The 56462-nt window shown below is 67.2% G+C and carries 53 protein-coding genes and 1 tRNA gene (2 of these 54 running past the window's edge); 16 read left to right on the top strand and 38 right to left on the bottom strand.

Annotated features, from left to right (window positions below; all coding sequences use genetic code 11):
• From ptsP to FSZ13_RS05665, 5 genes are all read left to right on the top strand, one after another.
• Positions 1-1494 carry the 3' portion of a phosphoenolpyruvate--protein phosphotransferase gene (ptsP, locus tag FSZ13_RS05645; protein ID WP_145478396.1) on the top strand. 288 nt of this gene lie to the left of the window's left edge, so 1494 of the gene's 1782 nt are visible here — the last part of the coding sequence; its start codon lies beyond the left edge, outside the window; the stop codon is at positions 1492-1494.
• 281 nt (positions 1495-1775) lie between these two features.
• Entirely contained in the window at positions 1776-3137 is a 1362-nt protein-coding gene (gene mgtE, locus FSZ13_RS05650; protein ID WP_145478397.1) for a magnesium transporter, read from the top strand.
• 14 nt (positions 3138-3151) lie between these two features.
• Positions 3152-3418, top strand: a complete 267-nt coding sequence (locus tag FSZ13_RS05655) for a hypothetical protein (protein WP_145478398.1) — start codon at positions 3152-3154, stop codon at positions 3416-3418.
• 67 nt (positions 3419-3485) lie between these two features.
• A complete protein-coding gene (locus tag FSZ13_RS05660) occupies positions 3486-4286 on the top strand; it encodes a prolyl oligopeptidase family serine peptidase (RefSeq protein WP_145478399.1) in 801 nt (266 codons plus the stop codon).
• A gap of 297 nt (positions 4287-4583) precedes the next feature.
• The gene (locus tag FSZ13_RS05665) at positions 4584-5048 is read left to right on the top strand and encodes an REP-associated tyrosine transposase (protein ID WP_145478400.1); all 465 of its coding nucleotides are present in this window, start codon (positions 4584-4586) and stop codon (positions 5046-5048) included.
• Positions 5049-5210: 162 nt separating this feature from the next.
• Here the strand turns inward: FSZ13_RS05665 and FSZ13_RS05670 are convergent, their stop codons facing one another.
• The 3 genes from FSZ13_RS05670 to FSZ13_RS05680 are packed head-to-tail and all read right to left on the bottom strand — an operon-like array spanning position 5211 to position 7204.
• Positions 5211-6161 carry an aspartate carbamoyltransferase catalytic subunit gene (locus FSZ13_RS05670; RefSeq protein ID WP_145478401.1) on the bottom strand — a complete coding sequence of 317 codons (951 nt, stop codon included), beginning with the start codon at positions 6159-6161 and terminating at the stop codon, positions 5211-5213.
• Between the two features lie 16 nt (positions 6162-6177).
• Complete coding sequence (gene ruvX, locus FSZ13_RS05675) at positions 6178-6645, bottom strand: Holliday junction resolvase RuvX (protein WP_145478402.1); 468 nt, start codon at positions 6643-6645, stop codon at positions 6178-6180.
• Entirely contained in the window at positions 6638-7204 is a 567-nt protein-coding gene (locus FSZ13_RS05680) for a YqgE/AlgH family protein (protein ID WP_145478403.1), read from the bottom strand. Before FSZ13_RS05680 ends, ruvX begins: the two co-directional genes overlap by 8 nt.
• Positions 7205-7283: 79 nt before the next feature.
• On the opposite strand from FSZ13_RS05680, the gene FSZ13_RS05685 reads away from it, so the two are divergent.
• Entirely contained in the window at positions 7284-9074 is a 1791-nt protein-coding gene (locus tag FSZ13_RS05685) for a DUF4153 domain-containing protein (protein WP_145478404.1), read from the top strand.
• The gene (locus tag FSZ13_RS05690) at positions 9071-9613 is read left to right on the top strand and encodes a DNA-3-methyladenine glycosylase I (protein ID WP_145478405.1); all 543 of its coding nucleotides are present in this window, start codon (positions 9071-9073) and stop codon (positions 9611-9613) included. Before FSZ13_RS05685 ends, FSZ13_RS05690 begins: the two co-directional genes overlap by 4 nt.
• Before the next feature lie 81 nt (positions 9614-9694).
• On the opposite strand, the gene FSZ13_RS05695 is transcribed toward FSZ13_RS05690, so the two are convergent.
• From FSZ13_RS05695 to FSZ13_RS05715, 5 genes are all read right to left on the bottom strand, one after another.
• Positions 9695-10402 carry a YitT family protein gene (locus FSZ13_RS05695; RefSeq protein WP_186308840.1) on the bottom strand — a complete coding sequence of 236 codons (708 nt, stop codon included), beginning with the start codon at positions 10400-10402 and terminating at the stop codon, positions 9695-9697.
• A 123-nt stretch (positions 10403-10525) separates the two neighbouring features.
• Positions 10526-10735, bottom strand: a complete 210-nt coding sequence (locus FSZ13_RS05700; protein ID WP_145478406.1) for a DUF4287 domain-containing protein — start codon at positions 10733-10735, stop codon at positions 10526-10528.
• 94 nt (positions 10736-10829) lie between these two features.
• Positions 10830-11423, bottom strand: coding sequence for a hypothetical protein (locus FSZ13_RS05705; protein WP_145478407.1), 594 nt, complete (start codon positions 11421-11423; stop codon positions 10830-10832).
• 116 nt (positions 11424-11539) lie between these two features.
• Entirely contained in the window at positions 11540-12682 is a 1143-nt protein-coding gene (locus tag FSZ13_RS05710; RefSeq protein WP_070206700.1) for a PilT/PilU family type 4a pilus ATPase, read from the bottom strand.
• 126 nt (positions 12683-12808) lie between these two features.
• Complete coding sequence (locus FSZ13_RS05715; RefSeq protein ID WP_070208322.1) at positions 12809-13846, bottom strand: type IV pilus twitching motility protein PilT; 1038 nt, start codon at positions 13844-13846, stop codon at positions 12809-12811.
• A 165-nt stretch (positions 13847-14011) separates the two neighbouring features.
• On the opposite strand from FSZ13_RS05715, the gene FSZ13_RS05720 reads away from it, so the two are divergent.
• Together FSZ13_RS05720 and proC are read left to right on the top strand one after the other, a co-directional pair.
• Positions 14012-14698 carry a YggS family pyridoxal phosphate-dependent enzyme gene (locus FSZ13_RS05720; protein WP_428999968.1) on the top strand — a complete coding sequence of 229 codons (687 nt, stop codon included), beginning with the start codon at positions 14012-14014 and terminating at the stop codon, positions 14696-14698.
• 42 nt (positions 14699-14740) lie between these two features.
• Positions 14741-15562, top strand: coding sequence for a pyrroline-5-carboxylate reductase (proC, locus tag FSZ13_RS05725; protein WP_145478408.1), 822 nt, complete (start codon positions 14741-14743; stop codon positions 15560-15562).
• Between the two features lie 6 nt (positions 15563-15568).
• On the opposite strand, the gene soxR is transcribed toward proC, so the two are convergent.
• On the bottom strand, positions 15569-16003 hold the full coding sequence (soxR, locus tag FSZ13_RS05730) for a redox-sensitive transcriptional activator SoxR (RefSeq protein ID WP_186308841.1): 435 nt from the start codon (positions 16001-16003) through the stop codon (positions 15569-15571).
• An 89-nt stretch (positions 16004-16092) separates the two neighbouring features.
• Between soxR and FSZ13_RS05735 the strand changes: the two genes are divergently transcribed.
• Entirely contained in the window at positions 16093-17454 is a 1362-nt protein-coding gene (locus tag FSZ13_RS05735) for an MFS transporter (RefSeq protein WP_145478409.1), read from the top strand.
• Positions 17455-17513: 59 nt separating this feature from the next.
• Here FSZ13_RS05735 and FSZ13_RS05740 read toward each other — a convergent pair whose 3' ends face one another.
• From FSZ13_RS05740 to FSZ13_RS05750, 3 genes are all read right to left on the bottom strand, one after another.
• Positions 17514-19451 (bottom strand): esterase/lipase family protein, encoded by a 1938-nt coding sequence (locus FSZ13_RS05740; protein WP_145478410.1) that lies wholly within the window; start codon positions 19449-19451, stop codon positions 17514-17516.
• Positions 19448-20425 carry a DUF4105 domain-containing protein gene (locus FSZ13_RS05745; protein WP_145478568.1) on the bottom strand — a complete coding sequence of 326 codons (978 nt, stop codon included), beginning with the start codon at positions 20423-20425 and terminating at the stop codon, positions 19448-19450. The genes FSZ13_RS05740 and FSZ13_RS05745 overlap by 4 nt, the downstream gene beginning before the upstream one ends.
• Before the next feature lie 135 nt (positions 20426-20560).
• Positions 20561-20779, bottom strand: a complete 219-nt coding sequence (locus tag FSZ13_RS05750) for a hypothetical protein (RefSeq protein ID WP_260844090.1) — start codon at positions 20777-20779, stop codon at positions 20561-20563.
• Between the two features lie 172 nt (positions 20780-20951).
• Between FSZ13_RS05750 and FSZ13_RS05755 the strand changes: the two genes are divergently transcribed.
• The 3 genes from FSZ13_RS05755 to FSZ13_RS05765 all read left to right on the top strand — a co-directional run bounded on the left by FSZ13_RS05755 (position 20952) and on the right by FSZ13_RS05765 (position 24430).
• Positions 20952-23048 carry a TonB-dependent siderophore receptor gene (locus FSZ13_RS05755; protein ID WP_145478411.1) on the top strand — a complete coding sequence of 699 codons (2097 nt, stop codon included), beginning with the start codon at positions 20952-20954 and terminating at the stop codon, positions 23046-23048.
• A gap of 66 nt (positions 23049-23114) precedes the next feature.
• Positions 23115-24251 (top strand): PepSY-associated TM helix domain-containing protein, encoded by a 1137-nt coding sequence (locus FSZ13_RS05760; RefSeq protein ID WP_145478412.1) that lies wholly within the window; start codon positions 23115-23117, stop codon positions 24249-24251.
• A complete protein-coding gene (locus FSZ13_RS05765; protein WP_145478413.1) occupies positions 24248-24430 on the top strand; it encodes a hypothetical protein in 183 nt (60 codons plus the stop codon). Before FSZ13_RS05760 ends, FSZ13_RS05765 begins: the two co-directional genes overlap by 4 nt.
• A gap of 22 nt (positions 24431-24452) precedes the next feature.
• On the opposite strand, the gene FSZ13_RS05770 is transcribed toward FSZ13_RS05765, so the two are convergent.
• The 10 genes from FSZ13_RS05770 to FSZ13_RS05815 form a co-directional block, all read right to left on the bottom strand.
• Positions 24453-25337, bottom strand: a complete 885-nt coding sequence (locus tag FSZ13_RS05770) for a LysR family transcriptional regulator (RefSeq protein WP_145478414.1) — start codon at positions 25335-25337, stop codon at positions 24453-24455.
• Positions 25338-25385: 48 nt separating this feature from the next.
• Positions 25386-26267: an SDR family NAD(P)-dependent oxidoreductase gene (locus FSZ13_RS05775; RefSeq protein WP_145478415.1), complete on the bottom strand. Its 882-nt coding sequence runs from the start codon at positions 26265-26267 to the stop codon at positions 25386-25388.
• An 83-nt stretch (positions 26268-26350) separates the two neighbouring features.
• Positions 26351-27772, bottom strand: coding sequence for an HlyD family type I secretion periplasmic adaptor subunit (locus FSZ13_RS05780; RefSeq protein WP_145478416.1), 1422 nt, complete (start codon positions 27770-27772; stop codon positions 26351-26353).
• The gene (locus tag FSZ13_RS05785; RefSeq protein ID WP_145478417.1) at positions 27769-29934 is read right to left on the bottom strand and encodes a type I secretion system permease/ATPase; all 2166 of its coding nucleotides are present in this window, start codon (positions 29932-29934) and stop codon (positions 27769-27771) included. The genes FSZ13_RS05780 and FSZ13_RS05785 overlap by 4 nt, the downstream gene beginning before the upstream one ends.
• A gap of 158 nt (positions 29935-30092) precedes the next feature.
• A complete protein-coding gene (locus tag FSZ13_RS05790) occupies positions 30093-35699 on the bottom strand; it encodes a calcium-binding protein (RefSeq protein WP_145478418.1) in 5607 nt (1868 codons plus the stop codon).
• A 24-nt stretch (positions 35700-35723) separates the two neighbouring features.
• Positions 35724-36203, bottom strand: coding sequence for a hypothetical protein (locus FSZ13_RS05795; protein WP_145478419.1), 480 nt, complete (start codon positions 36201-36203; stop codon positions 35724-35726).
• Positions 36204-36607: 404 nt separating this feature from the next.
• Complete coding sequence (locus tag FSZ13_RS05800; RefSeq protein ID WP_260844107.1) at positions 36608-37450, bottom strand: alpha/beta fold hydrolase; 843 nt, start codon at positions 37448-37450, stop codon at positions 36608-36610.
• A gap of 216 nt (positions 37451-37666) precedes the next feature.
• Positions 37667-40657, bottom strand: a complete 2991-nt coding sequence (locus FSZ13_RS05805; protein WP_186308842.1) for a sensor histidine kinase — start codon at positions 40655-40657, stop codon at positions 37667-37669.
• A 113-nt stretch (positions 40658-40770) separates the two neighbouring features.
• Positions 40771-41190: a helix-turn-helix transcriptional regulator gene (locus FSZ13_RS05810; protein WP_186308843.1), complete on the bottom strand. Its 420-nt coding sequence runs from the start codon at positions 41188-41190 to the stop codon at positions 40771-40773.
• An 82-nt stretch (positions 41191-41272) separates the two neighbouring features.
• On the bottom strand, positions 41273-41623 hold the full coding sequence (locus tag FSZ13_RS05815) for a hypothetical protein (protein ID WP_260844091.1): 351 nt from the start codon (positions 41621-41623) through the stop codon (positions 41273-41275).
• A gap of 191 nt (positions 41624-41814) precedes the next feature.
• Between FSZ13_RS05815 and FSZ13_RS05820 the strand changes: the two genes are divergently transcribed.
• The 3 genes from FSZ13_RS05820 to FSZ13_RS05830 are packed head-to-tail and all read left to right on the top strand — an operon-like array spanning position 41815 to position 44389.
• A complete protein-coding gene (locus tag FSZ13_RS05820; RefSeq protein WP_145478423.1) occupies positions 41815-42177 on the top strand; it encodes an H-NS family nucleoid-associated regulatory protein in 363 nt (120 codons plus the stop codon).
• Between the two features lie 8 nt (positions 42178-42185).
• Entirely contained in the window at positions 42186-43100 is a 915-nt protein-coding gene (locus FSZ13_RS05825; RefSeq protein WP_145478424.1) for a hypothetical protein, read from the top strand.
• 17 nt (positions 43101-43117) lie between these two features.
• Complete coding sequence (locus FSZ13_RS05830; RefSeq protein WP_145478425.1) at positions 43118-44389, top strand: FG-GAP repeat domain-containing protein; 1272 nt, start codon at positions 43118-43120, stop codon at positions 44387-44389.
• 74 nt (positions 44390-44463) lie between these two features.
• Here the strand turns inward: FSZ13_RS05830 and FSZ13_RS05835 are convergent, their stop codons facing one another.
• The 16 genes from FSZ13_RS05835 to FSZ13_RS05910 all read right to left on the bottom strand — a co-directional run.
• Positions 44464-44859 carry a hypothetical protein gene (locus tag FSZ13_RS05835; protein ID WP_145478426.1) on the bottom strand — a complete coding sequence of 132 codons (396 nt, stop codon included), beginning with the start codon at positions 44857-44859 and terminating at the stop codon, positions 44464-44466.
• Positions 44849-45037, bottom strand: coding sequence for a tautomerase family protein (locus tag FSZ13_RS05840; protein ID WP_145478427.1), 189 nt, complete (start codon positions 45035-45037; stop codon positions 44849-44851). The genes FSZ13_RS05835 and FSZ13_RS05840 overlap by 11 nt, the downstream gene beginning before the upstream one ends.
• Positions 45038-45121: 84 nt before the next feature.
• Positions 45122-45391: a hypothetical protein gene (locus FSZ13_RS05845; RefSeq protein WP_145478428.1), complete on the bottom strand. Its 270-nt coding sequence runs from the start codon at positions 45389-45391 to the stop codon at positions 45122-45124.
• A gap of 26 nt (positions 45392-45417) precedes the next feature.
• Positions 45418-45741 carry a SymE family type I addiction module toxin gene (locus FSZ13_RS05850; protein WP_145478429.1) on the bottom strand — a complete coding sequence of 108 codons (324 nt, stop codon included), beginning with the start codon at positions 45739-45741 and terminating at the stop codon, positions 45418-45420.
• Positions 45742-46087: 346 nt separating this feature from the next.
• Complete coding sequence (locus FSZ13_RS05855; protein WP_145478430.1) at positions 46088-47176, bottom strand: DUF5694 domain-containing protein; 1089 nt, start codon at positions 47174-47176, stop codon at positions 46088-46090.
• 299 nt (positions 47177-47475) lie between these two features.
• A tRNA-Val gene (locus FSZ13_RS05860) sits at positions 47476-47550 on the bottom strand.
• 65 nt (positions 47551-47615) lie between these two features.
• Positions 47616-47969, bottom strand: coding sequence for a PilZ domain-containing protein (locus FSZ13_RS05865; RefSeq protein ID WP_068849648.1), 354 nt, complete (start codon positions 47967-47969; stop codon positions 47616-47618).
• Positions 47966-48922 carry a DNA polymerase III subunit delta' gene (locus FSZ13_RS05870; protein ID WP_145478431.1) on the bottom strand — a complete coding sequence of 319 codons (957 nt, stop codon included), beginning with the start codon at positions 48920-48922 and terminating at the stop codon, positions 47966-47968. The genes FSZ13_RS05865 and FSZ13_RS05870 overlap by 4 nt, the downstream gene beginning before the upstream one ends.
• On the bottom strand, positions 48915-49583 hold the full coding sequence (gene tmk / locus FSZ13_RS05875) for a dTMP kinase (RefSeq protein ID WP_145478432.1): 669 nt from the start codon (positions 49581-49583) through the stop codon (positions 48915-48917). Before tmk ends, FSZ13_RS05870 begins: the two co-directional genes overlap by 8 nt.
• Positions 49580-50638 (bottom strand): endolytic transglycosylase MltG, encoded by a 1059-nt coding sequence (mltG, locus tag FSZ13_RS05880; protein WP_145478433.1) that lies wholly within the window; start codon positions 50636-50638, stop codon positions 49580-49582. The genes tmk and mltG overlap by 4 nt, the downstream gene beginning before the upstream one ends.
• Before the next feature lie 174 nt (positions 50639-50812).
• The gene (locus FSZ13_RS05885; RefSeq protein ID WP_145478570.1) at positions 50813-52204 is read right to left on the bottom strand and encodes an aminodeoxychorismate synthase component I; all 1392 of its coding nucleotides are present in this window, start codon (positions 52202-52204) and stop codon (positions 50813-50815) included.
• 147 nt (positions 52205-52351) lie between these two features.
• Complete coding sequence (fabF, locus tag FSZ13_RS05890) at positions 52352-53614, bottom strand: beta-ketoacyl-ACP synthase II (RefSeq protein ID WP_145478434.1); 1263 nt, start codon at positions 53612-53614, stop codon at positions 52352-52354.
• 105 nt (positions 53615-53719) lie between these two features.
• Positions 53720-53959, bottom strand: a complete 240-nt coding sequence (gene acpP / locus FSZ13_RS05895) for an acyl carrier protein (RefSeq protein ID WP_145478435.1) — start codon at positions 53957-53959, stop codon at positions 53720-53722.
• A 153-nt stretch (positions 53960-54112) separates the two neighbouring features.
• Positions 54113-54856: a 3-oxoacyl-ACP reductase FabG gene (gene fabG / locus FSZ13_RS05900; RefSeq protein WP_145478436.1), complete on the bottom strand. Its 744-nt coding sequence runs from the start codon at positions 54854-54856 to the stop codon at positions 54113-54115.
• Positions 54857-54932: 76 nt separating this feature from the next.
• Positions 54933-55877 (bottom strand): ACP S-malonyltransferase, encoded by a 945-nt coding sequence (gene fabD, locus FSZ13_RS05905; RefSeq protein ID WP_145478437.1) that lies wholly within the window; start codon positions 55875-55877, stop codon positions 54933-54935.
• Positions 55878-55994: 117 nt separating this feature from the next.
• Positions 55995-56462, bottom strand: the 3' portion of a protein-coding gene (locus tag FSZ13_RS05910; protein WP_145478438.1) for a serine/threonine protein phosphatase. It continues 315 nt past the right edge of the window; the window shows 468 of its 783 coding nt (coding positions 316-783); its start codon lies beyond the right edge, outside the window — the gene reads right to left on this strand; the stop codon is at positions 55995-55997.

A 56462-nucleotide genomic window follows, 5' to 3' on the forward strand; every position in this document is an offset into this window, starting at 1 on the left:
GCCCTGCTGCTGGACGATCCGGAGCTGCTGTTCGGGCTGGATGAGCTGATCCGCACCGGTCCGTACAGTGCCGGCTACGCGCTGCGCGTGCAGCGCGACCGCCTGGCCAAGGTCTTCGACGGCATGGACGATGCCTACCTGAAGAGCCGGATGGACGACCTGGACCACGTCATCGGGCGCATCCATGCCTTCCTGCAGAAGCGCCCTCCGGACGTGAAGGGGCTGGCCGGGGAGATCCTGGTCTGCGACAACATCGCGCCCTCCGAGCTGGCCCAGCTGCAGGCGCATGGGGTGGTCGGCATCGTCACCGCCGCCGGCAGCGCGCTGTCGCACAGCGCGATCCTGGCGCGCAGCCTGCACCTGCCGCTGATCGTCAACGTTCCCAACCTGCTGCAGAAGATTTCCGACGGCGACGTGCTGGGCATCGACGGCAGCACCGGCCAGATCACCGTCAACCCGCTGCCACCGGACCTGCGCGATTACCGCGCGCGGCTGCGCGAGCAGGCGCGCGAACAGCGCGAGCTGGGCCGCCTGCGCACCAAGCCCAGCCGCACCCGCGACAACGTCGACATCGCGCTGCTGGCGAACGCCGAATCGCGCGAGGACGTGACCGAGGCGCATGCGCTGGGCGCGCACGGGCTGGGGCTGTACCGCACCGAGTTCCTGTTCCTGCAGCGCGACGAGCTGCCTGACGAACAGGAACAGTTCGAGACCTACCGCGATGCTGCCTTGGGCATGAGCGGGCGACCGGTGACCATCCGCACCCTGGACCTGGGCGCGGACAAGGCCGACCGTACCGGGCTGACCCTGAGCAACGAAGAGAACCCCGCACTGGGCCTGCGCGGCGTGCGCCTGTCGCTGGCGCGGCCGAAGGTGGCCGACACCCAGCTGCGCGCGATCCTGCGCGCCTCGGCCTACGGCAAGCTGCGCATCCTGCTGCCGATGGTGAGTACCCGCGAGGAAGTGCTTGCCGTGCGGCGTCGCTTGAACAAGCAGGCCGAACTGCTGCGTGCGGAAGGCCACGAAGTGGCCGGGCACATTCCGTTCGGCGCGATGATCGAAGTGCCGGCCGCGGCGATCGCGTTGGAGAGCTTCATCGACCTGGTCGACTTCCTCTCGATCGGCACCAACGACCTGGTGCAGTACCTGCTGGCCGCCGACCGCAACAACGAGGCGGTGGGCGAGCTGTATTCGCCGCTGCATCCGGCGGTGCTGCGCCTGCTCGCGCATATCCTGCGCACCGGCCGCGAACACGGCGTGCCGGTGGCGGTATGCGGCGAGATCGCCGGCGACCCGCGCATGACCCGCCTGCTGCTGGCCCTGGGCCTGACCGAGTTCAGCCTGCACCCCGGCACGCTGCTGGAAGTGCGGCGCGCGGTTCGCGACAGCGACCTGGGCGAACTGCAGGCCGCAGCACCGAAGCTGCTGGCCGCACGCGACCGACGCAGCATTGAACGCTGGATGGAAAAGGCCGGTCACGACCAACGGTCGTGACCTACCGGCGGCGGCACCGCGGACCATCGGGTAGGTATCGACCGTTGGTCGATACGCCGACCCAGCACCGCCGACCATCGGGCAGGTATCGACCGTTGGTCGATACGCAGATCCAGCACCGCCGACCATCGGGTAGGTATCGACCGTTGGTCGATACGCCGACCCGGCGACGACGTGGTCGCGCCGTAACATGAATCCAAGCGATAATGACGCGGTGACCACCCCCTCTGCCGCATCCTGTCCGGGATAGCGGCCTTTTTCTTTTCCCGCGGGAGCTGTGCATGGCCGAAGCCGTACGCCACGACAAGACGGCGCGCCAGTTGCGACTGTTGTCCGATGCGCTGGACAGCGGGCGGCTGGGACCGGTGCGCCGGCTGGTCAATACGCTGGCGCCGGCCGAGATCGGCAACCTGCTGGAATCGCTGCCGCCGGGCAAGCGTGAAGTGGTGTGGGGGCTGGTCGACCCGGAAGACGATGGCGAGGTGCTGGTCCACGTCGGCGAGGAAGTGCGCGAAAGCCTGCTGGCCGACATGGACCCGGACGAGATCATCGCCGCGGTCGAAGACCTGGATATCGACGACCTGGCCGACCTGGTCGAAGACCTGCCCGATACGGTCATCGACGAAGTGCTCAAGTCGATGGACCGCGAGAACCGCGAGCGGCTCGAACAGGTCCTGTCGTATCCCGAGGACAGCGCCGGCCGCCTGATGAACCCGGACGTGGTGACCGTGCGCGCCGACGTCAACGTCGACGTGGTGCTGCGCTACCTGCGCCTGCGCGGCGAGCTGCCGGACCACACCGACCACCTGTTCGTGGTCAGCCGCCGCCACCAGTACCTGGGCCGGCTCTCGCTGGCCTCGCTGGTGACCCACGAGGACAGCACCCCGATCAACCGCCTGATCGACGACGAACAGCCGGCCATCGACGTGGGCGAGAGCGCCGACGAAGTCGCGCGGCAGTTCTCCGACCATGACTGGGTCTCGGCGCCGGTGGTGGACGACAACAACATCCTGCTCGGCCGCATCACCATCGATGACGTGGTCGACATCATCCGTTCGCAGGCCGAGCACCAGGCGCTGGGCGCCGCCGGCCTGGACGAGGAAGAAGACCTGTTCTCGCCGATCAAGCGCGCCGTGCGTGGCCGCGTGGTCTGGCTGGGCATCAACCTGTGCACCGCGTTCCTCGCCGCCAGCGTGATCGGCCAGTTCGAACTGACCCTGCAGAAGGTGGTGGCGCTGGCGGTGCTGATGCCGATCGTGGCCGGCGTCGGCGGCAACGCAGCGGTGCAGGTGCTGACCCTGATGGTGCGCGGCATCGCGCTGGGCCAGGTCGGCCAGAGCAACGCGCGCATCCTGCTGTGGAAGGAATCGCGGGTGGCGCTGATCAACGGCACGCTGATCGGCACCGTGGTCGGCATCATCGCCTACCTGTGGTTCCACAGCTTCCTGCTGTCGCTGGTGATCACGCTCGCGCTGATCATCAACTTCTGCGCGGCGGCGCTGGCGGGCGTGCTGCTGCCGCTGCTGCTCAAGCGCATGAACGTGGACCCGGCCGTGGCCGGGACCGTGGTGGTCACTGCGGTGACCGACGTCATGGGCTTCTTCAGCTTCCTGGGCCTGGCCACCCTGATCCTGCTGCACTGACCGGGTATTCCTGCATGGCCGTGACCCTCGACAACTATTTCACCGCCGGCTGGCGCGACCAGCTGCATACCTGCCCCGCCTGCGAATGGCAGGGCACCTCGCGCCAGATGAGCATGGAGCTGCACGAGGACGAGGCCGAGTTCGACTGTCCGCAGTGCGAGAACCCGATCCTGCTGGTGGTGCACCCCAGCCTCGCCCAGGTGCAGGCCGCTGCCGCCGACGGTCACCCCGAAGCGATCGAGCAGCTCGACATCCTGGCCTCGGTACCGCGTCCGGACTGATGCACTGCAAGATGCCTGCGGCGACGTCCGCGCCTAGACTGAAAACGATTTCAGCCGAGGAATGGGAATGGCACGACAGCGCGCGGGATGGTGGATGTGGGTGGTGGCAGTGCTGGCCATGAGCGGCTGCGCCACGGCCCGTGGCCCGGACACGGGGCATTTCGTGGAGCGCAGCGTGACCGTGGACGGGCATGTGTCGCGCTACCAGGTGTTCGTGCCGCGCAATGCCGAGGCGCAGCGCGGCGCGTTGCCGGTGGTGTTGTTCCTGCACGGATCGGGCGAGCGTGGCAGTGACGGCCACCGCCAGACCACCGCCGGACTGGGCCCGCACCTGCGCGACCATGCGCGCGACTTCCCGGCGCTGGTGGTACTGCCGCAGGCGCCGGCCGACCAGGAATGGGCCGGCCTGAACAACCGCATCGCCCTGGCCGCGCTGGATGCCACCCTCGCAGAGTTCGGTGCCGATCCTGCGCGGCAGTACCTCACCGGCATGTCGATGGGCGGTTACGGCAGCTGGAACATCGCGCTGGAGCACCCCACCCGTTTCGCCGCGATCGTGCCGGTATGTGGCGCGGTGCTGGCCCCGCGCGCGGTGCGCGCCACCTTGTTCGTGGAACCGGTGGCGGGCGAAGCGGATCCGTATGCGGCCATGGCCACACGCCTGAAGGCGACCCCGATCTGGATGTTCCATGGGGCGCTGGATGACGTGGTGCTCCCCGACGACGACCGCCGCTTGAAGGCCGCGTTCGACCGCGCCGGTGCGAAGGATGTGCGCTACACCGAGTACCCGCAGGGCAACCACAACGCGTGGGATGCGACGTATGCAGACGCGGCGATGTGGGAGTGGCTGTTCGCGCAGAAGCGGTGAGGGAAGGCATCGCGGCCGACGGTCGTCGCGTTTCGGGTGTGCTGGCGCGGCGGCGCGACGACCAACGGTCGTCGCCTACCGGGGGTGGCCTGGCGCGTTCGCGCGACGACCAACGGTCGTCGCCTACCGGTAGGTATCGACCGTTGGTCGATACGGCGCGATCCGCGGATACTCCGGACCCACCGACGCCCTTGGTAGGTATCGACCGTTGGTCGATACCTGACTACGACAGTCCCCGACGGTGAAACGAGGCGGACACCGATAACGTCGTTACACCGCAGCGACAACAATCGCTGCATGAACAGCCCTCGCCTCCGCATCGGCCGTGTCTCAATGGTCCATCATGCGTATGAGCTCACCATGGTCTGCGAACATCGAAGACCATGGTTCAGCGATCCAGCGAACGCAAGCGTCGTCGCGGGACTGTTTCCACAAATGGATGAACAACGTCTCACCGAATCCCTGGCGTGGGTGGTCATGCCCGATCATGTGCATTGGCTGTTCCAGCTAGGGGAACGGCCGCTTTCCTATGTGGCACAACGATTCAAATCACGGAGCGCCCTGCTGCTGAACCGTCTGCATCATCGTCGGGGCCGGGTGTGGCAGACCGGGTATCACGACCACTGCCTGCGCTCGGACGAATCATTTCGGCGCCACGCCTTCTACGTCATGGAGAATCCCGCACGAGCCGGGCTGGCGAGCCGGATCGGTGAGTATCCGTTCGCGTGGTGCCGATGGCCGTTGGACGAAGATTCCCGGTAGGTATCGACCGTTGGTCGATGCCTGCGCATGGTCCGCGACGACCAACGGTCGTCGCCTACCGGCGTGTGGCGGTCGTTTTCCCCGCGCGACGACCAACGGTCGTCGCCTACCGGCGACGTTCTTTGACCGCGGTAGGTATCGACCGTTGGTCGATACCTCCCATCACCCCAACAACGTCTCCAACACCGCCATGCGCACGGCCACGCCGTTGGCGACCTGGCGCAGCACCCACGACTGCGGGCCGTCGGCCACTTCGTCGGTCACTTCCACGCCGCGGTTGATCGGGCCCGGGTGCAGCACGGCGGCGTCCTGGCCGGCGCGCTTCAGGCGCCTGGCATCCAGGCCGTACTGCGCGTGGTACTGCTCGATCGATGGCACCAGGCCCTCTTCCATGCGCTCGCGCTGCAGGCGCAGCATCATCAGCGCGTCGGCGCCTTCCAGCATCTGGTCGAAGTCCTGGCCGACGATGCAGCCCTTCAGGGTGTCGTCGTCCGGCAGCAGCGACTGCGGGCCGCAGACACGGATTTCGCCCACGCCCAGCGTGCGCAGCGCATGCAGGTCGGTGCGGGCCACGCGCGAGTGCTTCACGTCGCCGACGATCACCACCTTCATCTTCGAAAAATCGCCACCCTTGGCCTGGCGCAGGGTCAGCATGTCCAGCAGGCCCTGGGTCGGGTGCGCGCTGCGGCCGTCGCCAGCATTGATCAGCGCGGTGCCCTCGCCCGCCGCGGCGGCCAGTTCGGCCACGGCACCGTCATCCGGGTGACGCACCACGAAGCCACGCACGCCCATCGCCTCCAGGTTCTTCAGCGTGTCGCAGGCGGTTTCGCCCTTGCGCGTGGACGAGGTGGAGGCGTCGAAGTTGAGCACGTCCGCACCCAGCCGCTGCGCGGCCAGCTGGAACGAGCTGCGGGTGCGGGTGGAGGGTTCGAAGAACAGCGTGCACACCGCCGAACCGCCCAGCACGTGGCGCTTGTTGCCGACCCGACCGACCGCGGCGTCGCGGATCTGGCCGGCGCGGTCGAGCAGCTGCAGCAGGGTTTCGCGGGGCAGACCTTCCAGGGTCAGCAGGTGGCGCAGGCGTCCGTCGGAATCGAGTTGCGAGGCGGTCATGGGCAGGGTCTGGGGGTCAGGAAACGGGGGTGGCGTCGTCGGGCGAGGACAGCCAGCGTTCGATGATCACCGCCGCGGCCACCGCATCCAACGTGGCCGCATCGCGGCGACGCTTGCGGCCTTCGGCGCGTTCGACGGCGAAGCGGCGGGCGGCTTCGACCGAGCTGGAACGCTCGTCGACCAGCACCACCGGCAGTTTGAAACGTTCCCGCAGCTGGCGGGCGAAACCCTGCGCGCGCTTGCGGTTGGGCTGGTCCTGGCCGTCCAAGGTAAGCGGATCGCCCACCACCAGGCCGTCGGGCCGCCACTCCTTGACCAGCCTTTCCACGGCGGTCCAGTCCGGGCCGTTGCCGTGCACGTCCACCACCGCGATGGCGCGGGCGTGGGTGCCGAACGAACTGCCGATGGCCACGCCGATCCGGCGCGAGCCGACGTCGAAGCCGAGCACGGTGCCGTCGCGGCGGATGGTCGCCGGCTCAGACATTGCCGCTGTAGTCGGTCAGCCGGAACAAGTCCACGCCGATGCGCGAGGCCGCGCCCTGCCAACGCTGCTCCAACGGGGTGTCGAACAGCAGTTCGGCATCGGCGGGCACGGTGAGCCAGCTGTTGTCGGCGATCTCCGCTTCCAGCTGGCCCTCGGCCCAGCCGGCACACCCCAGCGTGACCAGCGCATGGCGCGGGCCTTCGCCGCGGGCCATGGCTTCGAGGATGTCGCGTGACGTGGTCAGGTACACGCCCTGGCCGACCTGCAGGCTCGAGTCCCAGCCGCTGGCATCGTCATGGATGACGAAGCCGCGCTCGGGATGGACCGGGCCGCCGTTGAGCACCACCTGGTCGCGCAGGACCCGGTCGTCGGTCTGGATCTCCATCTGTGCCAGCACATCGCCCAGCGTGTATTCGGACGGCTGGTTGACCAGCACGCCCATCGCACCGTTTTCGTCGTGCTGGCAGATCAGCGCCACCGTGCGCGCGAAGGTGGGATCGGTCAGCGATGGCAACGCGACCAGCAGGTGATGGGCAAGAGTGGTAGGCAACCTGGACATGGGCCCATTCTACCCGCTGCGTCCGGACACGGGCGTGAGCCTGGGCTAGGATGCGTTCACTCACGCAGGGATGCCCACGATGCACCAGTCGCCACCACTTCCCCTGGCCACCCGCGGCATGATCGTGCTGATCGCACTGCTGCAGGGCCTGCTGCTGTACGCGATACAGGACGCGTCGGACAGCTGGCCGTTCCAGGCCTTCGGCTCCCGCCTTCGCTGGTACACGTGGGTGCTCAGCATTCCCACCGCAGTCGCCCTGACCGTGGTCGACCTGCGCGATCGCAGGCTGTGGTTGCATGCAGCCCTGGCCTCCGCGCTGGTGCTGGCCCTGGCCAGCTGGATCGGCTGGAACCTGGGCGGCGTCACCGACGGCCTGCGCCAGGGGCCGCTGTTGATGCCGTTCTCGCTGTGCATGGCGATCGCCGTATTCGTGGCGCTGCCGTGGTGGCAGTTCCGCCTGCAGCACGGTTCATGGAAGGCGACCTACGCGGCGCTGTTCGAACGCGCCTGGCAGAACGGCCTGACCCTGGCGCTGGCGGTGGCGTTCACCGGACTGACCTGGCTGCTGCTGTGGCTGTGGGCGGCCCTGTTCGACCTGGTGGACATCCACTTCTTCCGCGATCTGTTCCGCGAAGAAGCGTTCATCGCGCTCGCCACGGGCATGCTGTTCGGCTTCGGCGTGCTGATCGGACGCACCCAGGACCGCGCCATCCAGGTGATCCGGCAGGTGCTGTTCGCGGTGGCCCGTGGCCTGCTGCCACTGCTGGCGTTCATCGCGGTGATCTTCGTGGTCTGCCTGCCGTTCACCGGGCTGGAACCACTGTGGCGCACGCGTTCGGCCGCCACGGTGCTGTTGATCCTGGTGATGCTGCTGGTGGTCTTCTGCAACGCGGTCTACCAGCACGAAAGCGACAGCCCCGCCTACCCGGCGTGGCTGCGCCGCCTGGTCGAAGCGAGCCTGGTGGCGTTGCCGGTCTATGCCGCGCTGGCGTTGTACGCCATGGCACTGCGCATCCACCAGTACGGCTTCACCCAGGAACGCTTCTGGGCGTTGCTGGCCGCGCTGCTGCTCAGCGGCTATGCGCTCGGCTATGCCGTGGCGGCCTTGCACCGACAGGGGCGCTGGCTGCAGCGGATCGAGCCGGTCAACCGCTGGATGTGCTGGGCGGTGCTGGGCGTGGCGGTGCTGGCCAACACGCCGGTGCTGGATCCGATCCGGATCAGCCTGGCCAGCCAGACGGCCCGCCTGCAGGCCGCGGCGCCGGAGATCCAGCGCAGCGACGCCATCAACCTGCGCTTCGACTACGGCCGGCGCGGCGTGGACGTGCTGCACACCCTGCAGGCCGACCCGCGTTTCAGCGCCGACCTGCGCGCCCGCACCCTGCTCGCCAACGTGCTGAGCGACGACCCACTGGGCCGCGCGCATGGCCAGCGCCAAGGCAGCATCAGCGAGCTCGCCATGCTGCAGCAGCAGCTGCTCCTGGCCAAGGGCAGCATCGCCCCCGACCCCGACTGGTGGCAGGCCGTGCTGGCCGGGACCGTCGACAACGCCAGATGCCTGAAACTGGACGTACGCTGCATCGCGCTGCGCCGTGACCTGGATGGGGACGGCCTGGACGAAATGCTGCTCTGCCGTGAGCCCGAGTGGGGCGGCGCGCTCTGCCAGCTGCATGTGCGGGACGGGGGGGCATGGCGCGACGCTGGCTCGCTGGAGCTTCCGCTGTCCGCCGAGGCGCGCGACAACCCGGCGCAGGACCCGCTGTTGCAGGGTGAACTGCAGGTGCACCACCCGCGCTGGCCGCAGCTGTCGGTGGGTGGGGGCCGTAGAATCGCGATTGACGAGCTCCCTGCGGAAGACGAACAGCCATGAGCGGATACTGCCAGATCGCCCCGGGACATCCGGTCCACGGGCATTACCACGACCACGAATATGGCTTCCCGCAGCGCGACGAACGCGAGCTGTTCGAGCGCCTGCTGCTGGAAATCAACCAGGCCGGGCTGAGCTGGGAGACCATCCTGAAGAAGCGCGAAGGCTTCCGCGCGGCCTACGACCAGTTCGACGTGGACACCGTGGCCGGCTACGGCGAGCGCGAGGTGGAGCGCCTGCTCAACGATCCCGGGATCATCCGCAACCGGCTCAAGGTGCACGCGGCGATCCACAACGCGCAGGTGATCCAGCAGCTGCGGGCCAGCCACGGCAGTTTCGCGGCCTGGCTCGACGCACACCATCCGCGCGACAAGGCCGAGTGGGTGAAGCTGTTCAAGAAGACCTTCCGCTTCACCGGCGGCGAGATCACCGGCGAGTTCCTGATGAGCCTGGGCTACCTGCCGGGGGCGCACGCGAAGGACTGCCCGGTGTACAGGCGGTTGGCGAAGATTCCACCGCCGTGGGCCGCTGCATCGCGATGAGCCCGGCATCGCCTGGGCCGGCCAACGGCCGGCGCTACCGGGGTGCGGCGCCCCGGGTCGATTGAGTCGGCGCCGCCCCCGTCAAACGCCCATGTAGCGGCCGGGCCGATGGTTGAACATCAGCACCAGGCTGAGCACCACCGCGCCGATCGCCGAGTACATCACCTTGTCCGGCGACAGCACGAAGAACGCCACGCCCATCAGCAGGGTGTCGAATGACATCTGCACCTTGCCGGCGCTCCAGCCGCGCGTGCGCTGCAGGTACACCGCCAGGATGCCGATGCCGCCCAGGCTGGCGCGGTGGCGGATGTAGAACAGGATGCCCAGCCCGGCCAGCGCGCCACCGACCAGCGCCGAATACAGCGAGCTCATGTGGGCGAAATCGGCCCAGCGCGGCAGCAGGTCGGTCAGCACTCCGCAGGCGGTGACCGCGGCGAAGGTCTTCAGGGTGAATTCCCAGCCCATGCGCCGCACCGCCACCCAGTAGAACGGCAGGTTGACCAGCACGAACACCAGGCCGAAGTTCCAGTCGAAGGCGTAGTGGGCCAGGAACGCCAGCCCGGCCATGCCGCCGATCATCAGCCCGCCCTTGGCGAAGATCGCCAGCCCCAGCGAGGCCACCAGCGTGGCCAGGATCATGCCCTGCACGTCTTCGGCCACCGAATGGCGCAGCGCTTTTTCATCGGCCACGGTGCCGGCGCTGTCCGGCGGCGGCGTCAGCGGGCCTGCGGTGACCAGATGGCCGTCGGCGTCGTCGCACGGCGCGGGGCCATGGGATTCAAGGGACATGGGGGTGGGGCCAGACACGTGGGGAGCGGTATTAGACACGATCGGCGTGACAGTTGCAGGTGAAATCGATTCATCCCGCCCGCCGCCCCGGTAGCGCACGACCGTTGGTCGTGCGCGCCAGCCCTACCGCGCCTTCAGATGATGGGCCACCAGCGCATTGGCATGCCCATGGCCCAGGCCATGCTGCTCCTTCAGGAACCCCACCAGCGCCATGTGCTTCAGCCCCCCCTGGGTAGCCAGCAGGGCGAGCCAATGGCCAACGGGCTGGCCATAGGTCTTCTCAATGGAGGGGAAATACGACGCAGGGCCTTTGACCGGGGCGGTGTCGCTCATGACCGTTTCCTCGCAGATGGGTTCATCCATTACGACGTCCCGACAGCTTTGGAATCGACATGCGGGCCCACCGCCCCGGCGCAGTGACTCCCTGCTACCTGCCGCCGTTGGTCAGGAACATCGCAACGAACAGCAGCAGCAGGAACAGGCCCCCGACGACGGCCACCAGGATATGCAGGGCGCCGAAGCGGTCCATGCGTTCGGTGTCCACCCGTTCGTCCTGGTGGTAGCGCCGCAGCAGGCTGTTGACCGGCAGCAGCGGAACGAAGACGAACAGGGCCAGCAGCCATCCGGCGTTGGGCAGGCGCGCGGCCAGGTTGAGCAGGAAGTAGGTCACTGCCAGCAGCCCCGGCGCGAAGGCGAGATCGCGCCTGCGGTTGCTGGCGGCGTCACGCAGCTCGCGGAAACACAGGTACGCCCAGAGCGGCGAGAACAGCGCGCGGGCCCACGGCCACTGGGTTCCCCCGGTTTCGCGCTGGATCGCCTGCCAGTTGCGCCAGAACCAATACACCACGTACAGCCCCAGCGTGGTCAGCGACAACACCACCAGCTTCATCGACGACGGCGAGTAGTATGCCGCCGCCTCGCTGATCGGCTGGGCGCGGACGCCGGTTTCGGGCAAGGTGCGCGGCAGTGCGGGTGGCACCGGGAACGTGGCCGGTGCGCGGTACGGATCATGCAATTCCATGTGCATTCTCATCATTGGCAGTGTCACCGGCATGGTGCCGGCCCCTTGAAACACCACGTGCAACAAAGGCGCGCCGGCATTGCACCGTACGCGCCCTTTTTTCCGCATCCGCGGGTTCAGCGGACTTCGGAAATCTCCACCCCGTCCAGTCCCTGCGACAGCGTACGTGCGTCGCCACCCTGCGAGAGCTTGATGCGCAGGCGCACCTCGTTCTGCGAATCGGCATACCGCAGCGCGTCTTCGTAGCTGATCTCGCCGGCCTGGTACAGCTCGAACAGGCTCTGGTCGAAGGTGCGCATACCCAGCTGCACCGACTCCTTCATCACTTCCTTGAGCTTGTGGATCTCGCCGTCGCGGATGTAATCCTGCACCAGCGGCGTGCCCAGCATGATTTCCATCGCCACCTTGCGCGACTTGCCGTCCGGCGAAGGAATCAGCTGCTGCGCGACCACGCCCTTGAGGTTCAGCGACAGGTCCATCAGCAGCTGGTTGCGGCGGTCTTCCGGGAAGAAGTTGATGATGCGGTCCATCGCCTGGTTGGCGTTGTTGGCATGCAGGGTGCACAGCACCAGGTGGCCGGTTTCGGCGAATGCGATGGCGTGGTCCATGCCCTCGCGGGTACGCACCTCGCCGATCATGATCACGTCCGGGGCCTGGCGCAGGGTGTTCTTCAGCGCCGCTTCCCAGCTGTCGGTGTCGATGCCGACTTCGCGCTGGGTGATGATGCAGCCTTCGTGCTTGTGCACGAATTCGATCGGGTCTTCGATGGTGATGATGTGCCCGGTAGAGTTCAGATTACGGTAGCCGATCATCGCCGCCAGCGAGGTCGACTTGCCGGTACCGGTGGCACCCACGAACAGGATGATGCCGCGCTTGGTCATCGCCAGCGTCTTGATGATCGGCGGCAGGCTCAGCTCTTCCACGGTGGGAATGCGCGTCTCGATCCGGCGCAGCACCATGCCGACCTGGTTGCGCTGGTAGAAGCAGCTCACGCGGAAGCGGCCGACACCGGAAAGGCCGATGGCGAAGTTGCACTCGTGGGTCTTTTCGAATTCTTCGCGCTGCGCCGGCGTCATCACGTTCAACACCAGGTCGCGGCTCTGCTGTGGCGTGAGCGGGGTCTGGGTGATCGGCGAGATCTTGCCGTTGACCTTGATCGCCGGCGGCATGCCCGCGGTGATGAACAGGTCCGACGCCTTCTGGTGCGCCATCAGCTTGAGGAACGAGGTGAAGTCGATGGTGGTGCTGGTGGTGTTCATTGCGGTGGACTCCGGATGCCTTGCCGAGGGCCGGCCAACGTTATGCCCGGCATCCTGCCGGGCACCCTACGGGCCGTCGCTTCGCGACGTTGAGAACGGCTCCTGCCGTTCTCTTCGGCGCTGTTTTTACTCGAAGATGCGCTTGTCCTTGGCGTATTCCTTGGCCTGGTTGCGCGTGATCAGGCTGCGCTTGACCAGGTCCTGCAGGTGCTGGTCGAGCGTCATCATGCCCATCTGCTGGCCAGTCTGGATCGCCGAGTACATCTGCGCCACCTTGTCCTCGCGGATCAGGTTGCGGATGGCCGGGGTGCCCACCATGATTTCCCACGCTGCGGTACGGCCACCGCCGACCTTCTTCAGCAGGGCCTGCGAAATGACCGCACGCAGCGACTCGGACAACATCGAGCGCACCATCGGCTTTTCGCCGGCGGGGAACACGTCGATGATGCGGTCGATGGTCTTGGCCGCCGAACTGGTATGCAGGGTGCCGAACACCAGGTGGCCGGTTTCGGCGGCGGTCAGCGCCAGGCGGATGGTTTCCAGGTCGCGGAGTTCGCCGACCAGGATGATGTCCGGGTCTTCACGCAGTGCCGAACGCAGCGCTTCGTTGAAGCCGTGCGTGTCGCGGTGCACTTCGCGCTGGTTGATCAGGCACTTCTGCGAGGTGTGCACGAATTCGATCGGATCCTCGACGGTGAGGATGTGGCCGTATTCGTTCTTGTTGATGTGGTCGATCATCGCCGCCAGCGTGGTCGACTTGCCCGAACCGGTCGGGCCGGTGACCAGGATCAGGCCCTGCGGCTGGTCGATCAGCTCACGGAAGATCGGCGGCACGGCCAGGTCTTCCAGGGTGAGCACTTCGGACGGAATGGTACGGAACACCGCACCGGCGCCACGGTTCTGGTTGAACGCGTTGACGCGGAAGCGCGCCAGGCTGGGAATCTCGAACGAGAAGTCGACTTCGAGGAATTCCTCGTAATCGCGGCGCTGCTTGTCCGACATGATGTCGTAAACGAGCGCATGGACCTGCTTGTGGTCCAGGGCCGGAATATTGATGCGACGGACATCGCCGTCCACGCGGATCATCGGCGGCAGGCCTGCCGACAGATGAAGGTCCGACGCTTTGTTCTTCACGGAAAACGCCAACAGTTCGGCGATATCCATACGCTGCTACTCCCCATAGACTGCTGCGACTGGAAGGATCTTTCCCCGGTCGGCAGTATAGCCTCCCTGATCCACCTGAAAATCTTCTTTTCGGAGCGGCCTCTTTCCAGAGCTGTTCCTTGCCTAAGCGGCCCGTTGTCCGCCTGCCCCGTGAGTGCCCTGCCCGTGACCGCCCTGCCCCTGCCCACCCTGCTGCTGAACCTGCACAACGCGGCCACGGCCGCCGGGCGGCCAACGCCGCGCCTGCTGGCGGTCTCCAAGACCCAGCCGGCCGAAGCTGTCGCCCAGCTGGCGGCGGAGGGCCAGCAGGCGTTCGGCGAGAACTACGTGCAGGAAGCCGTGGCGAAGATCGATGCGCTGGCCGCACTCGGGCTGGAGTGGCACCTGATCGGGCACCTGCAGTCGAACAAGGCCGACCTGGCCGCGCAACGCTTCGACTGGGTGCAGAGCGTGGACCGGGCCAAACTGGTGAAGGCCCTGGCCGCACACCGCCCCGCCGCGCTGCCGCCGTTGAACGTGCTGGTACAGGTCAATATCGACGACGAAGACAGCAAACACGGCTGCAGCCCCGACGCCGTTCCGGCGCTGGCGGCCGCCATCGCTGCCGAGCCGCGCTTGTGCCTGCGCGGGCTGATGGCCATCCCCGCCCCCTGGCCCGACGCCGCTCGCCGCGCGCAGGCCTTCGAACGCATGCACGCGCTGTTTAGCGACCTCGCGGCCGGGCACCCGCAGGTCGACACCCTGTCGATGGGCATGAGCGGGGACTACCCCGAGGCCATTGCCCACGGCGCGACCATGGTCCGCGTCGGCACCGCCCTGTTCGGCGCACGCCACCGACCCGATCCACAGTAGAGCGGGGCTCTCCCCGCTGCCCCACCTGACCGAGGACCCCACATGACCCCCACTTCGATCACCTTCATCGGCGGCGGCAACATGGCCCGCAGCCTGATCGCCGGCCTCGTCCGCCAGGGCACTGCGCCGGGCCACATCCATGTAGCCGAACCGGTTGTCGAACTGCGCAGCCAGCTCACCGCCGAGTTCGGCGTCAAAACGTATGCCAGCGCCACCGAAGCTGCCGCGCAGGGCACGGTCTGGGTGCTTGCGGTGAAGCCACAGGTACTGCGCGATGTCTGCGCCGGGGTGGCCGATATCGCCCAGGGGAAGGCGCCGCTGGTGGTCTCCATCGCCGCCGGCATCACCAGCGCGCAGCTGCAGCGTTGGCTGGGCGGCGGCGGCGCGGTGGTGCGCGCCATGCCCAACACCCCGGCCCTGCTGGGCGCCGGCGTCACCGGGCTGTTTGCCACCGCTGGCGTGAGCGCGGAGCAGCGCCGCCAGGCCGATGAGGTGCTTGCCAGCGCCGGGCGTACCGTGTGGATCGATGACGAAGCGCGGATGGACGCGGTCACCGCCGTTTCCGGCAGCGGGCCGGCCTACGTGTTCCTGCTGGCCGAAGCCATGGAGGCTGCCGCCATCGCACAAGGCCTGCCGGCCGACGCCGCGCGCACCCTGGTGGTACAGACCCTGCTCGGCGCCAGCCGCATGCTGGACGAATCCGGGGAGGCGCCAGCCGAGCTGCGTCGCCGCGTCACCTCGCCCAACGGCACCACGCAGGCGGCCATCGAGAGTTTCCAGGGCGAGGATTTCGAGGCGATCGTGGCGCGCGCGATCGACGCGGCGACGCGACGGGGGCAGGCGTTGTCGGCGGCCAACGACTGATCGGGTTCACCCCCAGCGCTGCGCACCGTCGCCCTGCTCTGCCAATGCATCGCCCGGGTTGGCCAGGCGGCAGCGCTTCAATGACAGGCAGCCGCAGCCGATGCAGTCGGTGAGCTGGTCGCGCAGCATCAGCAGTTCCTCGACGCGCTGATCCAGTTCGGCGCGCCAGCGCGCCGACATCTTCGCCCACTCCGCGCGGGTCGGGGTCTTGTTCTCCGGCAGCGCGGCGAACGCATGCGCCACCGCCTCCAGCGGCATGCCGACCCGCTGGGCCACGCGGATCACCGCCAGCCGGCGCAGCACGTCGCGGCCGAAACGGCGCTGGTTGCCGGCCGTGCGCAGGCTGCGGATCAACCCCTTGCGCTCGTAGAAGTGGAGCGCCGATACCGCCACGCCGCTGCGTCGTGCCACCTCGCCTACACTCAACTCCTGCGCGATCACTGCTTGACCTCAACCTTGGTTCAGGTGTCATCGTGCGGCACCCCGTTGCGCACCGCAAGCGCCCCGCTTCCCCGTTGCCTGGATCCCGCATGTCTTCCGATGTCGCTTCACTGCCTGCCGCCGATGCGCCTGCCTCGATCCTCTCGCCACGCTACCGCGCCACCACCATCGGCATGGTCGCGCTGGTATCGCTGCATGCGTTCGAAGCGCTGGCCGTGGCGGCGGCGATGCCGACCGTCGCCCACGACCTGGACGGACTGCGACTGTACGCGCTGGCCTTCGGCGGCACCCTGGCCACCAGCGTGATCGGCATGACCCTGGCCGGGCGCTGGAGCGACCGCGCGGGCCCGGCACGGCCGTTGTGGCTGGGCCTGGCCTGCTTCATCGCCGGGCTGCTGGTGGCCGGGCTGGCGCAGCACATGGCGGTGCTGGTGCTGGGCCGCCTGCTGCAGGGACTGGGCGCCGGCGCGATCTCGGTGGCGCTGTACGTGCTGGTCGGCCGCACTTTCCCCGAGTCGCTGCGGCCACGCGTGTTCGCCGCGTTCTCGGCCGGCTGGGTGGTGCCATCGCTGGTCGGCCCGGCGATCAGCGGCCTGATCGTGCAGCACCTGGGCTGGCGCTGGGTGTTCCTGGGCGTGCCGCTGCTTGCTATCCCGGCCGCGCTGCTGTTGCGGCCGGCACTGCGCGCGGTGCCGCCGACGAGCGCCGGCGCAGGTGCCGGCCGCCGCGTGGTGCGCTGGGCGATCGGCGCATCCCTCGGCGCGCTGCTGCTGTACGTGGGTGGCCAGCAGGTCGGGTGGCCGGCGCTGGCGGTGCTGCTGCCGGCCATTGCGCTGCTGGCGCTGTGCAGCTGGAAGCTGTTGCCGGCGGGTACGCTGCGGCTGCGCCGCGGCCTGCCCAGCGTGATCGCGCTGCGCGGCATCGCGGCGTCGGCCTTCTTCGGTTGCGAAGCGTTCCTGCCGCTGCTGCTGCAACGCGAGCGCGGGCTGAGCCCGCTGCTGGCGGGGGTGGCATTGAGCCTGGGCGCACTCGGCTGGTTCAGCGGCTCGTGGTTCCAGGGCCATGGCTGGCAGGGCCTGGCGCGTCGCCAACTGCTGATCGCCGGCGCGCTGCTGATGTGCGCGGGCATCATCGGCACCGCGCTGGCGATCCAGCCGGGCGTGCCGCTGTGGCTGGCGCTGGCCGGATGGACATTGACCGGGCTGGGCATGGGCCTGATCTATCCCAGCCTGTCGGTGCTGACCCTGTCGTTGTCGCCGCAGGCCGAACAAGGCGCGAACACCTCGGCACTGCAGCTGAGCGAAGCGCTGGGCGTGGCCACTACGCTGGCGGTGTCCGGGTCGCTGTTCGCGTGGATGCTGTCGGTGGACGTGACCCTGGGCTACCTGCAGACGTTCGCGATCATGCTGCTGCTGGCCGCCGCCAGCGTGGTGGTGGCACGGCGGGCGTAGAGCCACGCCTTGCGTGGCTACCTTTCGCCATGGTCCACGCAGCCACGCAGGGCGTGGCTCTACGGCTGGGGATCCACCTGTTCGAGGTCTTCGCGCAGGATGCGGCGGATTTCCAGGACCGCCTGCGGGGTTTCCTGCACGCTGTGGCCGGAGATGATGACTTTCTCCGACACCGCGCCCGGCAGGTGCGCGCTCCAGTATGGCACCAAGCCATCGTCGGACTGCTCCAGCGGCACGCTGGCTTTGCGCTGCGCGATGATCGAGTGGTACTTCAGGCCCGGCATGATCGGCAACGCGGCGGATGCCTTCACGAACGGGTCGCTGGCCTTGAGGTTGTCGATGCTGTTGGGGATCTGCAGCCGGGTCGCCTGCGCCGACTGCACTTCGGCCTGCTGCAGGGTCTGGAACACGTCCTCGAACTTGCCCAGCAGGGTGATCGGCAGGCGCACCAGGCGGCCGATGAAGCGCCCTACCCGGTTGCCGGCGATATCGGTGCCCTTGTGTGGCGCGGCGATGAAGATCGCGCGCTCCACGTTGGGTTCCGCATCGAAATGCAGCAACGGCCCCAGCTTGGCCTGCACGCGCTTGAGCCGTTCGCCCTTCAGGTCGTAGTTGGCCAGCAACTGGTCCCAGAGGATTTCGCCGGAATCAGTGACCAGCAGCCGCGCCAGCACGCCGCCCATGCTGTGGCCGATGAACACCATGTCCCTGGATGCCGGCGCGGTGCCCTTCGGATCGAAATGACGCAGCGTGTTGTCGAACGCCTGGTCGATCTCGTAACGGTTGAGCGCGATCGGCGCGTTGGTCGGGTAATACACCTGCCACACCTGGAAATGCCGGCGCAGTTCCGGATCGCCCAGGATCTCGTTGGCCACATTGACCCAGGCCTCCGGGCTGCTGCCGAGGCCGTGCAGCATGAAGATGATGCGGCGGTTCGGGTCCCACGGCTGCATCAGGTACATGTGCGGTCCGGCAATGCCCTCGCTCAGCCCGAACAGCGTGCGCAGCGACTGCGTGGCGAACCCGGACTGCGCCAGCCACATGCCGTACGCCGCGGTGAAGTTGCCCGCCAGTGGAACTTTCTCGCCATGCAGGTCCACGCTTTCGGTGGATTCGGGCGAATACACGTCGAACAGCACCTGGGTGGTGTCCAGCACCTGCTGCAGGGTGTCGCCCTTGAAGCGCAACAACGCGGTGGCGTTGATCGAGGACATTTCGCTGTACTGAGGAATCTCGACCTTCTCGCCGTCCACCGGCGCGACCAGTTTGGGCGGGTCCATCACCACCACCAGCTCGGCACCGAAACCATCGCGCCGGTAGGTGCTGCGCAGCCCGGCAAAGCTCACCGACGAGGCCGACACCATGGTGGTGGGGATGCTGGTCAGGCGCAGCGCGTCGAAGTCGGAGGTCAGCGTCCAGCGCTCGCCGGCCACCGCGGCATTGTAATCCTCGCCTTCCAGCGCGCTTTCGCGGCTGCGCTTGAACACCACCGTGGCGGTCTGCTCGGCGGCGTAGTTGTAGTAATCGCGCACCTGGGTCTGGCGGTCTTCGAACGCCCGGTCCGAAGGCGTGCGCCCGCTGAAGAACAGGTAGGCGTAGGCGTACCGGGCTGCCTCGAGCCACGCATCCAGCGCTGCGTCGGACATCGGGGTCTTTTCACGATCCTTCGGTTTGGGGGTCAGCGCCAGCGCATTCTTCACCCACAACTCGGACAGCGCCGACAGCCGCTGCTCCTCCGGCAGGTCCGAGGTTTCCTTCAAGGTCTTTTCGCAGATCGCGATGTCCTTTTCGCACAACGCCACGTCCAGCCCGATCACGCTGAGCGTTTCCTGCGAGGCCATGCTGAAGCGACCCGAGGTGAGCACGTCGCCGCGCTTGTTGGCCAGGTAATCGGTTGGCGAGACCTGCTTCATGGTGACCATCGCACAGCCGCTCGAAAGCAGCAGCGCGACCACCACGGCCAGCATCGGCAGCTGCCGGAGCACTGCCCGGCTCATGGCTGCGACCCTGCGTCGATGCCGGGCACGCCCTGGCGGATCCGCTGCGAGAAGCGGGGGTCGTCGCCCGCCGTCCGCGCGCGGTCGGTGATCCGACCGCGCGCCTTCAGCGTGGCGAAGTCCACGCCCGGGGCGAGCACGCCCAGGTCGCGCGCATATTCGGCGAAGTAGCCCGACGCAAGCAGCCGGTAATCCAGCGGCAGCCCCGGCGCGATCTGCCTGGCCAGTTCGTACACGATGGTGGTGCAGTTGCTGGTCAGCGTGTTGTAGAACGCGGGTGCGGCGTCCAGCCTGCGCGCTTCACCCAGGTAGGACACGAACAGTCCCTTGAGCTGTTCGGGGCTCATGCCGGCAAGGCGATAGAGGTAGACGTCCTCGCCACGCACGTTGCTGCGCACGCGCACGATGTCGGTTTCCTCGGCGGCCACCAGGGTCATTTCGAACTTGCGGAAGAATCCACCCAGTGCCGAGAACGATTCGCCGCGCTCCTTGCGGATCTCCAGCGAGAACACCAGCTGGCGGCCGTCGGCAAAGCCGAACGAGACCAGCGTGTGCGCGATCAGCGGGCCCATCCAGTAGGACAGCACCAGGTCGGCCGAGCGCAGCTGGTCCAGGTCGTATTCGCGGCGCTCCCAGCGCACGTCATGGTCGTCCTCGCTGCGCCAGGTGAAGTCGCGCACGTTGTCCAGCACCACCCGCGAGCCGTCGAACTCCACCACTTTCAGGCGCTGGGCAACGTCATCGGCCCACACGCGGTCCTGGCGTGGCGTGAGCAGCAGCCACCAGACGCCGCACAGCACGAGTGCGGCCACGAATACGGGTCCGGGCCAGCGGCCGCTACGGGCGCGCCCGACCGCGATCGCCGTGGTCAGCGAAAAACCGCCCCATGCCAGTAGCGCTACCCCCTTCAACCAGCCCGGGCCGGGCAGCTGGTAGGCCAGCAGGCCGGTCACCCACACTGCCGCGGCGAGCATCAGCGTCGCCAGCGCCCATCGTCCTGCTGTCTTCACACATCGATCCGTCGCTTGGTCGGGGCGCTAGTTAGCCACAAACGGATGTGTGGATCCTGTTTGCCTGTTCAGGAACGGATCCCGGGGGGCGCCGAGGCCTCAGCGGCGGGCTGCGCCGACCTTCTGCCAGGGGGCCATGCCCTTGCGCGTGCGCGGCAGGGTGCGGCGGATCGGCAGCCGACGCGGCATGGGGATCCCCACGCCCGGCGCGGCGCTGTCATCCCGGCGAAGATCTTCCGAACGCTCCCCGACGAGCAGCGCCGCCATTTCTTCCAGCCCATTGCGCATCGCCCGGGCGGCAGTCTGCAGGGTATTCATGGGTCGTCTCCAGCGGCGGGTGGGGACGGTCTACGTTAGGGACCAAAGCGCGCAGGGATCGTGCAGGGGATGTGGCAGGGACATGAAACCCGCCTGCCATGCAGCTGAGAGTTATTTGCGTTCGCATCCTCACCTCCCGATAATCCGGGCCCTCACCCCCGGAATCGCCGCCATGCCTGCCCTGTCGCGTTGCTCGCCCCTCCTGCTGCTGGTCCCCACCCTGCTGGCGTCGGCCGTGGCCCAGGCCCAGGACACCGGGGTGGACACCGCGCGGACCCTGGACGCGGTCCGCGTGGTCGCCGACAGCGCCCGTACCGCCACCAAGACCGAGACCCCGCTGACCCAGACCCCGCAGGCGATCAGCGTGGTCACCCGCGCCCTGTTCAGCGACCGCGGCGCGCAGAACCTGCAGGAGACCCTGCGTTACAGCGCCGGCGTCACCGCCGACGCCTACGGACTGGATACCCGCGGCGACGGCAGCAGCGTACGTGGCCTGGACCCGGTCCAGTACGTGGACGGCCTGCGCCGCAGCTACGGCTTCAGCCCGCTGGCGCGGACCGAGGTCTACGGCCTGGAACGCGTGGAAGTCCTGCGCGGTCCTTCGTCGGTGCTGTACGGCGCCGGCGCGACCGGCGGCATCATCAATGCCATGACCAAGCGTCCCACCTACACCGACCTGCACGGTGAGGTCGGGCTGCAGCTGGGCACCTTCGACCGCAAGCAGCTGCAGGGCGACGTGGGCGGTACCTTGAACGACGCCGGCACCCTGGCCGGTCGCGTGGTCGGCCTGGTCCGCGACAGCGGCATGCAGACCGACGAAATCGATGACGACCGGATCTACCTCGCGCCCTCGATCAGCTGGCGCGGCGAGCGCAGCAACCTCACCGTGCTCACCAGCTACCAGCACGACCGGACCGCCTCGAGCCAGCAGTTCCTGCCGGTGGTGGCCACGCTCAACGCTCCTGCCGGTCGTCCGCGCCTGGACCCGTCCACGTTCCTCGGCGACAAGGACTTCGACAAGCTCGATTCACGGGTGTACAGCGTGACCGCGCTGTATGACTTCCGCTTCAACGACAGCGTGAGCCTGCGCTCGTCGGTGCGCTACCTGGACGGCAGCACCGAGTTCCGCGAGCTGTACCCGGACGCCTACAGCAATCCGCTGGACCCGTTCATCGACGCCGACAAGCGCGTGGTCAACCGCAACGCCTATGGCGTGCGCCCGGACGTGCGCTCGCTGACCAGCGACAACGCGCTGCAGTTCGATTTCGCCACCGGCGCCTTCCAGCACATGCTGCTGGCCGGCGTGGACTACAGCGACTACCGCGAGGAGGCACTGCAGCTGGATGCCACCCCGACCCCGATCGACATCTACGCCCCGGTGTCCAGCGGCGTGACCATCAATGGCTGGAACCGCCTGCCCGACCAGCAGACCACCCAGCTGGGTGTGTACGTGCAGGACCAGATCCGCTGGGCCGACCGCGTGTCGCTGGTGCTCGGCGCCCGCCGCGACCACGCGCGCAGCAAGACCGAGGGGCTGCCGAGCCAGACCGACAACGCCACCACCTGGCGCGCCGGCCTGATCGGCGAGATCGGTGCCGGCGTATCGCCGTACATCAGCTACAGCGAATCGTTCCTGCCGGTGACCGGCCAGGACATCTACGGCAACGCCTTCAAGCCGATGCAGGGCGACCAGTGGGAAGGCGGCGTCAAGTGGCAGCCGGCCGCGAACATGCTGGTCACCGCCTCGGCCTACCGCATCACCGAAACCAACCGCCAGACCAACGATCCGGAAAACCCGCTCAATGTGGTGCAGACCGGCGAGATCGAGTCCAAGGGCGTCGAGCTGGAAGGCCAGTTCACCTTCGCCAACGACCTGACCCTGACCGCGGCGTATTCGCGCAACCGGGCCAAGGTGACCCGGAGCAACTTCGAGATGGAAGTGAACCAGCGCCTCAACGACACCCCGCAGGAGCTGTCCTCACTATGGCTGGCCAAGGGCTTCCAGCTTGACGACGTCTCGCGCCTGCGATTGGGCGTGGGCGGCCGCTATGTCGGCAACACCCAGTCGCTGGGCTTCGGCGGTTTCATCCGCACCCCGAGCTACACCCTGGTCGACGCATTGGCCGAGATCCAGGTCACCGACTGGACCATGGCGCTGAACATCACCAACCTGTCGGACAAAAAGTACTTCGCGCCCTGCCGCAATTTTGGTGACTGCTTCACCGGCAACCCGCGCACCGTGACCGGCACCATCAGCTACCGCTTCTAAACGGTAGTGCCGACCGTTGGTCGGCAACCGGGCCACCTTCATCTCCAGCCGCCGCCAGAGAACCCAATGCAACGTTCCACCATCAAAGCCTGGTTCCTGGTCCACAAGTGGACCAGCCTGATCTGCACGCTGTTCCTGCTGCTGTTGTGCATCACCGGCCTGCCGCTGGTGTTCGGCGAGGAGATCGCACACCTCAGCGAACCCCACGTCGACAACCCGCAGCCGCAGGCAGCGCACCGCGACCTGGACGCGCAGGTGCGCACCGCCCTCGCCCAATACCCCGCTAACGTGCCGCTGTTCGTCGGCTGGGACTGGGAAGGCAACACCGTCTACGTCAACACCGGCACCGAGCCGGCGACCCCGCCGCCGCAGATGAAAACCGCGCTGCTCGATGCGGTCAGCGGTGAGGTGCTGCCTGCGCCGCAGTTCAACGAAGGGGTGATGTACTTCCTGTACCGCCTGCACACCGACCTGTTCCTTGGCCTGCCGGGCATGCTGTTCATGGGCGCGATGGGCCTGCTGTTCGCAGTGGCGATCATCTCCGGCCTGGTCCTGTATGGCCCGTTCATGCGCCGCCAGCGCTTCGGCACCCTGCGCACCGGGCGCAGCCGCCGCCTGGCCTGGCTGGACCTGCACAACGTGATCGGCGTGGTGACGCTGGGCTGGGCGCTGGTGGTAGGCATTACCGGCGCCATCAACACCATTGCCAAGCCGCTGGAAACGGCATGGCAGAGCCAGCAGCTGGGCGAGTTCGCCGCCCGCTACGCCGGCCAGCCGCGCCCGACCACGCTGGCCCCGCTGCAGGCGGCGGTGGATACCGCGCGCGCCGCCGAGCCGGGCATGCGCCCGGCCTTCGTGAGCTTCCCCGGAACCGGCTACAGCGGCGACCACCACTACGGGGTGTTCATGCAGGGCAACACGCCGCTGACCGAACGCCTGTATCGCCCGGTGCTGATCGATGCGGCCAGCGGCGAACTCACCGCGCAGCCGCAGCTGCCCACCTACATGAGCGTGCTGCTGCTCAGCCAGCCGCTGCACTTCGGCGACTACGGCAAGCTGCCGCTGAAGATCCTGTGGGCGCTGCTGGATCTGTTGACCATCGCGGTGCTGGTCAGCGGCCTGTACCTGTGGTTCAAGCGCGGCAGCACCGAGGCGCGGGTGACCGAGATCGAACGCGCCGAGAAGACCGGAGGCGCCGCATGAGCCGCCCGTCCCCGCCCACCGGCAGTCCGTTCACCGCACCGGCGTGGATTGCCGCGGCCAGCGTACTGGGACTGGTCAGCGCGCTGGTCGGCGATGGTGTGTTCGATGTGGTGTCGTGGGTCGTCTTCGCGGCGCTGATCGGGCTGGTGGTGCGGGCCTGGGTGAAGCGGACACGGTGACGGTGCCGACCAACGGTCGGCACTACCGGTGCTCGGCTGCGTGGCGGGTGAAGTTGAGTGGCGCGGGCGACGCTTCATCCGCGCGCAGGCACAGCTGCAGCTCGAACGCGGCCTCTGCCCCCGCCAGCGGTTGATAGGCCACTTCCGCACTGCGGAACCCGGCCATGCTGGCCGGCACCACTGAAATACCCGCTTCCACCGCAACCAGCGACAGCACCGCGTGCATGCCATGCGCTTCCTGCACCACGCGCGGGGTGAAGCCGGCCGCCGCGCACAGACGCACCACCTGCGAGTGGAAGCCCCTGCCCTCGCGCGCCGGCCATAGCACGAACGCTTCGTCGGCGAGCGCGGCAATGTCCACGGGCCCGCTCGAGGCCAGCCGATGCGTGCGCGGCAGCGCGATCGCCAGCCGGTCGGTATCGAAGCCGTGCAGCCGCATGTCCTCGGCGTCGAACACCGGCGGGATCACCACGCCCACGTCCAGGCGCTGCTCGCGCAGCATCTGGACCTGGCGTGCCGAGGTGGCTTCGATCAGCTCCAGGCGTACCGCCGGGTTGGCCTGGCGGAAGCCGCGGATCACGCCCGGCAGCCGGCCATACAAGGCGCTGCCGACGTAGCCCAGGCGCACGCTGCCGTTGCGTCCGGCCGCCGCGTCGCGGGTCGCAGTCAACGCGTGGTCGGCCTGCTGAAGCAGCAGGCGCGCTTCGGCCAGCAGCACCGTACCGGCGGCGGTCAGGCCGAGCGTGCGGTTGCCGCGCAGTATCAGCGCGCTGCCGATTTCATCTTCCAGCCTGTGCATGGCCGCACTCAGCGGCGGCTGCGACATGTGCAGCCGCGCAGCGGCGCGATGGAAATGCAGTTCCTCGGCGACGGCAACAAACTGGCGAAGCAGGCGGAGATCGACCATGGGCACGTACACGAAGCGGGCAACCGCATCAGTATGCCGTGCGCCGGGCTAGCTGCGTGGTTCGACCGTAGGTTGCGCGATGCGCGACCATTGCGCGGCGATGTCCTCGATGCTCTCTGCCGTCGTGGCCCGCAGGTCGCGCGGATACGCCACGTCCTCGGCTTCCACGCTGCGGGTGGCATGGAACTGCCCATTGCTGGCGCGCAGAATCCAACCGCCCTCGCGGCACGCCGCCGACGCCAGGAAGGCCACGCCCGGGGCCACCGCGTCCGGGTGCAGTTCGTCCGGCTCGCCTTCCACACCCCACATGCGGGTCTTGGCCACCGGTGAAACCGCATTGACCACGATGTTGTGCGGCGCACCTTCGGCGGCGAGCACGTTGACGATGCCCACGGCCGCCATTTTCGCCGCCGCATAGGCCGCCAGGCCCTTCTGCACGTACTGCGGATACAGCGCGCGGTCGGAGGTGGTGAGCACGATACGGCCGTGATGGTTTTCCTGCATCGACGGCCAGGCGGCTTCGGCCAGCCACAACGGCGCCTTGGCCGCGATGGTCATCATGTGGTCGAAGCGGCCTTCCTCCAGCACGTCGATCTGCTGGTACTCCACCCATCCGGCATTGTGGATGATGAAGTCGATCCGGCCATGGCGCATGAGGATGTCGGCCATCAGTGCCCGGCAGCCCTCACGCTCGTCGATGGCTGCGTGCGCGGCATGCACGTCCAGCCCGGTGCCGCGCAGCAGCGCCACGGTGGCGTCGATCCGGTGCGGGTCGTGGCCGTGCCCATCCAGCCCGGCGCCGACATCGTGCATCACCACCCGCGCCCCGCGCTGCGCCAGCAGGCGGCTGTAAGCCAGGCCAAGGCCACTGGCCGCGCCGGTGACCAACCCGACCTGGCCCTCGAAGGAAACGTCTTTGTGCCTCTGCATCCCTAAAGCATCGCGGAGCGACGCCGTTCAAGGCCAATACGGGTTGCAGGGGGCTGCGATACGCCTGCGGTATCGCGCCAGGCTCAGCGCTCGCGCAGCGACTCGCCGCCGTGCTGCTGCAAGGGACTGAGCAGGTAATCGATCACCCGCCGCTTGCCGGTCTTGATCTCCGCGCTGAGGCTCATGCCCGCGCTCAGCCGGACCTCCACCCCATCGATGTCCAGCGTAGCGCGCTCCAGCTTCACCCGGGCCGGGAACACCAGTCCGAGCTGCTCATCCTGTGCTGCGTCGTGCGACACGCTCACGACCTTGCCGGTCAGGTAGCCATAGCGGGTGTACGGGAAGCTCTCCACCTTCACCGTCACCGGCTGGCCGGGACGTACGAAACCGATGTCCTTGTTCAGCACGGTGGCCTCAACTTCCAGTGCTTCCTCGCTGGGCACCACCACCAGCAGGGCCTGGGCCGGGGTGACCACGCCGCCCACCGTGTGCACGGCCAGCTGCTGCACCGTTCCGGATACCGGCGCGCGCAGCGTCATCAACCGGTCGCGCTGGCCGGCCTTGGACACTTCCGGGTTCATCTGTCCGATCTGTTCTTCTGCCGCACGCAGGCCGTCCAGGGTCTGCTGGCGGAAATCGGTGACCAGTACGCGCAGCTCTTCGTCGGCAGCCAGCAACGCCGAGCGGATTTCCTGCACCCGGTTGCGCTGGGTGGCAAGGTCGCGCTCGGCGGCGATGCGCTCCTGTTCGCGCAGCAGATAGTCGTGGCGGCCCACGTACTTGCCCTCCACCAGCTTGGCGTAGTCTTCGGCCCGGGTGCGCGAGATGCGTGCGGACTCGTCCAACGGCTGGATGCTGGCCTGGGTGGTTTCCAGTTCCGCGCGGCGCTGCGCGATCAGCGCCTGCAGGTTGTGCCGGCGTGCCTGCAGCGCCTCATGCTGGCTGCGCGCAAGCGCCTGCTCGGCGGCCACGCGCGTCTCGGGCACCCCGGGTACCGGTTCGAACCGGAGGGGCTTGCCGCTGGCAATGGCCTCGGCAAGCGCGCGCTGGCGCATCGCGGTCATGCGCGCGTTGGCCAGGGCGTCGCCGGCCTTGGCGAAGTCGGCACCGGTGGCGGTGGCATCCAGTTCGATCAACAGGTCGCCGGCCTTCACCTGCTGGCCGTCGCGCACCAGGATGCGCCGCACGACCGCGACTTCGCTGGGCTGCACCACCTTCGTCCGGGAATCGACCACGGTCTTGCCGGGTGCCACCGCCACGATATCAAGCTTGCCCAGCGCGGCCCAGGTTACGGCCACGACGAACATGCCGACGATGATCCGCATTGTCCAGCGCGCGGTAGGCGAGACCGGGGTTTCGATCAGCTCCAGGTGTGCAGGCAGGAAGGCACGCTCATCTGCGCCACGCAGCGGCGGGTCCATCTCGCGGCGGACCTTCCAGGCATTGCCGAACACCGTGCGGTAACGCTTCAGGAAATCGCCGACGCCGTCGAAAAAGTGTTTCATGCGACCCCCTGCTGCAGGCGGTACAGGCGCGCGTAGTGGCCATTGGGACGAGCCACCAGTTCGTCATGGGTGCCGCTTTCCACGATCTGCCCCTTCTCCACCACCACGATGCGGTTGGCGTGCCGCACCGTGGACAGGCGGTGGGCGATGATCATCACCGTGCGGCCCTTGCAGATCGACCGCATGTTGGTCATCACCGCGTGCTCGGACTCATAGTCCAGCGCACTAGTGGCCTCATCCAGGATCAGGATCCTCGGGTCGGTGATCAGCGCGCGTGCGATGGCGATACGTTGGCGCTGCCCGCCGGAAAGGCCGGTACCGTGCTCACCGACCTTGGTGTCATAGCCTTCCGGCAGCGCGGCGATGAAGTCGTGCGCACCGGCCAGCGTCGCGGCCTGGATCACCCGCTCCAGCGGCATGCCGGGGTCGCTCAGCGCGATGTTTTCCCGCACGCTGCGATTGAACAGGAAGTTTTCCTGCAGCACGACGCCCAGCTGGCGTCGCAGCCACGCCGGATCGGCCAGTGCCAGGTCCTGTCCATCCACCAGCACGCGCCCCCGTTCCGGTGTGTAAAGGCGTTGCACCAGCTTGGTCAGCGTGCTCTTGCCCGAGCCCGATCGACCCACGATGCCGATCACTTCGCCGGGGCGGACATCCAGTTCAATCCCGGACAACACCTCCGGCGCATCCGGGCGATAGCGGAACGCCACCCGCTCGAAGGTGATGCGGCCCTTGATCGGCGGCAGTGCCAGGCGGCTGCCGGGCAGCTCGGTGCGGGTATTGAGGATGTCGCCAAGCCGCTCGACCGAAATGCCCACCTGCTGGAAGTCCTGCCACAGCTGTGCCAGGCGGATGATCGGCGCGGCGACCTGGCCGGACAGCATGTTGAAGGCGATCAGCTGGCCCAGGCTGAGCTTGCCGTCGATCACCATCTTCGCGCCCCAGAACAGGATCGCCACCGCCACCAGCTTCTGCACCAGCTGCACGCCCTGCTGGCCGAGGGTGGCGACCTTGGTGACGCCGAAGCCTGCGCCCACGTAGCCGGCCAGCTGGTTGTCCCAGGTGCGGGTCGCGCGCGGGTCCACCGCCATCGCCTTGACCGTGCCGATGCCACTGATGGTTTCCACCAGGAAGGACTGGTTGTCGGCGCCGCGCGCGAACTTGTCGTTCAGCCGTTTGCGCAACACCGGGGTGATGCCCGCTGAAATCAACGCGTACACCGGCAGCGAGAGCACCACGATCAGGGTCAGCCAGCCGCTGTAATGGAACATCACCGCCAGGAACACCACGGTGAAGAACAGGTCCAGCACCGAGGTCAGCGCCTGGCCAGTGAGGAAATTTCGGATGTTTTCCAGTTCGCGCACGCGCGCAATGGTGTCGCCGACCCGACGCGATTCAAAATACGCCAGCGGCAGCGCGAGCACGTGCCGGAACAACCGCGCGCCGAGTTCAACGTCGATCTTGCTGGTGGTGTGGGCGAACACATAGGTCCGCAGGCCGCTCAACACCACGTCGAACACCGCGATCGACACCAGGCCGATCGCAATCACGTCCAGCGTGGTAAGGCCGCGGTGTACCAGCACCTTGTCCATCACCACCTGGTAGAACAGCGGCGTAACCAGGGCGAACAGCTGGATGAAGAACGAGACAATGAACACTTCCAGCAGCAGTTTTCGGTACTTCACCACGGCGGGAATGAACCAGCTGAAATCGAAGCGCGCCAGTTCGCCCAGCACGGAAGCGCGCGAGGCCACCTGCAGCAGGCGACCCTGATAGCGTTCGTGCAGCTGCTCCAGCGATACCGTCAGCGGGCGCTTGGCGCGCAGGTCGTGGATCAATGCCTGGTCGGCGTTGATGCGCGCGATGATGAAGGCATCGCCGTCGTGGCCCAGCGCGAGCGCGGGCAGGTTGGCCATGGCCAGTCGTTCCGCCGGCGGCGTGGTCAGCTTGGCCTTGAGGCCCAGGCGACGCGCCAGCAACACCAGCGTGGTGTCGTCCACCTGCCCGTAGTCGGCAGCGCACTCATGCGCCAGTTGTTCCGCATCGGCGGCAATACCGTGGAACTGCGCAAGCAGGACCAGTCCGCGTAATGCCAGACTGTCCGCCTGTGTACCTTCCACCTCATCACCCACGACCGACAGCGCCGCATTTCCCTGTGACATGTCATCCCTGTTGCGCAGCTTCACGATGAGTGCGCGTGCCCCTTCGGCGGAGACTGACCCGGGCCCGGTGTGTTGTCAACACACCGGGTGTTCAGCCGTTGAGACCGAGAACTACGCCTCAGTTTCGAGCAGGCTACCGGGCCGGCACGGGTCCCGGGTTACATCAACACCGTGCCATGGTGTCGCGTCAGCAGGGAGCTGCCGCTGCCCGCCCCTGCCAGCAATGGCGTCGCGGAGGTGGCGTCCTGCAGACCGGTCTCCCCTGGGGCGAGTGACGATCCGTGGAACGCACTGATCGACTCGATAAGAGACGCCACCTCGCGGGATGCGGCAGTATTCGCCGCAGCTGCAGGGGCAGCAACGGCTGCCTTGACGGCGGCAACGTCCCAGTGCGTCCCGTCGGCGAACTGAATGTCATCGATGCGGTAGGCCCCGGTTCCTTCGCCTATGAAATAGTTGGCAACTTCGACCCGATCACCACTGATATGGGTCAGCAGAAGAACGTTGCCCGAGCGGCGCACGGTGAAGTCCTGGGCGAGGATTCCTTCACCAAATTGAATCACATCCCTGCGTCCGCTGGCCGAATCATCGTTGTAGATCCGGTCCTGTCCCCAACCCAGCTCGAATACGTACGTATCGTTGCCGGCAGCGGCTTCAAGCTGGTCATTGCCCTCCCCGCCGTCAAGCACATCTGCGCCGGCGCCGCCGTAGAGCGAGTCATTTCCAGCCCCGCCGAGCAAAGCATCGTTACCTGCATTACCGTAGAGCTTGTCATTCCCCGCCAGACCGTGGATCGTGTCGTTCCCGGCATAGCCCTGCAGGGTTTCACCGGCGGCAGTACCTTGCACCACCGCTGCCTTGATGGCTTCGATATCCCAGGCAGTGCCATCGTCGAACTGAATTTCGTCGACCCGGTAGACCCCTGCCCCGTCACCCATGAAGAAGTTCGCCACCTCGATCCGGTCGCCAGTGGCATGGGTGAGAAGCAGGACGTTGCCCGAGCGGCTCATGGTGATATCTTCCGCCAGCACCCCGGCAGTGAAACGAATGACATCCCTGCGCCCGGCGCGGCCGTCGTCATTGTAAATGCGATCCTGACCCCAGCCAGCATCGAACACATACGTATCGTCGCCCGCAGCGGCCTCAAGCTGATCGTTGCCCTCGCCCCCGTTCAGCACGTCATCGCCTGCATTGCCATACAGCGTGTCATTTCCTGCATCGCCGTGCAGGATATCGTTGCCCGCGTTGCCGGTGATCTTGTCATCACCTGCCAGGCCCGAGATCGTATCGTTGCTGGCATATCCCTGCAGTGTATCTCCGCCCTGGGTTGGCTTGAGCACTGCGGCCTTCACTGCAGCAACATCCCAGAGCGTACCGTCAGAAAATTGGATCTCATCGATCCTGTAAACACCCGCTGCCTCGCCGATGAAGTAGTGCGTGACTTCGACCCGGTCGCCATTTGCATGCGTCAGCAGCAGCACGTCTCCCGAACGACTCAGCGAGATGTCCTGGGCGGCAACACCATCGGTGAAGCGGATGACGTCGCGGCGACCGGCTTTTCCGTCGTCGTTGTAGACCCTGTCCTGGCCCCAGCCAAGGTCAAATACGTAGGTGTCGTTACCCGCGTCGCCGGAAAGATAGTCGTTTCCTTCGCTGCCGTTGAGAATGTCGTCGCCGACGCCCCCATACAACGTATCCTTGCCGCCGTCGCCGGCGAGGATGTCGTTGCCGCCGTTGCCGTACAGCTTGTCGTCCCCCGCACCACCGGAAAGCACGTCGTCAGTGGCATAGCCCTGGATCGTATCGTTGCCGGCGGTACCGGTGGATGGAATGACCGCCGCCTTGACCGCCGCCACGTCCCACGCAGTACCGTCGGCGAACTGGATTTCATCGATCCGGTACACCCCTGCACCCTCACCCAGGAAGTAGTGCGTCACCTCGATCCGATCACCGTCGGCATGGGTGATGATCAACGCGTTGCCGGAGCGGCGGAGCTGGATATCCGCTGCGAGTACCCCCGCCGAGAAGCGGATGACGTCCTTACGACCGGAGGCACCGTCGTCGTTGTAGATCCTGTCCTGGCCCCAACCGCGACCGAACACATACGTGTCGTCACCGTATCCGCCCAACAGGTAGTCGTTTCCGGCCCCGCCGTCGAGCACGTCGTTGCCGGAGCCCCCCTGAAGCGTGTCATTGCCCACATCACCGGACAACGTGTCGGCGCCAGCGTTGCCACTGATCGTGTCGTCGCCACCCAAGCCCGAAATAGTGTCACTGCTCGCGTAACCCTCCAGGGTGTCATTGCCCGCGGTAGCCGCCAGGACGGCGGCTTTAACGGTCGCGACATCCCAGAGGCTGCCGTCGGCGAACTGGATCTCATCGATCCGGTACACGCCGGCCGCCTCATCCAGGAAATAGTGAGCGACCTCGATCCGATCGCCATTGGCATGGGTCAGGTGCAGGGCATTGCCGGCGCGGCGGAGCGAGATGTCCTGCGCAAGCACGCCTTCGGTGAAGCGGATGACATCCCTGCGCCCGGCGCCACCGTCGTCGTTGTATATACGGTCCTGACCCCAGCCGCTGCCGAAGACGTAGGTGTCGTTGCCCTGCGCGCCGGCAAGCTGGTCATTGCCCGCTCCACCGTCGAGGACGTCATCTCCCAGACCACCGTCAACGCTGTCGTTGCCCGCGTCGCCGAAGAGGACGTCGTCTCCTGCGGCTCCATACAGTTGATCATCGCCGTCCCCACCCGACAACGCATCGTCCGTGGAATAGCCCCTCAGGACGTCCGCTCCGGCAGTAGGCTGCAGCACCGCTGACTTGATGGCCGCACTGTCCCAGACGGTTCCGTCAGCAAACTCGATTGCATCCACGCGATAGACACCGTCACCCTCCTGAATGAAATGATGAGTGACATCGATGCGATCACCGTTGGCATGCTGTACGACCAGCACATCGCCGGAACGACGCAGTGTGATGTCCTGCGCCCGTATGCCGTCGGTGAAACGGATGATGTCCCGGCGGCTGGAACGCGAGTCATCGTTGTAGATGCGGTCGCTGCCCCACCCGATCCCGAACACATACGTGTCGTCACCAGCCCCTCCTTCGAGCTGATCATTGCCGGACTTTCCAATAAGGATGTCGTCGCCCGCTCCGCCCTTCAGGCTGTCGGCGCCGGAGGTACCTATTGCCAGGTCGGCACGGCCGCCGCCTTTGATCGCACGGCTGGTGGCATCTGCAAAGGTGACATCCCAGGTCTGCAACGTTTCCTTGAATGCTGCGCTGTCAGGCAGCTTTTCCAACTGGTCGACCATGAACCCGAAGGCGTTCCATCCAGATTGGGCGAATCGGTCCACGCCCACCAGGTTTACAAACTCCACCAGATCGACGGCCGCAGCTGCAGCATTCGCCGCGATGGCAGAGCGGAACGCGGCTTCCACCGGCATGAAATCCAGCGACGTCTGGCCATCCGCAAGGTTCAGGCCAACGGCCTGGAAGTAACTGCCCAGTCGGGTAGCCGGCAACAGCGAGGTGTAGACGTCGATTTTGAATCGATCGTAGGCGAGGCCGATGTTCTCGATCTGGGTCTTGCTGAGCGTCACCGTCATCGCACCGTCGCTCGCCGTCAGCGGCGCCAGGCGGATGCCACCTGCCGCGGTACCATAGGTAAAGCCCATGAAGCGCTCGACGATGCCCAGTTTGGCGATGAATGCACTGTACTCGGCGCTACCGGCTGCCACTCCGTCCAGCACGTAGGTGACACTGACGCCTTGTGCCGCGAGCTGCTCGGCCTGGACCTTGAGCGACTTCATCTGCGACGTGTCGGCCCAGGCCCGCAGCAGCTCATCCAGCAGGACCTGCTGCGCCTCACGGGTGGTCTGGTCAGCGTAGTCCTGGACCAGGTTGCCCAGCCCTGGCGAGAGGCTGACCGCTTCGCGCAGATCACGCACCAGCCCGGAACCCCGCATGTCGGGCAACGCCAGTGCCTGGTCGGTCAGTGGCGGCTTGTCGGTAAACTCGCGGTAGAACGTGTCCACCAGCAGATCAAGGTTGGCGGTAGTCGAATCTACCTCGCCCGTTCCGCCGCTGCTGCCGTCTGTCCGCGTGAACGTGCCGGTCGCAGACTGTACATTGCCGTTCCCCAGGTCGATGTTGCCAGGCGTCGACGTGACGCTGATCGACGCAATGCCGTTGTCGGCCAGCGAGCTCAGCTCACCTGCCTGGGAGATACCGTCCTGATTGGCGTCACGCCAGATGCGCAGGCCGGCAAACGCGGGATCAAGCGCATCCACCCTGCCATCGCCATTGGCATCCAGTTCCCTCAGCGCGTCGAAGCCATCCGTCGCCAACTGGCCGTTCCGCTTCACCGTGTCCACGCCAAACAGCTCACGACCCGAATCGATCGTCCCGTTGGCGTCCAGGTCCCTCGCGAGCCAGCCGTCATCCGGACGCACCCAGCCCGTGCCGGTTTTGATGCCATCGCCATCGTGGTCAAACACCACGACGGTGCCGTCGCGGCTGCTGGTGGTTTCGACGCCATCCCCATCCAGGTCCAGTACCAACGGATCGCGCCGCGGCGGCGTGGCCCCAAGCAGGCCTACCTCGGCCGCCCACGCCTTCATGGCGGCACCGCCGACGACTGCGCCGGTGATGCCGGCGATCAGCGTCAGCGCTCCTGCTGCCAGCGCGCCGGCCGGACCGGCGAGGTACAGGGGGGCAAGTGCGCTCGCGGTCAATTCAGCCGCGATGAGGCCGCCGGCCAGTCCGCCAGCGAAGTCGAAGCCCCATTCGGCGATAAGGCGATTGCCCTCGGTTGTGTTGCCCGCGGCGTAGGCTGCATTGGCCTGCATCACCACCAGACCCAGTGCCAATGCGTCGCCAGCCACGCCGAGACGATTCAACGTCTTGGCGGCCGCCGCGCGCAAGGCTGCATTCTCGGCGCCCATCAATCCCGCCTGTGCAGCGTAATCAGCATGCACCTGACGGATCCACGCGCCGGAGTTTGCTTCGTGCTGCGCCCAGCGCTCGCTGGGAATGAACTCATACACGTTGCGCATGGCGGTGATGATCGGTGGCGCGTGCCCGTCAATCCCGGTACTGGCGAAGAAGGGGCGGGTATCGATGCGCGCACCGTCGGGCAGGACGACCGGGTGACCGTTGGCATCAACGGACACTTTGATGGACGAGGTGAAGGCGTCGGACTGCATGGAGATCGCCCGGAAGGCGTCTGCCTGGCTCAACGTCCTGAGATTGGACAGCGGGATGCCATCCACGGTCGTGATGTTCGGGTTGGCCAGCAATATGGGCAGTTCGGTCCTGCCGAAGACTCGTGAAGGGTCTGCGCCGCCCGTCAGGGTGCGGACCTCGCCTACCGTGGCACTGGCGAATCGTGCCGAGGTTTCAGCCCACGGACCCACCGCCGGGTCATAGAGCCACGTGTTCACCGGGGTTCCCCTGGTATCCACATCCGCCAAAGGAACACCGAACGCTCTCGCAGCGGCCGCCTTGAAATCGGCAGACTCAAGGAAGACAGCGGCCGGCGTCCGGTTTATTACCCGTACGTCATCGCCATTGAGCATCATCCCCAGCACGATGCTGTTTGCCGAGATGCCGCTGCCACTGCTTCCACTGTAGATGACGGTAACGCTGCCGGGCGTGGAGATATCAACCTGCGCCGCCAGCGCGTTCAGTGCGTCTGGCGTCGAATAAGCGCCAGGATTGCTGCGCAGCAGCTCGATGGCCTCAGCGGCCGTCAGGGTAGTCATGTAAGCGTCCTTGCTTGGTGTTGATCAGACGTCGAGAGTGACGGTCGCGGATGTCCAGGTGGAGTACACGCCGCCAGCCTTGTACGCGGTCAATGCAGCCTTGAGGTCAGACAGTATCTCGGCACGCATCGGCTCGATTTCCGGCGCCAAGCCCTGCTGCCCGGGGGATCCCAGGTGCATCAGTTCATAATGCACCCACCCTTCACCTTCGCGATTTCCGCTGTTTGCCAGCAGGCGCAGTTTGACGAAAAGCATGTGACCCCGCCACAGGAAAGTGTAGGTCTGCTCGTTGCTGAATTCCTCGCGTCCATTGGCAACCTGGCGAAGATAACTGTCCTGTCCTCGATCAATCGCCCAGTGCGGCGACTTCGCTCCACCTACGACGAACCTGCCATCGATCTCGTCGATCCCGTATTTCACCCAGTCTTCTTTGGAGATGAACTCATTTACAAATGACATTGGATCGCCCTGGAAAGTGATTGGCTGCATTTCCGTGGCACGCAATCACGCATGCTGAGGTCAATGAGCATGTCTGGTCTTTGATCCATGCGCCATCGCCGAAAAGCTCGCTTGACGAATCGAGCCCGATACCAGGCCGCCGGCGATGGATAAGCGTTGAGAAGGCAGCGCCCAAGACGGGATGCCGCTGCCGCATCGGCAGGATACGCACATTCCTTGTGCCATATGGATCTCCGTGATCGTCATTCTTGCCGGGATACTTCGCAAGTTCGCCGATTCTGCGGCCGTCGAAACGGGGGTGTCAAGGACAGTTCGGTGACACGTGATGCCGGTGGCGAGGAACAGTGACTCATGTCCGGTTTTGCGGCGTGGGCGTGGTCGGCAAACACACCCAGGCCATGCGCCGGCGTGGCGTCACGGGGCTCCCGGCCCCGTGCGCCGGGGTCGCCTCAGGACTTGATGAAGGCCAGCAGGTCCGGGTTGATCACATCAGCGTGCGTGGTCAGCATGCCGTGCGGGTAGCCCTTGTAGACCTTCAGGGTGCCGTTCTTGAGCAGCTTCACCGAGAGCAGCGCTGCGTTGGCGATCGGCACCACCTGGTCGTCGTCGCCGTGCATGACCAGCGTGGGCACGGTGATCGCCTTGAGGTCGTCGGTCTGGTCGGTTTCCGAGAACGCCTTGATGCCCTCGTAGTGGGCCTTGGCGCTGCCCATCATGCCCTGCCGCCACCAGTTCTGGATCACCCCCGGGTACACCTTGGCACCCGGTCGGTTGAAGCCGTAGAACGGGCCGGTCGGGAAGTCCAGGAACAGCTGCGCGCGGTTGGCGGCAACGCCGGCGCGGATGCCGTCGAACACTTCGATCGGCAGGCCGCCCGGGTTGGCGGCGGTCTTCAGCATCAGCGGCGGCACCGCGCTGACCAGCACCGCCTTGGCGACGCGGCCCTGCGGCTGGCCGTACTTCGCCACGTACCGCGCGACTTCGCCGCCGCCGGTGGAATGGCCGATATGCACGGCGTTGCGCAGGTCCAGGTGCTCGGCCACTGCCGATGCATCGGCGGCGTAATGGTCCATGTCGTGCCCGTCGCTGACCTGGGCCGAACGACCATGGCCGCGACGGTCATGCGCGATCACGCGGTAACCGTGCTGCACGAAGAACAGCATCTGCGCGTCCCAGTCGTCCGAGGACAGCGGCCAGCCGTGGTGGAAGACGATGGGCTGCGCATCGCGCGGGCCCCAGTCCTTGTAGAAGATGCGGACGCCGTCTTGGGTAGTGACGAAATTCTCGGACATGTGCGTGGTTTCCGGTGGGGGCGAATGGGTGCGCGTTGCGGCAAAGCCCGGCAACGCCATCACGGCGAGCGCCGAAGCGCCCGCCTGCAGTACCTGGCGGCGGGTGAGCGTCAGCGTGTCCAGCTGGCGTGGGGACATCGGTGCGTCCTTCTCGGGGGGAGGGCTGCGCACATGGGAACAGACATGCACACCACGCCGCTTGTACGCCGGTGCGCTTTACCCGCGCGGTGCGTGGCGCACGCGCCTGAGCGCGCCGCGCAGCCGGTCGCGCAGGCCGGCGATGCCGGGGCGGTACGGCGATTTCCAGGCGAACGCTGCAGGAATCTGCAGGTCGATTTCGGTGCCGCGCCCGGGACGGCCGGAGCGGATCGCCAGGCTGCCCCCGGCGCGGGCCGCACGCTCGTGCATGCCCGCCAGCCCCCAGTGGCCGTCTTCGGCACCGGCGTCCTGGTTGAAGCCCACCCCGTCGTCGTGCACGCGCAGCCGGAAGGCCTGGCGCCCGTACCCCAGCGACACCTGTACGCTGCCGGCGTTCGCATGCCGGAACGCATTGAGCATCGCTTCCCGTCCAATCATGTACGCCTCTTCAGCGGCACTGCGCTGCATCGGCCGCGGGGTTCCTTCCACCACCAGGCGCACCGCCGGCGTGTCCAGCCCGTGCGCATCTTCCAGCACCGCCATCAAGGCGGCACCGAGGTCGCGCGCGTGGTCCACGTCACCGCGCAGACCCCGCACGCGCTCGCGCCCGTCGGCGCCGACGCGCTCGGCCATGCGCATCGCCGATTCCAGTTCCTGCCGTACCGGGTCGTCGACTGCCAGCTTGCGACTGGAAGCATGCAGGCGCAGGATCAGCCCCTGCGTGCTCTGCAGCAGGGTGTCGTGCAGCTCGCGCGCAATGCGCTCGCGCTCGCGATGACGCTCGTCCAGCCGGGTCCGGATGCGCGCGGCCAGCTGGCGCAACCGGGCCAGGTACAGCAGCCACAGCAGTGCCGCAGCAGCCAGCACGCACAGCGCGCGGAACCAGCCGGTTTCCCAGTAGTGCGGCGCGATCGTGACCACCAGCTGGGCGCCCCGTTCGTTCCACACGCCATCATTGTTGCTCGCCGTCACCCGGAAGACGTACCGTCCCGAGCCCGGCGCGTTGTACATCGCCGAGCGTGCAGCCCCTTCCACCCACTCCGAATCGAATCCTTCCAGCTGGTAGCGGAAGCGCACCCGTTCGGGGATCGACAGGCTCAGCGCGGTGAAGCGGATGCGCAGGTTACGCGCACCCGCCGGCAGCGCCACGCTGCCGTCATGGATCGACACCGCCGCGCCATCCACGGTCGCGGCGAGGATCTCCACCGGCGGTGCCACCGGATTGCGCAGGATCCGGCGCGGGTCGATCGACACCAGGCCACTGGTGGTGGCGAACCACAGGCGTCCATCCTGCGTGCGCGCTGCGGTCGGCAGCGGGCGGAACTGGGCGGCGATGCCCGGCAAGCCGTCGAGCGCAGTGAAACGTTCGTAGCGCGGGTTGCCGCGGCCACCGAACAAGCCATCGACATCAGCGGCACGTACACGCACCACGCCACGCGCGCCGTTGAACCACACATCGCCGGACGCATCGGCCACGATCCCGCTGATCCCGCGCAGGTCCTCGCGCACGCCCGGCACCACATTGCGCAGGCGACCGGAGGTGACCAGGGCCAGGCCGCGCTCGCCCCCGATCCACATCCCATGCTGGTCTTCGTACAGGGCGGTGACGTTGCCCACGTCGATGGCCTGGCCGGTCCACGGCGTGGTCACTTTTTCCTGGTCGAGCACCACCGCGATATTGCGCGCGAACCCAAGCCACAGGCGACCGCGCGCGTCCACCTGCATGCTCAGCGGCGAACCGTTCGACGGCAGGTCGGGCAGGTCCTTCAGGTGCGTCCACTGGCCCTGCCGCAACCGGTGCAGGCCGGGCGTATTCAACGACAGCCAGACCGTGCCGTCCGGCGTGGTCGCGATCGCCTGTACGCCGGAGCGCACCGACACCGGAAGGTCGGACACCTCCTCGAACCGGCCGCCGCGCATCCGCCACAGACCGTCCGGTCCGCCCAGCCACAGTTCGCCAGCGGTACCGCGATGCATCGCCGTGATCGCCGAGCGCAGCGCCAGCGGCTGGCGCGACACGCTGTCCACCCGCTGCAGGGCGTGGTTGCGCGTGCCCACCAGCAGCGCATCGCCGTCGGCGACCATGGCGAAGTCCTGCGCGCCTTCCGGCATCGCCACCTGCACCAGGTTGGCGTGGCGGAAGCGGTCCAGGCCACGGCTGCTGCCTACCCAGAGGTTGCCTTCGCGATCCTCGAGCAACGGCTGCAGGTAGTCCGAACTGAGGCCGTCGCTGCGCCGGAACATTTCGAAGGCATCGCCCGGGCGTGCCGGCGAACGCCGTACCAGCCCGGTGCCCAGCGTGGTCGCCCAGAGCACGCCGTCGCGATCGAAGATCAAGCCGGCCGATGCGCTGGGCCCGGTAGGATCGGAGGCCGGCGATGCGCCACCCTTCCCTGCCAACGGGCGTACACCGCCGTCGGCCTCGGCGACCCAGATCGCGCCGTCCGGAGCCTGCGCGATCTGGCTGACGCGTCCGACCGTGGACGCCACGGGGGTAAAGGTACGCGTGCCACGGCGCAGCACCACCATGCCATTCTCGGTGGCTACCCAGAGCGTGCCGGCGCGGTCGGTGAACAACGTGCGTGCCTGCCGGCCCGGATAGCCCATATCCGCCGTCGGACGCTGCCATTGCTGACCGTGCAGCGCGACCGGGCCGGTAAACGTGGCGGCCCACAAACGGCCCTCCCCGTCCTCGGCAAAGCGGAACACGGTGCTGGTCGGCAAGCCATCGGCCGGCCCGTAGTGACGCACCCGGTCACCGTCGATGCGGCTGACGCTGCCGTAGCGGAACCCTACCCACAGGCCGCCGTCGGCGGACGCGTACAGCGTGGACACGCTGGTGGCGGGAAACGCGTCGCCGCCGGTGGACGCAAAACGGGTAAAGCGCACGCCATCGAACCGGTACAGCCCGATTTCCGTGCCCAGCCACAGATAGCCATCGGCGGTCTGGGCAAGCGCGGTTACCTGGCCCGGAGCGCCCTGGTTGACGGTCCATGCGGTGTGGTGGAACTGGCCGATCGCGCGGGCGGGATCGAGCGCGACCGCGGTGCCGGCAACCAGCAACAGCAAGGCACAGGCCAGACCTCGTAATCCGTACGCCATGATCGGTCCCCTGCCCGCGCGGCGCGGCGCCAGCGCATGCGCCATCATACAAAAACGGTTCGGCAGAAGGATGTCGGTCCCTATTGGCAGGCGCCGCCCGCGCGGACGTCCTGCAGATAGGCCGACGGCGTGCAGCCCAGGCTGCGCCGGAACCAGCGCACGAAATGGCTCTGGTCATAGAAGCCCAGCTCGCAGGCGACCTGGCCGATGCGCTGGCCGTCCACCTGCAGCAGCTGCCGGGCGCGTTCGATGCGGCGCATGCGCAGGTACTGCATCGGGCTGAGCCCGGTCTGCTCGCGGAACATGCGCGCGAAGTGGAACCGGCTCATGCACGCCGCCTGCGCGATCGCACTGAGCTGCAGCGGTTCGGACAGATGTGCCTCGATGAAGTCCACGCCACGCTCGACCGCGCGCGTGGCCGCTGCACATCCGCGCAGGCAGGCCGGTGTCGACGGGTCAGGCAGCAGTGCCGGAACGGGGGCTACGGGGCTGGCGCGCACAGGAGGAAAACCTCGCCGGAGTCGCCTTGTATGCTGCCCCTGCCACCCACGCCGCCACAGCCCCGATCGGCGGGGTACCCCGCTACTCTTTCGGGTGATCGTGCGGGGGGCGGAACCTGCGCTGCCTGCGCGGGGTTGCCGGCAGCTCCACCACCCGCCGGCCGAACAGCGTCGCATCCACCGAATACGCGCCCGGTCCCAGCAACAGCAGGCTGATCAGCAGGCCCGCAGCGGGCCAGCCCTGCAGTCCCGGATCCAGGCAGGCCACGAACACCGCGGCCAGTATGCCCAGCGGGAGCAGGCTGCCCAGCGCCAGCAGCACCGCAGCCATCCATGCCCAGCCGATCAGATCGCCCTGCGGCGGAACCGCGCGCAGCCCCCACGGCCACACCAGCATCGAGGACAACAACAGGCGCAGCAGGAGCAACCCCACTCCGGGAGTGCGGTCAGGAAAGGTTGCGTAGAGCAGCTGCACCGGTGGTCTCCAGCGTTCGATCTGGCTGCGGCCATTGGGGACCTGTTCCGTGCCGCGCGCATGCCCCGAAAGAGTAATCGGCACCCTGCCCGGAGCGATCACCCCGTATTTGCTATCGTGCGCCGGTCTGTCCTTTGTCCTGGAGTCCCATGTCCCGCACGCCATCCGCCTCCCCCTCCCCGCATGCCCTGCTGCGGGCGGCCACCAAGGAGGCGTACGAGCGCGTCACCGTGCTGCTCAACGCCAGCTACGCCGATTTCAGCCCCGAACAACAGCAGCGGATCCGCGCCCTGGTGGCCGGCGATGCAGCGGCCAGCCCGGCCCGGCGTGCCAAACCCGCCAAAACAGCACGCGAGCCGTTGCCGCCGCGCTACTGGCTGCCGCACACCCAGGAAACCTGGTCCGGCCGAGGCCGGGTGCCGCAGACCTTCCTTGCCTGGGAAGGCACCGTGGCCCACACCGAATGGAAGAAGCACCACCCCGACGAGCGCTTCCCGGCGTATCCGGGCTGAGCAGGGAGATGAACCGCTCCATCAAGCTGCGCAGGGCGGTGGGGACGCACGGCACCGTGCATCGCGTTGCAGACCTCCAGCAGCGCCATGACACGAAGCAGACGCTGCCCACCCTGCTCTGCGACAGCCCCGGCTGCGGCGCCCTGCTGAAGTTCGTGGCCGCGCACAGCCGCGGCCACGCCGACCAGGCCGCGCCCGTCCAGGTGCCGGCCTACCTCACCCTGAGCAAGGGTGCCGAGCACCAGCCCGGGTGCCGGTATGACGCGCCCGGTCATCTCCAGGCGCTGCTCGCCGCTGGCGCCGACCCTGACGTCCTGCCCGTGCTCGCAGACGGCAGGCACGAGCTTCGCCTGCTGGTCCTGCAGCAGGGACTGAAGCGCGGCAGCGCTGATCGCCAGGCCGTCGACCCCGCCACGGACCGCTACCTGCACACCCTCGCCGACCTGCTGGTGCTGCGCGCGTTGTGCGAAAGCGATGCCTTGTTCGCCGAGCACCTGACCCTGCGCCTGGGCAAGAAGAAAGTGGACTGGGCGAATTTCTTCTACACGCCGGATCGCTACGACGAGGCCGGGGAGCGACTGGCCGCGACGTCCACGGAACTGCCCATGGCGTTGCTGGGCACGGTCCGCTCGCACCGCGTGCAGCCCGACGCGGTGTACCTCAACTGCGCCCCGAAGTACCAGCGCACCGGCATCACCGACCGGCGCGACTTCCATGAAGTCAGCGTCGGCCACGGCGACGCCGCTTGGCTGCAGTCGTTCCCGGTAGGCGCGGAGATCGTGATGTTCGGGCTGTGGCGCCAGGGCCGGACCACCACCTCCACCCGGCCGCACCCCACCGACCCACGCCGCACCATCACCAACGTCACCCACAAGCTGGCGCTGTGGCCAAGCTTCAAGCGTCAGCTGGTCGTGGTTGACTGACCCGGAGAACGTACCGCATGACCCGAACGACGCCGCGCTTCCTGCTGCTCACTGCATTTGCTGCCACACCGCTTGCGGCATGCGCCGCGCCGGCCTCCTCACCAGGCACAGTGTTTGTCGACGTCACTGCGACCCACGTTCCCACCGACCCCGACCTGCATGCGCTCGATGCCGCCCTGCTGGATGCCGACGGCGACGGCGACCTTGACGTTGCGGTGGCGGTGGAGAACGGCGCCAACCGGCTCTACCTCAACGATGGCAGCGGCAAGCTCACCCACGCAGCCGGTGCGTTCGGGCCGCTCAGCGGCGACAACGAACATGTCCGCGTGGCCGACTTCAACCGCGACGGCCACCCCGATGTGCTGTTCATCGCCGAAGACACCGAACAGCACAACCTGTTCCTGGGCGATGGCAAAGGTGGCTTCAAGCGGGTGAGCGAGCGCCTGCCGGCGAAAAGCCAGGCCAATGGGGTGGCGGTCGGCGATCTCAACGGCGACGGCCTGCCCGACATCTTCGTCGGCAACACCACCGAAGGTAAGCAGGGCCGGGCACAGCCGTTCCTGTGGCTCAACGACCCTGCGCGCCCGGGCTGGTTCATCGACGCCACGGCCACCCACCTGCCCAACATCGACGTGCAGGCGCAGGGCATCGCGCTGGCTGACGTGGACGGCGATGGCGATCTGGACATCGCCATCGCCAGCCAGGATCCGCTGAACCGGCTGCTGCTCAACGACGGCAACGGACGTTTCGTCGACGCGACCGACCGGCTGGGCCCACAGGTGCCGACCGAAACGCGCGAAGTGCATGCGCTCGACGCCAACGGTGACGGCCGCTTGGACCTGGTGTTCTTCAATCTGACCAGCAACAACCGCGAGTGGGACAAGGATCCGCAGACCCGGTTGCTGATCAACCAGGGCGACGCGCGCTTCAAGGACGAAACCGCCGCACGCCTGCCCCGCCACCGCTTCTCGAGCTGGGGCGGCACGGTGGTGGACTTCAACCACGACGGTCATCCCGACCTGGTGGTGAGCGCCATCGATGTTCCGGGCTTCGTGCCGCTGCAGGTACGTGCGTGGCAGAACGATGGGAAAGGAAACTTCAGCGACGTCACCGCTACCGTGATTCCTGCCGCCACCGTGGGCCGCAGCTGGAGCATGGCGCAGGGAGATCTGGACGGAGACGGCAAGCCGGACCTGTTCATCGGTGGCTGGCAGTCGCAGGCGCGGCTGCTGCTCAGCCGCGGTGCGCAACAGGAACAGGTCCGCCCAGAAGCCGATTCAGAGCAATAGCGTTCCATCTCCCGCAGACCCGGCTTCCGAGGGGCATGCACGCCTGATTCCAGCCACTCAAACGTCCCCGAAACTCACGTCTTCCGGGCGAACCACCAAGTGGCGATGAATACTGGCAGGGGCGAGAGCAGCATGACGATGCCCAGCCCGATGTTGGCGCCCCCGCCGGTGTTCATCAGCCCGTCGGCGTAGTACCAGCCCCATAGCACGATCGAGAGTGCCAAGCCGGCGATGTAACCCCTGCGCGTGCGAGGTGGGCGGCGCAGCGCTACCCAGAGCGAGAACAGAGCGAACGGCGCCAACGCCAGTGCCGTGCGCACCCAGCGTGGTTGCAGCTCAGGCCCCATGCCAAACGCGCGCGAACGCAGATGGTCGAGCAGCCATTCCACGCCCCATACGATGGCGAACGCGTAGATCACCGAAACCACCAGCAGCTTCGCCGCTGCGTTGCGCACAACCTCAGGCCGCATACTGCGCCACCCCATTCCCGAACGACCCGTTCTCCCGCTTCACTTCCACCAGGTTGATGAACACATCCTCCCGACGAATTCCTACGGCGGCATGCAGTCCATCGCATACCACCTGCCCCACGCGCCGCCGGTAGTCGGCGGGCTTGCCTTTGCGAAGATCGATGCGGGCCAACGGCATGGCGGCTCTCTCCGGACGCATGCGGGTTCATGCGGCACCAATGAGATCACAGGCGCCCTTCTCTCGCCACCCGTCCGCTCGCGTTCATCGGCCGGTGCTGTTCTTCCACCTGCACTGTCGTTGGAAGAGCGCTTCGGCATCACGGTCATCGCCCTGCAGGCGAGGGGGCGGCGTCAGCCTTGCCACGGCAGCGGCGGCGACCGGCACTGCATTGCCAGGCCGCGTCGCCACCGAGCCGGACGGGGCATTCTGGACCGCCACGTAAGCCTGCATGAGCTGACGCAGCACGGTGGCCGCCGGCTTGAAATCTCGCGCCGCAGCAGCCTGGAAATTGGCCCGCAGCGTGTCTTCCATCTTTGCCCGCATGAGTACACGCCTGCTCATGACATCCCCCCGACGCGGGCCAGTTCCTGCTGCGCTTTTCGGGAAACCTTCGGCACGATCAGCGCAGGGGTTTCGATAACGGTGAGGGTGATGGACCCCTCCTTGATCTCAACCGCTACTCGGGCACCGATCACGAAGCCGGCGTCCCGCAGCCAGCGGCCGCTCAGCCTGAGACAGGGGACGGGCTCGTATCGCCCCATCCCGTCGTGCAGCTCATACCACTGCGCGCACATCCTGTAGGTGCGTGGCGGGCGGGAGTAAGGTTTGCGCTTGCGGCGCGCTTCGTACTCGTAGGGCGTACTCGCCCGAGCATTGAACATGTTGGACCTCCGGCACGAATGGCTCTCGTCAGGATGACAAGAGCGTCGGGAGGCTAGGAACCGTAAAAGCAACACAAAAAACGGCGGGCGTATTTCCACGAGGGTCTTGTATTAGCCGCCCTCCCGACAACGAAACGTCCAACATTGTGTTGCGTTTTAGAGTTCCTAGGCTCTGCACAGCACCATGCAGGATCATGCGGAAGGTGGGAAATCGTTTGTTACTGTTGATCCGCCGAGCTTAGTTGACCGTGCCTAATGGATGACGCAACTGACAACTAATACCGCCAAATATGCGCAAGCAGGTCACACTTCAGCCCGCTCCCCGACTTCGCTTTCCATCGACGCGTCAGCGCAACACGACGGCGGCGTCGACCAGCTGCACATCGTGCATCTGGTACAGGTACGCCTCGTAGTAGGCCTTGTGCGATGCGCCGACGATGGCCAGCAAGCGCTGACCGGGTGCATGCCCCAGCACGTCGCGGATGTTGGCCACCATGCGCAGGTTGCGGGTTTCCCAGTAACCGACATAACCGCGCCCGAAGCCCTGCGGCGATGGCTCGGTCAGCGCGGCACCGAAGTCGCTGCGATACGCCTGCAACGCCATGCCCGGAGCGTTGTAGCTGCGATACATGGCCAGTATTGCTCCTGGCTTGCCGAGGTTGGCTTCCAATGCCGCGTCCGCATTCGCTCGCGCCTTGTTATACGGGTTGTCCCAGGCTTTCATGATGGCTTCGCCCGCAGCCTTTTCCAACGCCTTGGGCGTGGACCAATCGGCGGTGTGGTCATCCACGGCCCACACCCGTTCCAGGCCGAGCCGCGCAGCCAGCGTCGCCGCCACCAGCACCGACTCATCGTGCCCCTGCAGGCGCTTGTCCAGATACGCCACCAGGGCCGGGCTCAACCCATCGGCAGCGATGCGTTCCGGCGCGGGCAGGCGCAGCCACTGCACGACCGCGGAATTGCGTTCTCCCGCCGCCAGCCACACGGCCGCCAGGCGACGTCGTTCGGCGGCACTCGGCGCGGCCGGCCATGACGCCAACAGGCGGTCCGCTTCGGCGTTGGCTGCGGGCACATCCAGCCCGGTCGCCGCCTCCGCCGGCGCGGTGTCCGGGCAGTACATGCTGACGCTTTCCGCATAGCGAGCAGGATTGCGCCGCATGAAGTCGCACTGCAGCCCGGACACCGCCTCCACCGCAATGGCCTCGGGCTTCCAGGCCTCCAGTCGCGACAACAGCGGTTCCAGCTGATCGGGACTGAAGGTCTTCGGCAAGGCGGAGAGGTGCGCCGAACCCAGCACCAGCACCTCGTTGGGGCGCCCTGCGGGCGGGCCCTTGAACTGCTCGGGATGGAAGTCGGGGACATAGCCAGGTGCAGCGGCCCACGCGCTCGCGCTGCACAACCCCAGGATCAACAGACTGCCGATGCGTTCGATCACGGTGCGTCCTTTCGATGGTCAATGATGTGCCTGACCGGATACTGGTCCAGCCGGTATCAGGGCAGAACCCCCGTTGGTCATTGCAACCTTTTGGACGGTCGGTGCATCGGGACGTGCCGGGACAGGCAGAGTGCCGAACAGCTGCGCACCGTGCAGGACGAACACGTCACTCCGGCCGCGCCACCGACGGCAGACACTATGAAGCTGCGATCTTGGAACTTTCGCCTCCCCGTTTCAGGCAAAAGTATCGCCCATACGCAAAAAAGCCCCCGTTTCCGGAGGCTTTTCTGACTGAATCGTGGTGGGCGGTGCAGGGTTCGAACCTGCGACCCTTGCCGTGTGAAGGCAATGCTCTACCGCTGAGCTAACCGCCCGATGCTGCTGAGCCGCTCATTATAGGGCGGCAAAATTTCGCGTCAACGGGTTTCGATGAATTTCTTCACATCGTGTGCGTAGGCTTGTCCGAGTTCAGGGTGCCGGCCAGCGCGGTCTCGATCTTGTTGCGCACGTTCTCGCCTTCCTGGCCGTCGGCCAGCTGCACGCCGATGCCCGCTGCGCGGTTGCCCTGGGCGCCGGCCGGGGTGACCCAGACCACCTTGCCGGCCACCGGCAGGCGCTCGCTGGAGTCCGGCAGGGTCAGCAGCAGGAACACTTCGTCGCCCAGGAAGTAGCGCTTCGGCGTGGGCACGAAGATGCCGCCGTTCTTCACGAACGGCATGTACGCGCTGTACAGCGACGCTTTGTCCTTGACGGCCAGCGACAGGATGCCCTGGCGGGCGTTGGTGGCGCTCATGCTCTATTCCCCTTTGCGTGCCGCTCGTTGACCTTGTTCCAGGCCAACAACAATTCCACCACCGCCAGGTCGGCGCGCACGGTGGTGCGCAACAGATCGCGGGTACGGTTGGCGGCGTCGAACCAGGCGCCCAGCTTGTGCAATCGGTCCGGATCGGTCAAGCCACCCCCGGTGGCCTGGGCCAGCGCCAGGTCGGCGGCATGGCGCAGGCGCAGGGCGGCGTGTTCGTCGGCGGTCCAGCGCTGGGCCAGTTCCACCGCACCGGAGCGCCCGGCCACCAGCGCCTCCAGGTCGCTGGCGACCTGCCGGCGCAGGGCCAGGCCGTCGTTGCGCAGCCAGTCGTCGGCCAGGCCGGGGTGGCCACGCGCGGCGTCCAGGGCCTCGCGGGCGCTGGCTTCGCTGTGGCCCTGGGCCTGCAGCCAGGCCAGGCTCTCCTCGCGCGGCGGCAGCTTGAATTCCAGGCGCTGGCAGCGGCTGCGCACGGTGGCCGGCAGGCGCGCCGGGTCGCTGCTGATCAGCCACAGGTAGCGGCCGGGCTGCGGTTCTTCCAGGGTCTTCAGCAGGGCGTTGCAGGCGGCGCGGTTGATCGCGTCGGCCGGGTCCACCACCACCACCTGGGCGATGCCGTATTGCGGGGTGAGCGAGAGCTTCTGCGAGATCTCGCGCACCTGTTCGATGACGATTTCGGTGCGCAGCTTGTCCCCGGACTTGTTCGGGATGAACGAGACCAGCTGCAGGTCCGGGTGGGTGCCGGCGGCGATCAGCTGGGCGCTGCGCTGGGCGGCGGCGGGTTCGCCGCGGGTCAGCACGTGGGTGGCCATGCGCAGCGCCACCTCGCGCTTTCCAAGCCCGGCCGGGCCGCAGATCAGCAGGCCGTGGCCCAGCCGGCCGGCGTCGAGCGCGGCGATGGTCTGGTCGTAGGCGCGCTGCTGCCAGGGCGAGAAATCAGCCATTGCCACCCTCCTTGCCGAGGTATGCGGTGACCGCAGCCACCACCTGGGCGGCCACGCCGGCCTGGTCCTGGCTGGCGTCGATCAACTGGAAGCGCGCGGGGTCATCGGTGGCACGGGCGCGGAAGACCGCGCGCACGCGCTGGAAGAAATCGTCCTGCTCGCTTTCGATCCGGTCCGGCCCCAGGTCGCGGCCGCTGGCGCGCGCGCGGCCCACCGCCACGTCCACGTCCAGCAGCAGGGTCAGCCCGGGCTGCAGGCCTACCGCGCGGTGCTCGAGGTCGGCGATCCAGGCGGGGTCCAGCCCGCGCCCACCGCCCTGGTAGGCATAGCTGGAATCGGTGAAGCGGTCGCTGAGCACGTAGCCGCCGCGCGCCAGCGCCGGCTCGATCTGCTGGCGCACATGCTGGGCACGGGCCGCGAACACCAGCAGCAGCTCGGCTTCGGCGCTGAGCGGCTCGTTGGCGATCTCCGCATCCGGGGTGAGGATCAGCGCACGGATGCGCTCGGCCAGCGGCGTGCCACCGGGTTCGCGGGTCAGCACGACCTCGTGGCCCCGTCCCTCCAGCGCGGCGCGGATGGCGTTGAGCGCGGTGGTCTTGCCCGCGCCTTCACCGCCTTCCAGGCTGATGAAACGCGGGTGGCGGCGCAGTGCGGCGCTCACTTCGGCGCCGCCTGGCTGCGCTGCTGGCGCAGCTGCTGCAGGTACCGCGCCACGGCGGCGTTGTGCTCGGTGTAGTTGGCCGAGAACACGTGCGCGCCACTGCCATCGCCTACCGCCACGAAATACAGCGCGTCGCCGGCCGCGGGGCGTGCGGCAGCCTGCAGGGCGTCGCGGCCCGGCATGGCGATCGGGGTCGGAGTGAGGCCGGCGCGGGTGTAGGTGTTGTACGGCGTGTCGGTGGTGAGGTCGCGCTTGCGGATGTTGCCGTCGTAGCTGCTGCCGATGCCGTAGATGACGGTCGGGTCGGTCTGCAGGCGCATGCCCATCTTCAGGCGGCGCACGAACACGCCGGCGATCTGCGGGCGTTCGCTGGGCAGCGCGGTTTCCTTTTCGATGATCGAGGCCAGGATCAGCAGCTCATACGGGGAATTGAGCGGCAGGTCGTCGGCGCGGCTTTCCCACGCGGCCGCCAGTTCCTTTTCCATGGCGGCATGGGCGCGCTTGAGCACGTCCAGGTCGGTGTCGCCGCGCTGGTAGACGTAGGTTTCCGGCAGGAAGCGGCCTTCCGGATGCTGGCCCGGGAAACCAAGCGTCTTCATCAGCGCGGCATCGTCCAGGTCATCTGTGGTGTGGACCAGCGGGTCGGCGCGCTTGAGCGCGGCACGCAGCTGGCGGATGTTCCAGCCTTCGACGATGGTGACGCGGTGCTGCAGGGTGCGGCCCTGGCGCATGCGGGTGAGCAGCTCGCGCGGGGTGAGCTTCGCGTCCAGTGCGTATTCGCCGACCTTGAGTTTGCCGGCGGCGTCGAGCTGGCGCGCAAGCAGCTGCCACTGGGTGTCGTTGCCTTCGTCCACGCCGGCGTCGCGCAGCTTGCGCAGGACCGTCTGCAGGCCATCGCCCGGGGCGATGACCACGCTTTCCTGGTCGGGGGTGATGGTCGCGTCGGCGAAGCCGCTCTGGCTGTGCCAGAACCATGCGCCGGCGGCGGCCAGCAGCAGTGCGCCGAGCAGCACTACCGCCAGGACGGTGAAACAACCTCGTTTTACGCCTGCCATGCCTACCTCGGTGGGGTGGTGCAGCCACGCAGGGCGTGGCTCTACGGGTTCATTCGTTTCCGCGGGGACACGCGTGGCGTGTCTCTACGCGGGTGCGCCGGTTGGGTAGTGACACGCCATGCGTGTCCCCGCAGTGCCCGAACCGCCCACACCCGCCCTACAGCATACCTTGGCTCAGTCACGCCGACCCAGCGCGCGCATCAGGCCACGGGCCTTGGCGCGGGTTTCGTCGAGTTCCCTGGCCGGATCCGAATCGACCACGATGCCGGCGCCGGTACGGAACGCCGCCGTCGTACCGGCGACCTCGGCGGTGCGGATCAGGATGTTCAGGTCCAGGTCGCCGTCGCGGTTCAACCAGCCGAACGCACCGGTGTAGGCGCCGCGTGCGGTCTGTTCGAGCTCGGCGATGATCTGCATGCAGCGCACCTTGGGGCAGCCGGTGATGGTCCCACCGGGGAAGGTGGCGGCAATCACCTGGCCCGGACTCACGCCCGCGCGCAGGCGACCGCGCACGTTGCTCACGATGTGGTGCACGTGGGCGTAGCTTTCCACGCTCATCAGCTCGTCCACTTCCACGCTGCCGGGGCTGCAGATGCGGCCCAGGTCATTGCGCTCCAGGTCGATCAGCATCACGTGCTCGGCGCGCTCCTTGGGGTGGCCCACCAGTTCGCGGATCCGCTCGGCGTCGTCGTCGCCTTCGAAGCGCGGGCGCGTGCCGGCGATCGGACGGGTCTGCACGTCGTCGCCGTGCACCGACACCAGCCGCTCCGGCGAAGAACTCACCACCGCCCTGCCCTGCGCGATGAACAGGCCGGCGAACGGCGCCGGGTTCGCCACCCGCAGCTGCGCGTACAGCGCGTGCGGCGACAGCGCCTGCTCGAAGTGCGCGACCCAGCGCCGCGACAGGTTCACCTGGAACACGTCGCCGGCACGAAGGTAGTCGATCACCTTGCCCACGCCGTCGGTGAAGCGCGTGGGCGCATCCTCTTCCATCCCGGCAGGCGGCTGCCACTGCGGCAGCGGCGGCAGCGTGGCGCTAGCTGCCAGGTCCTGCTGGAGCACCTCCAGCAGCGCGTCGTGCCCGCTCTCGCAGACCGCATGGAACTGGCCCAGCACGCGGTCATGCAGCACGGCAGCCGGGCAGCGCAGCGCCAGCGCGCTGGGCAGGCCGTCGGCACGTGCGGGCAGATCGAGCACGGTCTCGATCTGGCCGGCCAGTTCGTAGTCCAGCATCAGCGCCCAGCCGCCGCGGAACGGCAGGCGGCGCCCTGCGCCAGGAACGGGCGACGGCGAATCAGGCGCGCCCTCGCGCGGCAGGCGCAGGGCGTGCCAGTGCGCGTCGAGTACGTCGAGGAAGGTGCCGGCGTGCGCGGTGCCGGCGTGATCGCGCACGACGCCGTCGGCGTGCAGTGCGAGCGATTCGCCGTTGCCCATCAGCAGCAGGTCCCAGCGGCCCTGGGCAGTGCCCGAGGCGGTGGATTCCATCAACAGCGGGTAACGCAGCGGTGCCAGACGCTGTAGCGCGAGCAGGTCGGTGGTGTCTGGCAGCAGGTGGGTCTGGAACATGGGAATACCGGCGGTGGTGTCGGGGCCGGCGGCGAGCCGGTCTGGCATTGTGGGGGCCGGCCAACGGCCGGCGCTACCGGGCGCATTGCCCAGATGTGCCAAGGCCGCCCGGTGGGCGGCCTTGGCAGACAGCTGTCGCAGCGTGACTCAGACGCGCTTGAACACCAGCGTGCCGTTGGTACCGCCGAAGCCGAAGCCGTTGGACATCACCACGTCGACCTTGGCTTCGCGTGCGGTGTTGGGCACGTAATCCAGGTCGCAGCCCTCGCCCGCTTCGTGCAGGTTGATGGTGGGCGGAATGATGTTGTCGCGCAGCGCCAGCACCGAGAAGATCGCTTCCACGCCACCGGCCGCACCCAGCAGGTGGCCGGTCATCGACTTGGTGGAGCTGACCATCATCTTGTAGGCGTGGTCGCCGAAGGCGGTCTTCATCGCCATGGTTTCGCCGAGGTCGCCGAGCGGGGTGGAGGTGCCGTGCGCATTGAGGTAACCCACCTGGTCCGGGCTGACGCCGGCGTCCTTGAGGGCCATGGTCATGCAGCGGGCAGCGCCTTCGCCGTTCTCGCTCGGCGCGGTCATGTGGTACGCGTCCGAGCTGGCGCCGAAACCGGCAAGCTCGGCGTAGATGCGCGCGCCACGCGCCTTGGCGTGTTCGTATTCTTCCAGGATCAGGATGCCGGCGCCGTCGCCGAGCACGAAGCCGTCGCGTTCCTTGTCCCACGGGCGCGAGGCTTCGGCCGGGGCGTCGTTGCGGGTGCTCATGGCCTTCATGGCGCAGAAGCCGCCCAGCGCGGTCGGCGAGGAGCCACGTTCGGCACCGCCGACCACCATCACGTCCGCGTCGCCGTACTGGATCATGCGCATCGCGGTGCCGATGGAATGGTTGGAGGTGGCGCAGGCCGACACCGCCGAGAACGACGGCCCCTTCAACCCGGTGATGATGCTCAGCTGGCCGGGCAGCATGTTGATGATGGTCTTGGGCACGTAGAAGGGCGAGATCTTCTTGCCCTCGTGGAACTCGATGGTCTGTTCCTCGATGCCCAGCAGGCCGCCGATGCCCGCGCCCACGATGGCGCCGATACGCTCGGCATTGCCGTCGGTGATCTCCAGGCCCGAATCGTTCAAGGCCATGAAGGCGGCACCGAGGCCGTAATGGATGAACGGGTCCATCTTCTTGGCATCCTTGCCGCTGACCCGGAACTTGCCGAACTGTTCGTTGTCGGCGGTGATGTCGAAGTCCCTGACCTCACCTGCGATCTTGGTGGTGAAACGGTCCAGGTAGGCCTGCGAAACGTTGGTCAGCGGGCCGATGCCGGAACGACCTTCGGTGATGCCCTTCCAACTGGTGGCCATATCATTGCCCAACGGCGAGACCATGCCCATGCCGGTAACGACGACGCGACGCTTCATTGCAGATTCTCCTGACTCAAAAAACACAGGGCCGCTAGCGCGGCCCCATGGGATTGCTGCGCGCGATGGCGGCGTTGGCCACGATCGCGCGCACGCCGCCCGACATCACGCCTTGACGTGAGCCGAAACGTAGTCGATTGCAGCCTGGACGGTGCTGATCTTCTCGGCTTCTTCGTCCGGGATCTCGCACTCGAATTCTTCTTCCAGCGCCATCACCAGCTCGACGGTGTCCAGGGAGTCGGCGCCCAGGTCATCGACGAACGATGCGCCGTTGGTGACTTCTTCTTCCTTGACGCCAAGCTGTTCGACGACGATTTTCTTGACGCGTTCTTCGATGGTGCTCATTGGATATCGCTCCAGATGGAGTAGTGGTTCAAAAAGTGACGCCATCAAATGGCGATGGCCGTGGGATAGTGTAGTGGAAACCGCAGGCCCCTTGCATTTCTGCAAAAAACCATTCAGATCAACCACTTGCGGTGCATTCCCTGCACCACATGCTTACGGCATGTACATGCCGCCGTTCACATGGAGGGTTTCGCCGGTGATGTAGCTGGCCGAAGGACCGGCCAGGAACGCCACCGCGTTGGCGATGTCGGACGGCTCGCCCAGGCGCTCCAGGGCGATCGACTTGACCAGGCCGGTGCGCTGCTCTTCGGGCAGGGCCTTGGTCATGTCGGTGTCGATGAAGCCCGGGGCCACCACGTTGACGGTGATCCCGCGCGAGCCGATTTCCTTGGCCAGCGACTTGGAGAAGGCAATGATGCCGGCCTTGGCCGCGGCGTAGTTGGCCTGGCCGGCGTTGCCGGTCACACCGATCACCGAGGCGATGTTGATGATGCGGCCCTTGCGCGCCTTCATCATGCCGCGGATGACCGCCTTGGAGGTGCGGTAGACGCTGGTCAGGTTGGTGTCGAGGATGGCCTGCCAGTCTTCGTCCTTCATCCGCAGCAACAGGTTGTCGCGGGTGATGCCGGCGTTGTTGACCAGGATGCTGATCGCACCGAATTCCTTGGCGATGCCGTCCAGCACGGCGTCCAGCGCGGCCGGGTCGGTCACGTTCAGCGCGCGGCCATGGCCGCCCACCGCCGCCAGGCGTTCGCCGATGGCCGTCGCGCCGGATTCGGTGGTGGCGGTGCCGATGACGGTCGCGCCCTGCGCGGCCAGTGCGTCGGCGATCGCCGCACCGATGCCACGGCTGGCGCCGGTGACCAGTGCGATTTCACCCTGAAGGGGCTTGCTCATGCTCAGTTTCCTCGAACGGGACCGACCCGCGGCGCCAGCCCGGGGGCTGGCACGTGACGGGCACGGTCGAAAGTCATCAGGCAGCCCAGGTCTCGCGGGCGGTCTCGAAGTCGGCGGGCGTGGACAGTGTGCGCGCATCCAGCGATTTGTCGATGCGCTTGATCAATCCGGTCAGCACCTTGCCGGGGCCGCACTCGGCCACGCGGGTGACGCCACGGGCGGCGAGCGCCTCCACGCAGCCGGTCCACTGCACCGGCAGGTACAGCTGCTGGACCAGGGCGCTGCGGATGGCGTCGATGCCGTCATGGATGCGTGCGTCGACGTTCTGCACCACCGGCAGGTTAGGCACGCGCCAGTCCAGGCCGGCCATGGTCTCGGCCAGGCGATTGGCGGCTTCGCGCATCAGCGGGGTATGCGAGGGCACGCTGACGGCAAGCTTCACCGCCTTGCGCACGCCCTTTTCGGCGAGCAGGGCCAGCGCGCGGTCGACCGCCTCGGCGTCGCCACCGATCACGATCTGGCCGGGCGAGTTGTAATTGGCCGGGACCACCACCTGGCTGCCCGAAGCCTGTTCACAGACCTCCTTGACCAGCGCATCCTCGGCGCCGAGCACGGCGGCCATGGCACCGACGCCGGCCGGGGCGGCTTCCTGCATCAGCTGGCCGCGCAGGCGCACCAGGTGGGCGCCATCACGCAGCGACAGCGCGCCGGCGGCAACCAGCGCGGTGTATTCGCCCAGGCTGTGCCCGGCCAGCACCGCCGGCTGGGCGCCGTGCACGGCCTTCCAGGCGCGCCACACGCCGATGCTGGCGGCCAGCAGCGCGGGCTGGGTGTATTCGGTGCGGTTCAGCATCTCTTCCGGGCCGCCCTGCGACAGCGCCCACAGGTCCACGCCGGCGCCGTCGGAGGCTTCGGTGAAGGCCTCGCGCACCTGCGCGTGCAGTTCGGCCAGTTCAGCCAGCATGCCCAGCGACTGCGAGCCCTGGCCGGGGAACACGAAAGCGAGATTGGAATCGGTCACGCGGAAATCCGCCTGCAAAAAACGAACGGCGAATGATAAGGGGGAAAAGCGCGCTTCGTCTGTACTGGCGCGTATTGACCAGGCCCAGGCAGGTGCCGACCGTGGGTCGGCACGCCCTCAGACAAACAGCTGCAGGATGTCCAGATCGCCGTCGCTGAAGAAGTCGAAACAGATCGCCACCAGCATCAACATGCCCAGCGTAGTGGCCCCGTGCACGACCAGGATGGCGTGCGCCAGCGCGCGCGCCGAACGCCCCATCTTCATGCTGTAGCGGGCCAGGCGCTGCAACCGACCCGACACCGCGTGCGCATGCGCCAGGACCGGGGCGTCTTCGCCGTCCATGGCTGCCGCCATCAGCGCCTGCAGCCGCTCGGGGCGGTGTTCGTAGTACTTGGCCACGCCGTAGCCGAACATCAGCCAGTCGCGGGCCTGGGCCTGGGCCAGGTCCATCACTTCCAGCGGGTCTTCCTCGAAATCGATGAAGCCGATGGCCTGGCCATCCCAGGTCAGGTTACGCGGCAGCGGTTGGCCGAAATAGGCGCCCCGGGCGTGGGCCACGACGATGGCCTGCATGGCGGCCGACAC

It is taken from the genome of Stenotrophomonas rhizophila (assembly GCF_007667275.1).
GTDB classification, from domain to species: Bacteria; Pseudomonadota; Gammaproteobacteria; order Xanthomonadales; family Xanthomonadaceae; genus Stenotrophomonas; species Stenotrophomonas maltophilia_AE.

What these genes read in the sequence shown, in the direction of transcription:
- mgtE (WP_145478397.1), top strand. Translation starts at nt 1,776, where the DNA reads ATGGCCGAAGCCGTACGCCACGACAAGACGGCGCGCCAGTTGCGACTG.
- FSZ13_RS05655 (WP_145478398.1), top strand. Translation starts at nt 3,152, where the DNA reads ATGGCCGTGACCCTCGACAACTATTTCACCGCCGGCTGGCGCGACCAG.
- FSZ13_RS05660 (WP_145478399.1), top strand. Translation starts at nt 3,486, where the DNA reads ATGGCACGACAGCGCGCGGGATGGTGGATGTGGGTGGTGGCAGTGCTG.
- FSZ13_RS05665 (WP_145478400.1), top strand. Translation starts at nt 4,584, where the DNA reads ATGAACAGCCCTCGCCTCCGCATCGGCCGTGTCTCAATGGTCCATCAT.
- FSZ13_RS05670 (WP_145478401.1), bottom strand. Translation starts at nt 6,161, where the DNA reads ATGACCGCCTCGCAACTCGATTCCGACGGACGCCTGCGCCACCTGCTG.
- ruvX (WP_145478402.1), bottom strand. Translation starts at nt 6,645, where the DNA reads ATGTCTGAGCCGGCGACCATCCGCCGCGACGGCACCGTGCTCGGCTTC.
- FSZ13_RS05680 (WP_145478403.1), bottom strand. Translation starts at nt 7,204, where the DNA reads ATGTCCAGGTTGCCTACCACTCTTGCCCATCACCTGCTGGTCGCGTTG.
- FSZ13_RS05685 (WP_145478404.1), top strand. Translation starts at nt 7,284, where the DNA reads ATGCACCAGTCGCCACCACTTCCCCTGGCCACCCGCGGCATGATCGTG.
- FSZ13_RS05690 (WP_145478405.1), top strand. Translation starts at nt 9,071, where the DNA reads ATGAGCGGATACTGCCAGATCGCCCCGGGACATCCGGTCCACGGGCAT.
- FSZ13_RS05695 (WP_186308840.1), bottom strand. Translation starts at nt 10,402, where the DNA reads ATGTCCCTTGAATCCCATGGCCCCGCGCCGTGCGACGACGCCGACGGC.
- FSZ13_RS05700 (WP_145478406.1), bottom strand. Translation starts at nt 10,735, where the DNA reads ATGAGCGACACCGCCCCGGTCAAAGGCCCTGCGTCGTATTTCCCCTCC.
- FSZ13_RS05705 (WP_145478407.1), bottom strand. Translation starts at nt 11,423, where the DNA reads ATGGAATTGCATGATCCGTACCGCGCACCGGCCACGTTCCCGGTGCCA.
- FSZ13_RS05710 (WP_070206700.1), bottom strand. Translation starts at nt 12,682, where the DNA reads ATGAACACCACCAGCACCACCATCGACTTCACCTCGTTCCTCAAGCTG.
- FSZ13_RS05715 (WP_070208322.1), bottom strand. Translation starts at nt 13,846, where the DNA reads ATGGATATCGCCGAACTGTTGGCGTTTTCCGTGAAGAACAAAGCGTCG.
- proC (WP_145478408.1), top strand. Translation starts at nt 14,741, where the DNA reads ATGACCCCCACTTCGATCACCTTCATCGGCGGCGGCAACATGGCCCGC.
- FSZ13_RS05735 (WP_145478409.1), top strand. Translation starts at nt 16,093, where the DNA reads ATGTCTTCCGATGTCGCTTCACTGCCTGCCGCCGATGCGCCTGCCTCG.
- FSZ13_RS05740 (WP_145478410.1), bottom strand. Translation starts at nt 19,451, where the DNA reads ATGAGCCGGGCAGTGCTCCGGCAGCTGCCGATGCTGGCCGTGGTGGTC.
- FSZ13_RS05745 (WP_145478568.1), bottom strand. Translation starts at nt 20,425, where the DNA reads ATGCTCGCCGCGGCAGTGTGGGTGACCGGCCTGCTGGCCTACCAGCTG.
- FSZ13_RS05750 (WP_260844090.1), bottom strand. Translation starts at nt 20,779, where the DNA reads ATGAATACCCTGCAGACTGCCGCCCGGGCGATGCGCAATGGGCTGGAA.
- FSZ13_RS05755 (WP_145478411.1), top strand. Translation starts at nt 20,952, where the DNA reads ATGCCTGCCCTGTCGCGTTGCTCGCCCCTCCTGCTGCTGGTCCCCACC.
- FSZ13_RS05760 (WP_145478412.1), top strand. Translation starts at nt 23,115, where the DNA reads ATGCAACGTTCCACCATCAAAGCCTGGTTCCTGGTCCACAAGTGGACC.
- FSZ13_RS05765 (WP_145478413.1), top strand. Translation starts at nt 24,248, where the DNA reads ATGAGCCGCCCGTCCCCGCCCACCGGCAGTCCGTTCACCGCACCGGCG.
- FSZ13_RS05770 (WP_145478414.1), bottom strand. Translation starts at nt 25,337, where the DNA reads ATGGTCGATCTCCGCCTGCTTCGCCAGTTTGTTGCCGTCGCCGAGGAA.
- FSZ13_RS05775 (WP_145478415.1), bottom strand. Translation starts at nt 26,267, where the DNA reads ATGCAGAGGCACAAAGACGTTTCCTTCGAGGGCCAGGTCGGGTTGGTC.
- FSZ13_RS05780 (WP_145478416.1), bottom strand. Translation starts at nt 27,772, where the DNA reads ATGAAACACTTTTTCGACGGCGTCGGCGATTTCCTGAAGCGTTACCGC.
- FSZ13_RS05785 (WP_145478417.1), bottom strand. Translation starts at nt 29,934, where the DNA reads ATGTCACAGGGAAATGCGGCGCTGTCGGTCGTGGGTGATGAGGTGGAA.
- FSZ13_RS05790 (WP_145478418.1), bottom strand. Translation starts at nt 35,699, where the DNA reads ATGACTACCCTGACGGCCGCTGAGGCCATCGAGCTGCTGCGCAGCAAT.
- FSZ13_RS05800 (WP_260844107.1), bottom strand. Translation starts at nt 37,450, where the DNA reads ATGTCCGAGAATTTCGTCACTACCCAAGACGGCGTCCGCATCTTCTAC.
- FSZ13_RS05820 (WP_145478423.1), top strand. Translation starts at nt 41,815, where the DNA reads ATGTCCCGCACGCCATCCGCCTCCCCCTCCCCGCATGCCCTGCTGCGG.
- FSZ13_RS05825 (WP_145478424.1), top strand. Translation starts at nt 42,186, where the DNA reads ATGAACCGCTCCATCAAGCTGCGCAGGGCGGTGGGGACGCACGGCACC.
- FSZ13_RS05830 (WP_145478425.1), top strand. Translation starts at nt 43,118, where the DNA reads ATGACCCGAACGACGCCGCGCTTCCTGCTGCTCACTGCATTTGCTGCC.
- FSZ13_RS05835 (WP_145478426.1), bottom strand. Translation starts at nt 44,859, where the DNA reads ATGCGGCCTGAGGTTGTGCGCAACGCAGCGGCGAAGCTGCTGGTGGTT.
- FSZ13_RS05840 (WP_145478427.1), bottom strand. Translation starts at nt 45,037, where the DNA reads ATGCCGTTGGCCCGCATCGATCTTCGCAAAGGCAAGCCCGCCGACTAC.
- FSZ13_RS05845 (WP_145478428.1), bottom strand. Translation starts at nt 45,391, where the DNA reads ATGGAAGACACGCTGCGGGCCAATTTCCAGGCTGCTGCGGCGCGAGAT.
- FSZ13_RS05850 (WP_145478429.1), bottom strand. Translation starts at nt 45,741, where the DNA reads ATGTTCAATGCTCGGGCGAGTACGCCCTACGAGTACGAAGCGCGCCGC.
- FSZ13_RS05865 (WP_068849648.1), bottom strand. Translation starts at nt 47,969, where the DNA reads ATGAGCGCCACCAACGCCCGCCAGGGCATCCTGTCGCTGGCCGTCAAG.
- FSZ13_RS05870 (WP_145478431.1), bottom strand. Translation starts at nt 48,922, where the DNA reads ATGGCTGATTTCTCGCCCTGGCAGCAGCGCGCCTACGACCAGACCATC.
- mltG (WP_145478433.1), bottom strand. Translation starts at nt 50,638, where the DNA reads ATGGCAGGCGTAAAACGAGGTTGTTTCACCGTCCTGGCGGTAGTGCTG.
- FSZ13_RS05885 (WP_145478570.1), bottom strand. Translation starts at nt 52,204, where the DNA reads ATGTTCCAGACCCACCTGCTGCCAGACACCACCGACCTGCTCGCGCTA.
- fabF (WP_145478434.1), bottom strand. Translation starts at nt 53,614, where the DNA reads ATGAAGCGTCGCGTCGTCGTTACCGGCATGGGCATGGTCTCGCCGTTG.
- acpP (WP_145478435.1), bottom strand. Translation starts at nt 53,959, where the DNA reads ATGAGCACCATCGAAGAACGCGTCAAGAAAATCGTCGTCGAACAGCTT.
- fabG (WP_145478436.1), bottom strand. Translation starts at nt 54,856, where the DNA reads ATGAGCAAGCCCCTTCAGGGTGAAATCGCACTGGTCACCGGCGCCAGC.